General features: G+C 68.1%; 47 protein-coding genes and 1 tRNA gene (1 of these 48 cut by a window edge). 13 read left to right on the top strand and 35 right to left on the bottom strand.

Annotated elements, in window-relative coordinates; translation table 11 throughout:
• On the bottom strand, positions 1-3,696 hold the 5' portion of the coding sequence (locus tag CUR96_RS10710; RefSeq protein WP_146008147.1) for a hypothetical protein. 303 nt of this gene lie to the left of the window's left edge; 3,696 of the gene's 3,999 nt are visible here — the first part of the coding sequence; it begins with the start codon at positions 3,694-3,696; its stop codon lies beyond the left edge, outside the window.
• Between the two features lie 116 nt (positions 3,697-3,812).
• Between CUR96_RS10710 and CUR96_RS10705 the strand changes: the two genes are divergently transcribed.
• The 3 genes from CUR96_RS10705 to CUR96_RS10695 all read left to right on the top strand — a co-directional run bounded on the left by CUR96_RS10705 (position 3,813) and on the right by CUR96_RS10695 (position 7,073).
• Positions 3,813-4,778, top strand: a complete 966-nt coding sequence (locus CUR96_RS10705) for an acetylxylan esterase (RefSeq protein WP_180969003.1) — start codon at positions 3,813-3,815, stop codon at positions 4,776-4,778.
• A gap of 79 nt (positions 4,779-4,857) precedes the next feature.
• The gene (locus CUR96_RS10700) at positions 4,858-5,586 is read left to right on the top strand and encodes a response regulator transcription factor (RefSeq protein ID WP_102193298.1); all 729 of its coding nucleotides are present in this window, start codon (positions 4,858-4,860) and stop codon (positions 5,584-5,586) included.
• A gap of 23 nt (positions 5,587-5,609) precedes the next feature.
• Entirely contained in the window at positions 5,610-7,073 is a 1,464-nt protein-coding gene (locus tag CUR96_RS10695) for a sensor histidine kinase (RefSeq protein WP_102193308.1), read from the top strand.
• A 144-nt stretch (positions 7,074-7,217) separates the two neighbouring features.
• On the opposite strand, the gene CUR96_RS10690 is transcribed toward CUR96_RS10695, so the two are convergent.
• From CUR96_RS10690 to CUR96_RS10660, 7 genes are all read right to left on the bottom strand, one after another.
• Positions 7,218-8,051 carry a type IV toxin-antitoxin system AbiEi family antitoxin domain-containing protein gene (locus tag CUR96_RS10690; protein WP_102193297.1) on the bottom strand — a complete coding sequence of 278 codons (834 nt, stop codon included), beginning with the start codon at positions 8,049-8,051 and terminating at the stop codon, positions 7,218-7,220.
• Between the two features lie 207 nt (positions 8,052-8,258).
• Positions 8,259-9,809 (bottom strand): FAD-dependent oxidoreductase, encoded by a 1,551-nt coding sequence (locus CUR96_RS10685; RefSeq protein WP_102193296.1) that lies wholly within the window; start codon positions 9,807-9,809, stop codon positions 8,259-8,261.
• Positions 9,810-9,814: 5 nt separating this feature from the next.
• Positions 9,815-10,705, bottom strand: a complete 891-nt coding sequence (locus CUR96_RS10680; RefSeq protein WP_102193295.1) for an FAD:protein FMN transferase — start codon at positions 10,703-10,705, stop codon at positions 9,815-9,817.
• A 5-nt stretch (positions 10,706-10,710) separates the two neighbouring features.
• Positions 10,711-11,187: an FMN-binding protein gene (locus tag CUR96_RS10675; protein ID WP_102193294.1), complete on the bottom strand. Its 477-nt coding sequence runs from the start codon at positions 11,185-11,187 to the stop codon at positions 10,711-10,713.
• A 92-nt stretch (positions 11,188-11,279) separates the two neighbouring features.
• Complete coding sequence (locus CUR96_RS10670) at positions 11,280-12,314, bottom strand: ribose-phosphate diphosphokinase (RefSeq protein WP_102193293.1); 1,035 nt, start codon at positions 12,312-12,314, stop codon at positions 11,280-11,282.
• 7 nt (positions 12,315-12,321) lie between these two features.
• Positions 12,322-13,752 carry a bifunctional UDP-N-acetylglucosamine diphosphorylase/glucosamine-1-phosphate N-acetyltransferase GlmU gene (glmU, locus tag CUR96_RS10665; RefSeq protein ID WP_102193292.1) on the bottom strand — a complete coding sequence of 477 codons (1,431 nt, stop codon included), beginning with the start codon at positions 13,750-13,752 and terminating at the stop codon, positions 12,322-12,324.
• Position 13,753: 1 nt separating this feature from the next.
• Positions 13,754-13,825, bottom strand: a tRNA-Gln gene (locus CUR96_RS10660).
• A 123-nt stretch (positions 13,826-13,948) separates the two neighbouring features.
• Between CUR96_RS10660 and CUR96_RS10655 the strand changes: the two genes are divergently transcribed.
• Genes CUR96_RS10655 through CUR96_RS10645 form a run of 3 tightly spaced genes read left to right on the top strand, consistent with a single transcriptional unit; the run spans position 13,949 to position 15,924 of the window.
• Positions 13,949-14,455: a GNAT family N-acetyltransferase gene (locus tag CUR96_RS10655; protein WP_102193307.1), complete on the top strand. Its 507-nt coding sequence runs from the start codon at positions 13,949-13,951 to the stop codon at positions 14,453-14,455.
• A gap of 7 nt (positions 14,456-14,462) precedes the next feature.
• Complete coding sequence (locus tag CUR96_RS10650; protein WP_102193291.1) at positions 14,463-14,957, top strand: MarR family winged helix-turn-helix transcriptional regulator; 495 nt, start codon at positions 14,463-14,465, stop codon at positions 14,955-14,957.
• 49 nt (positions 14,958-15,006) lie between these two features.
• Positions 15,007-15,924, top strand: coding sequence for a pseudouridine synthase (locus tag CUR96_RS10645; RefSeq protein WP_219721978.1), 918 nt, complete (start codon positions 15,007-15,009; stop codon positions 15,922-15,924).
• Positions 15,925-15,927: 3 nt separating this feature from the next.
• Here CUR96_RS10645 and CUR96_RS10640 read toward each other — a convergent pair whose 3' ends face one another.
• The 4 genes from CUR96_RS10640 to CUR96_RS10625 form a co-directional block, all read right to left on the bottom strand.
• Complete coding sequence (locus CUR96_RS10640; protein WP_102193289.1) at positions 15,928-16,587, bottom strand: methionine ABC transporter permease; 660 nt, start codon at positions 16,585-16,587, stop codon at positions 15,928-15,930.
• A complete protein-coding gene (locus tag CUR96_RS10635; protein ID WP_102193306.1) occupies positions 16,587-17,630 on the bottom strand; it encodes a methionine ABC transporter ATP-binding protein in 1,044 nt (347 codons plus the stop codon). The genes CUR96_RS10640 and CUR96_RS10635 overlap by 1 nt, the downstream gene beginning before the upstream one ends.
• Positions 17,631-17,725: 95 nt before the next feature.
• Complete coding sequence (locus tag CUR96_RS10630; protein WP_102193288.1) at positions 17,726-18,640, bottom strand: MetQ/NlpA family ABC transporter substrate-binding protein; 915 nt, start codon at positions 18,638-18,640, stop codon at positions 17,726-17,728.
• 99 nt (positions 18,641-18,739) lie between these two features.
• Positions 18,740-20,545, bottom strand: coding sequence for an ABC-F family ATP-binding cassette domain-containing protein (locus CUR96_RS10625; RefSeq protein WP_102193287.1), 1,806 nt, complete (start codon positions 20,543-20,545; stop codon positions 18,740-18,742).
• Between the two features lie 118 nt (positions 20,546-20,663).
• On the opposite strand from CUR96_RS10625, the gene CUR96_RS18790 reads away from it, so the two are divergent.
• Complete coding sequence (locus tag CUR96_RS18790; protein WP_102193286.1) at positions 20,664-21,716, top strand: hypothetical protein; 1,053 nt, start codon at positions 20,664-20,666, stop codon at positions 21,714-21,716.
• A gap of 44 nt (positions 21,717-21,760) precedes the next feature.
• Complete coding sequence (locus tag CUR96_RS18785) at positions 21,761-22,084, top strand: GntR family transcriptional regulator (RefSeq protein WP_245861199.1); 324 nt, start codon at positions 21,761-21,763, stop codon at positions 22,082-22,084.
• Between the two features lie 63 nt (positions 22,085-22,147).
• On the opposite strand, the gene CUR96_RS10610 is transcribed toward CUR96_RS18785, so the two are convergent.
• Positions 22,148-22,567, bottom strand: coding sequence for a hypothetical protein (locus CUR96_RS10610; protein WP_102193284.1), 420 nt, complete (start codon positions 22,565-22,567; stop codon positions 22,148-22,150).
• 352 nt (positions 22,568-22,919) lie between these two features.
• Here CUR96_RS10610 and CUR96_RS10605 point away from each other — a divergent pair, with 352 nt between their 5' ends.
• The gene (locus CUR96_RS10605) at positions 22,920-24,380 is read left to right on the top strand and encodes an HNH endonuclease signature motif containing protein (RefSeq protein WP_245861197.1); all 1,461 of its coding nucleotides are present in this window, start codon (positions 22,920-22,922) and stop codon (positions 24,378-24,380) included.
• Between the two features lie 186 nt (positions 24,381-24,566).
• On the opposite strand, the gene CUR96_RS10600 is transcribed toward CUR96_RS10605, so the two are convergent.
• The 7 genes from CUR96_RS10600 to rsmA all read right to left on the bottom strand — a co-directional run bounded on the left by CUR96_RS10600 (position 24,567) and on the right by rsmA (position 32,892).
• Entirely contained in the window at positions 24,567-25,688 is a 1,122-nt protein-coding gene (locus tag CUR96_RS10600; protein WP_102193282.1) for a substrate-binding domain-containing protein, read from the bottom strand.
• Positions 25,689-25,750: 62 nt separating this feature from the next.
• Positions 25,751-27,109: a multiple monosaccharide ABC transporter permease gene (gene mmsB, locus CUR96_RS10595; RefSeq protein ID WP_102193281.1), complete on the bottom strand. Its 1,359-nt coding sequence runs from the start codon at positions 27,107-27,109 to the stop codon at positions 25,751-25,753.
• Positions 27,106-28,647: a multiple monosaccharide ABC transporter ATP-binding protein gene (gene mmsA / locus CUR96_RS10590; RefSeq protein ID WP_102193280.1), complete on the bottom strand. Its 1,542-nt coding sequence runs from the start codon at positions 28,645-28,647 to the stop codon at positions 27,106-27,108. The genes mmsB and mmsA overlap by 4 nt, the downstream gene beginning before the upstream one ends.
• A gap of 136 nt (positions 28,648-28,783) precedes the next feature.
• Positions 28,784-29,797: a LacI family DNA-binding transcriptional regulator gene (locus tag CUR96_RS10585; protein ID WP_102193279.1), complete on the bottom strand. Its 1,014-nt coding sequence runs from the start codon at positions 29,795-29,797 to the stop codon at positions 28,784-28,786.
• Positions 29,798-29,935: 138 nt separating this feature from the next.
• On the bottom strand, positions 29,936-30,868 hold the full coding sequence (locus CUR96_RS10580) for a 4-(cytidine 5'-diphospho)-2-C-methyl-D-erythritol kinase (protein WP_102193278.1): 933 nt from the start codon (positions 30,866-30,868) through the stop codon (positions 29,936-29,938).
• Between the two features lie 48 nt (positions 30,869-30,916).
• A complete protein-coding gene (mgrA, locus tag CUR96_RS10575; RefSeq protein ID WP_102193277.1) occupies positions 30,917-31,984 on the bottom strand; it encodes an L-glyceraldehyde 3-phosphate reductase in 1,068 nt (355 codons plus the stop codon).
• Positions 31,985-32,007: 23 nt separating this feature from the next.
• Positions 32,008-32,892, bottom strand: coding sequence for a 16S rRNA (adenine(1518)-N(6)/adenine(1519)-N(6))-dimethyltransferase RsmA (gene rsmA / locus CUR96_RS10570; RefSeq protein WP_102193276.1), 885 nt, complete (start codon positions 32,890-32,892; stop codon positions 32,008-32,010).
• A gap of 36 nt (positions 32,893-32,928) precedes the next feature.
• Between rsmA and CUR96_RS10565 the strand changes: the two genes are divergently transcribed.
• Complete coding sequence (locus CUR96_RS10565) at positions 32,929-34,206, top strand: MFS transporter (RefSeq protein ID WP_102193275.1); 1,278 nt, start codon at positions 32,929-32,931, stop codon at positions 34,204-34,206.
• Here CUR96_RS10565 and CUR96_RS10560 read toward each other — a convergent pair.
• The 11 genes from CUR96_RS10560 to rsmI form a co-directional block, all read right to left on the bottom strand.
• Entirely contained in the window at positions 34,185-35,057 is an 873-nt protein-coding gene (locus CUR96_RS10560) for a TatD family hydrolase (RefSeq protein ID WP_102193274.1), read from the bottom strand. The genes CUR96_RS10565 and CUR96_RS10560 overlap by 22 nt on opposite strands.
• A gap of 3 nt (positions 35,058-35,060) precedes the next feature.
• On the bottom strand, positions 35,061-36,638 hold the full coding sequence (gene metG / locus CUR96_RS10555; RefSeq protein WP_102193273.1) for a methionine--tRNA ligase: 1,578 nt from the start codon (positions 36,636-36,638) through the stop codon (positions 35,061-35,063).
• A 67-nt stretch (positions 36,639-36,705) separates the two neighbouring features.
• Complete coding sequence (locus CUR96_RS10550) at positions 36,706-38,259, bottom strand: molybdopterin-dependent oxidoreductase (RefSeq protein WP_102193272.1); 1,554 nt, start codon at positions 38,257-38,259, stop codon at positions 36,706-36,708.
• 60 nt (positions 38,260-38,319) lie between these two features.
• Complete coding sequence (locus CUR96_RS10545) at positions 38,320-39,489, bottom strand: glycoside hydrolase family 1 protein (RefSeq protein WP_102193305.1); 1,170 nt, start codon at positions 39,487-39,489, stop codon at positions 38,320-38,322.
• A gap of 37 nt (positions 39,490-39,526) precedes the next feature.
• Positions 39,527-41,275, bottom strand: coding sequence for an ABC transporter ATP-binding protein (locus CUR96_RS10540; RefSeq protein ID WP_102193271.1), 1,749 nt, complete (start codon positions 41,273-41,275; stop codon positions 39,527-39,529).
• Entirely contained in the window at positions 41,272-42,186 is a 915-nt protein-coding gene (locus CUR96_RS10535) for an ABC transporter permease (RefSeq protein ID WP_102193270.1), read from the bottom strand. Before CUR96_RS10535 ends, CUR96_RS10540 begins: the two co-directional genes overlap by 4 nt.
• Positions 42,183-43,163 (bottom strand): ABC transporter permease, encoded by a 981-nt coding sequence (locus tag CUR96_RS10530; protein ID WP_102193269.1) that lies wholly within the window; start codon positions 43,161-43,163, stop codon positions 42,183-42,185. The genes CUR96_RS10535 and CUR96_RS10530 overlap by 4 nt, the downstream gene beginning before the upstream one ends.
• Positions 43,160-44,824, bottom strand: coding sequence for an ABC transporter substrate-binding protein (locus CUR96_RS10525; RefSeq protein ID WP_245861195.1), 1,665 nt, complete (start codon positions 44,822-44,824; stop codon positions 43,160-43,162). The genes CUR96_RS10530 and CUR96_RS10525 overlap by 4 nt, the downstream gene beginning before the upstream one ends.
• Before the next feature lie 154 nt (positions 44,825-44,978).
• Positions 44,979-46,085, bottom strand: coding sequence for a LacI family DNA-binding transcriptional regulator (locus CUR96_RS10520; RefSeq protein WP_180969001.1), 1,107 nt, complete (start codon positions 46,083-46,085; stop codon positions 44,979-44,981).
• Between the two features lie 69 nt (positions 46,086-46,154).
• The gene (locus CUR96_RS10515) at positions 46,155-46,775 is read right to left on the bottom strand and encodes a class I SAM-dependent methyltransferase (protein ID WP_102193268.1); all 621 of its coding nucleotides are present in this window, start codon (positions 46,773-46,775) and stop codon (positions 46,155-46,157) included.
• Positions 46,772-47,593, bottom strand: a complete 822-nt coding sequence (rsmI, locus tag CUR96_RS10510) for a 16S rRNA (cytidine(1402)-2'-O)-methyltransferase (protein ID WP_102193267.1) — start codon at positions 47,591-47,593, stop codon at positions 46,772-46,774. The genes CUR96_RS10515 and rsmI overlap by 4 nt, the downstream gene beginning before the upstream one ends.
• Before the next feature lie 35 nt (positions 47,594-47,628).
• On the opposite strand from rsmI, the gene CUR96_RS10505 reads away from it, so the two are divergent.
• Positions 47,629-49,182, top strand: coding sequence for a dolichyl-phosphate-mannose--protein mannosyltransferase (locus tag CUR96_RS10505; protein ID WP_102193266.1), 1,554 nt, complete (start codon positions 47,629-47,631; stop codon positions 49,180-49,182).
• Positions 49,183-49,191: 9 nt separating this feature from the next.
• On the opposite strand, the gene CUR96_RS10500 is transcribed toward CUR96_RS10505, so the two are convergent.
• Positions 49,192-50,580 carry an amino acid permease gene (locus tag CUR96_RS10500; RefSeq protein WP_102193265.1) on the bottom strand — a complete coding sequence of 463 codons (1,389 nt, stop codon included), beginning with the start codon at positions 50,578-50,580 and terminating at the stop codon, positions 49,192-49,194.
• 218 nt (positions 50,581-50,798) lie between these two features.
• On the opposite strand from CUR96_RS10500, the gene CUR96_RS10495 reads away from it, so the two are divergent.
• Positions 50,799-51,017 carry a hypothetical protein gene (locus CUR96_RS10495; protein ID WP_102193264.1) on the top strand — a complete coding sequence of 73 codons (219 nt, stop codon included), beginning with the start codon at positions 50,799-50,801 and terminating at the stop codon, positions 51,015-51,017.
• 25 nt (positions 51,018-51,042) lie between these two features.
• Here CUR96_RS10495 and CUR96_RS10490 read toward each other — a convergent pair whose 3' ends face one another.
• The 3 genes from CUR96_RS10490 to CUR96_RS10480 are packed head-to-tail and all read right to left on the bottom strand — an operon-like array spanning position 51,043 to position 54,901.
• Entirely contained in the window at positions 51,043-52,845 is a 1,803-nt protein-coding gene (locus CUR96_RS10490) for a thioredoxin domain-containing protein (RefSeq protein ID WP_102193263.1), read from the bottom strand.
• Between the two features lie 33 nt (positions 52,846-52,878).
• The gene (locus tag CUR96_RS10485) at positions 52,879-53,715 is read right to left on the bottom strand and encodes an aldo/keto reductase (protein ID WP_102193262.1); all 837 of its coding nucleotides are present in this window, start codon (positions 53,713-53,715) and stop codon (positions 52,879-52,881) included.
• A 10-nt stretch (positions 53,716-53,725) separates the two neighbouring features.
• Complete coding sequence (locus CUR96_RS10480) at positions 53,726-54,901, bottom strand: heparan-alpha-glucosaminide N-acetyltransferase domain-containing protein (RefSeq protein ID WP_245861193.1); 1,176 nt, start codon at positions 54,899-54,901, stop codon at positions 53,726-53,728.
• A gap of 51 nt (positions 54,902-54,952) precedes the next feature.
• Between CUR96_RS10480 and hrpA the strand changes: the two genes are divergently transcribed.
• The coding region (hrpA, locus tag CUR96_RS10475; protein WP_180969000.1) for an ATP-dependent RNA helicase HrpA at positions 54,953-57,671 on the top strand (2,719 nt) is incomplete at its 3' end.

The following is a 57,671-nucleotide window of genomic DNA, read 5'->3' as shown; positions in this document are numbered from 1 at the left end:
GTAGCGCGTCCGCGTCCCGTTCCACCCGGAGAGGCCGCTCGGATACCAGGTCCCGGTCTCCAGATATCCGGGCCAGGGCGATTGGGTGTGCGCGATCATTCCCTCGTCGGCGACTCTGACCAGCACGCCGCGTCGCAGGGTCTGATCGAGCCGAGCCTCGAACCGGATCGTCGAGCCGGCCGCGACGGTCGGTCCAGCCGTCACCGTCCAGGTGTGGGTGAGATCCGAGCGCGGAGGCACGGTGATGCTCGCATCGCGCTGATCGACGGTCCACCCCGACGCACCGTACAGAGCCAGGGCACCCTGCATCGGGGTGACGCCGGTGTTGATGACCAGGGCGATCAGCCTCGCGGTCGACCCCGGACCGCTGACGATGTCGGTGTCGGTCGTCAGGGATACCAGTCGCCGCCTGTCGATCACCTCAATCGATGCGGGCCTCAAGGCGATCGGCTCCTCCCCTGGGCATGAGAGCGAGGCTGCGATCTGAACCTCGCCTAGCGCGGCATCCGGGGCGATCACCGCTGCGGACTCCACGCGGACGGTCGCGCGCGCCTCGACCGAGATATCAGGTACGGCACCGTCCAATTGCCAGCCGGCGGGCAACTCGACCGTCACGGCACCGGTGAGTGCCATATCGGTCCGATTGCGCACCTCGACGGTCAACGGAATCCGGTCGCCGGGGGTGCCGGTCGCCTGGGCGACCACATCTCCCGTCACGCCGGCCCCGGCACCGCTGATGCGTTCCGGCAGTCGCAGCGTCACCTCGTCGGCGGTCACGCCGCCGACGGAGATCGTGTACCGGAAGTCGTCGGCGGGATCGTCGACGCCGATCGTCCACTCGTAGGGGTACTGCTTCGGCGGCGCCTGCTGAGCGGCCCCGTCGCCGATGCGGTACGTGAGAGTGGCCGGCTGCTCGGTGTCGATCTGGATGTATGCGTCGTAGCCGTCGCCGCCCGGTCGCACCAGGAGCATGCCGCGCGCCACCCCGTACTCGGTCGACGGGTCGGAGTCGATCTCATGGAAGGTGTCCCTGCCGTGATCGGTGATGCCGTCGGACGGCAGGGCCGGCCGTTCGACGGTCACGTCGCGCAGGACCAGGGCCAGCAGTCCGTGCGCCGGCACCTCGACCTTGACGCGGCCGCGACGACCGGCCATCGACGAACGGCTCCCATCCGCCGCCACAACTTCCACCACCGGGGTCGATCTGCGCGTCACTCCCGTCAGTTCCCCGGCGAGGTCGACGACGACCTTCTGCGCGTTCGCCGCAGAGTTCGTGAGACTGATGTACAGGGAATCGTTGCCGACACCGGCCAACCAGTTGACCAGTGGGTTGTCGAGGGAGATCAACCCGGCCGGGAAGTACGGCCACACGCCGGTCTCGCCGAAGAAGCTTCCAGGCGCGTGGCCGTAGGCGAAGAACTTGAAATAGGCGAAGTCGGCCTCGAAGACGTGCGGGAACTCGATGAGGCCTCCGCTGCGATAGAAGCTCTCGCTGATGAGGTAGTCCATGGCCAGGCCGAGCTGCGCGGGCGCATGGTGGAAGTAGTAGCCGGTGATCCCGACCGGGCCGCTGGTGGCGAAGTCCGGCTTCATCTGCGCGACCTGGAACTGACGGCCGTAGTACCCGGGATACGTGGTGAACCGGCCGATCACCATGTTGTGCGCGACATCGGCCAGCAGCGCATCGCCGGTGTGATGGGCCAATCGCAGAAGGGCCCCCGCCCAGCAGGGGTTGAAGACGTATCCACCGCCGGGGTCGGTCAGTGAGCTGACGCCGAGCTTGAACGACGACAGCGCCTCGAAGGTGAGTCCTGACGGGGAGACGTACCAGGCCGGAACCGTCTCTGCCGAAACCTGGGTCGTCGGATACGGCGGCAGCGAGGTGCGTGTCTCCCAGTCGTACTGCTGCACGATCACGTGGCCGTCCGGGACGGTGACCGTCTGGTCCGGCACTGGCCGCACCGCGGTCTGCGTGATGAATCGCTGAACCTCCCGATACGCGCCGTCGAGGAACTCTGCCTCACCCGTGACCTCGTACATCTCCAGCAGATCGACCCAGTATCTGGAGAAGCTGTAGGCGAATCCGCCCGGCGGCTGCCCGTTGCCCCGGTACGGCGTGACGATCTGCTCCTGCACGTAACGCCGCGCGATCAGGGTGGCCTCGGCCAGGAAGGCCGGATCGCCGGTGATCCGGTAGGTGGCGAGCGCGTTCGAGAACGGCGCTCGGCTCTGACCGACGACGCCGGACTTGGCGGCCTGCACCGCGAGACGCTGGATACCGGCGTTGCGCCCGTGCGTGAGCTGGTAGAGGGATGCGAGGTTCACCGCATCGGTGGCGATCCTCCCGATCCGGTACTGGGTCGTGTCGTTGTACACGGGACTGCCGATCACCGGCGAGTGCCCGATCCCCTTGCGCGACACCTGGTATTCGATGAGCGGGCGCGCACGTCGGTCGTAGAGCGTGCTGTCCGGGGTTCCGGTCAGGTAGTGCGCGGCCAGCACCACCCCGCTCGCCGCCGCGCGCACCGCGTCCTCGTTCTCCACGTCGACGAAGCCCTTCGCACGATTCCACCACCCGGAGTTCGAGGCGATGTAGTCGACGGAGTCGTCTCCGTCCGGCTCCACGGCGATCAGCTCGGTCATCGCGTGCACGGCGTCGGTCAAGGATCGGCCATAGACGTTCTGCCGGTATGCGGTCAGGCCGTATTCACCTCGGCACAGCTGAGTGTACGTGCCGTACAGCGTGCTCGCGCTGGCTGCCAGACCGAAGGCGAAGCCGCGCTGATCACCTACCGCCATGGTGGTGCGCAGGCCGGGCTGAGGAGAGTACATGCAGGGCACGATGTCGAGACTGTCGCTGCGCAGACTCATCCCGTAGGGCTGCCGATCCGACATCAGCTGTCGCTCATGCACGAACTCGGACACCTCTGCGGGAAGGTAGAGCCCGGAGGTGACCGCGACGTCCCCGATCGCGTACTGAGTCAGCGCCATCGGCGCGAACAGCTCCCATGCTCCGAGGGGCGCGGAGCCGTCGAGCACCGAGAGCGCGTGCTGGTAGGACCCGCAGAGCACCTCGTCGAGGTCATCCAGCGACTTCGCGTCCTGGCTCTGGTACCCGACGATGTAGTCCCCGGCCGTCTTCGCCGTGAGCACGTGGTGCGCCTCGGGGTTGGCGCCCTCCAGCCGCCAGCGGACCACGAGGTCCACGTCATCCGTGCTCGTGCGCAGCTCTATCGCCTGCGAACTGAGCACCTGATAGGACGTGAATCCCAGCCAGCTGGGCGCCAGCGGCCCGTAGAGCTCCGGGGCGCTGCCGGCGGGCAGCGTTCCCTTGAACACGACCCACTGCTCGTCGAAGCGACGATCGGGGTCGGTGAGCAGCAGCCATCCCCCGTCGTGTGCGACCTCGAGGTCGCGGACGATGGTGTCCCCGCCATCCCACTGCGCCCGGAAGAAGGTCATCCGATGGTTCTGCCCGACCAGTTGCGCGACCTGGGTCAGCGACAGATTCGGTTTGTCGAGACGGCGCAGCGCGTCTGCGTAGGACCCGCTCACCGTGGAGTCGCTCGTGCTCGCCACGGCCATGCCCGGCTGCGAACCGAGCACCGGCGGAAGCACACCGGCGATCACCAGCATGCGGAGAACGGAGCGACGACTCCACAGCAGAGGGTCGCCGCCGGCACCTGTATTCGACATTGAATTCATGATCCACATACTGCAAGTCATATGCGAGAATGTCAATGACCGTGGGGCCATGCCGACCGCCCCGGTAGCGTCGTCCAGGAGGCATCGATCCCGAGAGGACCCACATCTTGACCACAGGTACGACGGAGGAACTGACCGAGTACTCGCTCACCGCACTGCTGACCCCCCTCGCCGCACCCCCGGAGCCGGCAGACTACGACGATTTCTGGCAGGAGACGTTCGAGGAGTTCGGCACCGGCCCCGTCACCTGGCGCCCGGTTGGGGAACTCGATGCGACCGAGACCCACCGCGCGATGGAGATCCGATTCAGCTCCTCGGCGGGCGAGCAGGCAGCCGCCTACGTGATGGTGCCCCACGCGGCCTCCTCCATCCGTCGCGGACTCGTGGTCGGACACGGCTATGGCGGGCGCACTGCACCCGATCCCGGTCACGCAGCCGCGGACGCCGCGGTGATCTTCCCCTGCGCACCCGGTACGCACCCACGAATCGCCAGCCGCTTTCCGATGCCCCCGTCGGAGCACGTGCTCGCGGGTATCGCGCACCGCGACAGCTACTCGCATCGGTTCGCAGCCGCAGACATCTGGCGGGCGGCCACCGTGCTGCTGGACATCGCCCCTGCAGCGGCCGGAGCCCTCGATTTCAGCGGCGGGAGTTTCGGCGGCGGGATCGGAGCGATGGCACTCCCCTGGGATGCCCGCTTCCGCCGCGCTGCGCTCGACGTGCCGAGCTTCGGGAACCACACCGTGCGCCTCAGCAGGCCATGCACCGGCAGCGGCGAAGCGGTCCGCCGCCACCTGCGCCTGCATCCCGAGGCGCGCTCCGTGCTGGACTACTACGACGCCGCGATCGCCGCCCGTCGCGTTCGGATTCCCGTGCACGTGGCCGCTGCCGTACTCGACCCGGCTGTCGATCCGCGAGGGCAGTTCGCCGTCTACCACGCCCTGAGCGGACCGAGGCGACTCAGCGTCCGCGCGAGCGGCCATCTCGACGGGCCGATCGGCGCCCTCTCCGATGGCTTCGCGCTACAGGACGCCATCGACTTCCTCGCCCTCCCGGAAGACCGTCTCGCCTGAGTGCCCCGAGCCGGCGGCTCCCAGCCAAACCATACCCCGCTCCATAGAAATCCCATAGGAGATTCCTCAGAATGGTCACATGACCCACGACCTGCCCGACCTCCACCGCCCCGACGGCTCTCCCCTGCGCATCCTCGCGGTCGATGACGAGCAGATGCTCACCGACCTGCTCGCGATGGCACTACGGATGGAGGGCTGGGAGGTGCGCACCGCGTCGTCGGGACTCGAAGCACTCCAGGTCGCCCGGGAGTTCGAACCCGACGCTCTCGTGCTCGACATCATGATGCCGGATCTGGACGGCATGTCGGTCCTGAAGCGGCTCCGCGAATCCGGGAACCTCGTGCCGGTGCTGTTCCTCACGGCGAAGGACGCCGTCGGCGACCGGGTCGCAGGTCTCACCGCCGGCGGTGACGACTACGTCACCAAGCCGTTCAGCCTGGAGGAGGTGATCGCCCGGCTCCGCGCCATCATCCGGCGCACCGGTCATGCGACCGCCGACGACGGCCAGTCGATCCTCCGGGTGGCCGATCTGACCCTCAACGAGGACAGCCACGAAGTCGTGCGCGACGGAGTGGAGATCGGGCTCACCGCCACCGAGTTCGAGCTGCTGCGATACCTGATGCGCAACGAGCGCCGGGTGCTGTCCAAATCGCAGATCCTCGACCGGGTCTGGAGCTACGACTTCGGCGGCAAGTCATCCGTCGTGGAGCTCTACATCTCCTACCTGCGCAAAAAGATCGACGCCGGGCGGACCCCGCTCCTGCACACCGTCCGCGGCGTCGGATACATGATCAAGGCGCCCCAGTGATCACCCCGGGGATGACGCGGCCGATGAGCCTGCAGACACGGCTGATGACCGCCGTGATCGGGTTCGTCTCGCTCATCCTCGTGATCGTCGCCGTCATCACCAGCGCGACGCTGGGGCAGACGCTCGAGGAGCGCCTCGACGGGCAGGTGCGCGCGCTCGCTGTGAAGACGACTGACTTCGTCGAGACCAAGTCCTTCTTCGGTACGGCACCGGGCGCGGAAGTGACAGTGCAGAGCATCCTCGACGGGTCGAGGCTACAGGGACCCGACCTTCTGCTCGCGATCGCTCCACCTGACGGCGCCGTGAGCGGCGTACTGGCAACACAGGACGGCGAGAACGTCGACCTCACCGATACCCAGCTGCAGGAGCTCACCACCACGGTGAACCAGTCCCCGCACGCCTCCGTGTCGATCTCCGGCCTCGGCTCCTTCCGAGTCGCCGTCACGCAGACGGACAACGGCATCATCGTGGTCACCGGCCTGCCGCGGAGCGAGATCCTGGCGACCATGACGCAGCTGTTCACCGTCATCGCCCTGGCGACCCTCGGCGGCCTCATCCTGCTGGCGCTGACGACGGCCATCACGATCCGGGTCGGACTCCGCCCGCTGCGCGCCGTCGCGATCACCGCCACTCGCGTCGCGAATCAGCCTCTCGACCGGGGCGAGGTCACGATCACCGAGCGAGTTCCGGCATCCGAAGCCGATCCGCGCACCGAGACCGGGCTCGTCGGCGCCTCCCTCAACAAACTGCTCGATCATGTGAACACCTCGCTCGCCGCGCGGCAGAAGAACGAGGAGCGGATGCGACGCTTCGTCGCAGACGCCAGCCACGAGCTGCGCACTCCGCTGGCCTCGATCCGCGGCTACTCCGAGCTCTCCCTGCGCGACACCACGCTGCCCGAGAACACGCACACCGCCCTGGAGCGCATCCAGGCGCAGTCGCTGCGGATGACGCGCCTCGTCGAAGACCTCCTGCTGCTTGCCCGCCTCGACGAGGGGCGCGAGCTCGTCTACGGCACGGTCGATCTCACCCAGCTGGCGCTCGAGGGGCTCGCCGACGCTCGTCCGACCGCGCCGGATCATCGCTGGAGCGTCGACGTGCCCGATGAGCCGGTCGTGATCGTCGGCGATGCCGGTCGTATGCACCAGGTCGTCGCCAACCTGCTCGCCAACGCTCGCACGCACACGCCCGCCGGCACCGAGATCACGCTCCGCGTCGCCCAGGAGGCTGACACGGCGGTGTTGACCGTGCACGACAACGGTCCCGGCATCGATCCCGGCGTGCGCGACGAACTCTTCGCCCGGTTCGCCCGCGGTGACAGCTCCCGCGCCCGGCAGACCGGCGGCACGGGACTGGGACTCGCGATCGTCAAGGCGATCGTCGAAAGCCACAGCGGCTACATCTCGGTGGCCAGCGAGCCGGGAAGCACCAGCTTCACGGTGCGCATCCCGGTGAATCCCTCGAAGGTCGACGCCCCGGCCGGCTGACCTTCTGCCTGGGCCTCGAGCTACTGGCAGGATCGGATCATGGATACCCGCGCATCCGACGGCATCTCGTCCTGCATCTGTTCGTCGGTCATGCAAGTCGCACGCGCGTGAGACGACGGACGTCCGCCGATCTTCCGACCTCGGTCACACGCGCGCACGCAACCGCGAGATCGCCGCGATAATCGCTGCTTCCACGACCGGCCAGTCGTGGACGATGAGCGCGTAGTCGAATCGGAGCGTCTCGTACCCGATTGCGGATGCCGCAGCGTCTCGTCGGAGATCCTTGTGGCGGTGCGATCCCCCATCGTGGTTCTCCATCCCGTCCGCCTCGAGGATGAGCATCCCGTCGATCACGAAATCAACTCTGCCCACCGTCGGGATCTCCACTTGACATTCCAGGCGAATACCGAGCAGATGAAGGCGCAGACGCAACAAAGATTCCAGCCCACTGTCGGCGTCTCGTCTGGCGAAATCGACCAGCCACCTGGCGGCGATCGGAAGTCGTTCGCGCAGACGCGCACGCATCCCGGCGCCGACCTTCCGCTTCTTCAGCGCAGACTCCAATGCGGCGAAGAACACTTCCTCGCCGCAGCATTGGTAAACATGCACGAGAGCGTCATCCAGCGGCGCCACTCCGAGCAGCGTTCGCCCCTCGAAGTAGTGAGTCACGCAGTCGCAGTCGATGTGATGGACCCGGCCACTGGTGCCGACCCAGACGTGGAGTTGCTCGTCGCGCCGCAAGGCCCACACGTCGTGCATCCGCAACGCACTCGAACAGGTCACCGCTCCGCCGTGCGCCGCAGCGCTGACCAGATCGGGGCTCGCGGACGGAACAGCGAACACACCCGGCCGCACTCGAATGACCGAACCGTCGCGAACGGCACCCGACAGCATCCTCCTGCTCAGTCCGAATTGCTGAAGGCGAGTGCCCCTGGCGACTCCGCCCTGGTGCGTGATCAGTTGTGCGGCTTGCAGCATCCGACGATCTTGGCGGACGAGAACCGTCGGCCAACCGAGATTCCGCTGGTTGTGGACAGATCCGCAGAGCTCTCCATCTGTGGAGGAAAAGTGTCGCGGTCAACTTGCATGACCGATTCACGGATGCATGATCAGGATCGGCGTTTCGTCCTGCATCCGTTCATCGGTCATGCAGATGGCACAGGTCTGTCTCCGGTGTCGCCGACCTCAGTAACCGGCGAAGGCGTCGGTCGTGAGGCTGTGCGCCTTCTGCAGTGCCGGAGCGAGATCGGCGATCAGCCGTGGCGGCCCGGAGATGAACGCGTGCCTCACGCCGATGTCGGGGACGACCTGCTCGAGTCCCTGGGCATCCAGGCGAACTCCCCGCGCCCACGACCAGTGCGGAGGCAGGTCGATCGGCTGATCCCTGGTGAAGACGATGACCCTGGCACCGGTCGCAGCAAGCTCGTCACGGAAGGCCAGTTCGCTCGCCTCCGATGCGACATACACGAGCACGACGTCACGAGTCTGCCCCGACAGCTGCAGCTGTCGCAGCTGCGAGACGAACGGCGTCACGCCGATGCCGGCCGCCACCATCAGCACCGGAGCTTCGGAGCGCGGCAGGATGAAGTCTCCCCAGGTGCCGGTCACCGCGAGCGTCGCTCCGGGCTCGGCGGCCGCGAGAGCGCGCTTGTAGCTGGACGGATGCTTCTGACCGCCGTCCTTGTAGGCGATGCGCAACGTCGGCAGGTCGGCGGGAGCCGAAACGATGCTGAACTCGCGTCGGGTGCCGCGGGCATCGGGGCGGCGGTGCGGCACGTCGAGCTCGAGGTACTGTCCAGGGAGGAACTTCAGCCGACCCCGGGCACGGAACGTGAGCTCCTGCGCCGTCGGGGTGACGAACTGCCGCTTCTCCAGCGTCAGGCGCACCGAACCGCGCACCGCGAACGCGAAGGCGAGGATGTTCCCGACGAGCAGCGCCCGCTCCTGACCAAGCGAGAACAGGCCGGCGACCATGATCGGCCAGCCCGCCAGCACCCCGACCAGGGCGGCGACGGAGAACTGCTGCCAGCGGCGCGGCGGCATCGTCAGCGGCTCGGACAGCATGAACGCGCCGAGGAAGAGGTACGGCGACTGCAGGACCGCCAGCGTCAGCGCCTGCCAGATCTCGAAATCCAGCCCGTTCTGCTGCGCCTGCACGCTCTGGCGCACCACGGAGGTGCCGACGGCGATGACGAGGAAGATCAGGATGACGCGCACCTTCTCGGTGCGCCAGAGCACGATGAGACCGAGGATCAGCACGGGCACCGTGAGCGCCGGGGTGCCGACCCACCATGCCGAGAACGTTCCCAGCCCGGCGATCGTGACGACGGCTGCGCCGAAGGCGGCCGGGTTGAGGATGTGCCGGCCGCGCCAGGCGATCACGTACTTCGAGATGCTGGCGAGCGCGCCCGCGAGGGCGATGCCCCCGAGCTCGGCGGGAGCCAGTCCCGGCTGCAGCACGAACAGGAGGATGAGCGCCGTGACCAGCGAGGACTCGATGCGCCAGGGCAGGCGGAGCACCCGCTGAGCGGCGATGTCGACCAGCGAGATCACGACGGCGAGGACGACGAACGACGCCAGCAGCGCGAGCGGATCGGGCGCGACGAGGTCGAAGAACGAGAGCAGCAGGGCGAGAGCGGCGAGCGTCAGCAGGGAGAACAGCACGAGCCGGTACATCGAGATTCCGCCGAGGACGGCGAGAACGCGCTGCCGCGCGGCGGTGAATGAGGTGATCACAGTTCTTACTCTTCCCTAGTTCGGGGCGATGCGGGCGTCCGGGCGGACGCGACGAACAGTTCCGCGGGGCACCCGGGCGAGCGTTCGACGCGACCGTCGGTCGTCATCCGCACCCACTCGACTCCCCAGACAGCGGCGAGCTCAGGGCCGCCGTCGAAGAACAGCGCCGTCGCCACGGCATCCGCCCTCATCGCGTCGGCCGCGATCGCCCAGGTGGCAGCCCACGCCCGCACCGGCACGCCGGTGCGGGCGTCGAGTACGTGATGCAGCCCGTCGCCCCATGCTCGCCGGTTGACGGCGGATGCGCAGAGCGCGGCGTCCTGCAGAGTCACCACACCGATGGCTTTGCTCGCATCGTACGGATGCTCCAGGCCGATGCGCACCGCCGATCCGCGCACTCTGAGGTCGCCGCCGCCGTCCACCACGAGGTCGCCGTCGACGTGCGCCAGCACGTCGAACACTCGATCGACCAGACGGCCCTTGCCGAGGGCCCCGACGTCGATGAGCGCCGGCGGCGCGAGCGTCACCCGCTCCTCGGCCCAGTCGAGTCGCCGGTCCCAGTCAGTGGGAGCTGCGAGTGGCTCCCCCGGCGTCAGGGAATAGGCGGCGTCGTAACCGAGGGCGCTGAGGCTCGCGCCGACCAGCGGATTCACCGCGCCGCCGGTCGCCGCGGAGAGTTCGCGATACGCGTCGAGCATCGGCCCCGCATCCGGCGCCGTGAACGAGCCGCCCTCGATGCCCAGCCGGGTGACGAGCGAGTCCGCCCGGAACCGCGACCACTCCCGGTCGAACCGGTCGATGGTCACGGTGACAGCAGCGCGGGAGTCCGCGGAAAGCTCCGCCCTCGACTCGATCTCCCAGCGGGTTCCGATCGCGTCGAATCGCCAGACGACCATGGAACCTAGGCCGCCGCCTCTTCCTTGATCGTCTCGAGTGCCTGGTTGAAGCCCCCGCTGGTCAGCGACGAACCTGCGACCTTGTCGACCTTCAGCTCATCGATCGGCACGCCCTCGACGACGTCGGCGATGCCCGCGACGAACTCGCCCTGGAACTTCTCGGTTTCGGGCGCCTGCGGGTCACCCGTCACCTCGACGTCGGTGACGACGCCGTCGGCGAGGGTCAGCGTGACGGAGATCTTCTCGACGGTCTCGGGAGTCTGGTACGAGCCCTCCGCGGTGTACGTGCCGTCCTTGTACGCGGAATCGGTCGCCGCGTCGTCTGCCGGTGCGGAGCTGGTGGTGGGTTCCGGGTTCGTGCCGGTGTCGGCGTTGCTCTCGGCGTCAGCGGCACCGGAGCAGCCCGCGAGGACGAGGAGTCCTGCGATGCCGGCGAGCGCTGCGCCCTTTCGGACGGAAGTCGGTACGGTCGTGCGGATCATGATGGTCCTCCCGGCTGAGTGTCGGTCGACTGGATGTCGACATTGCGACGATAGAAAGAAGTCCTATGCGCGGGCTGTACCGAGTCCTGCTGTTACGCGTCGCCGCCGAACATGCTCGTGACGGAGCCGTCCTCGAAGACCTCGTGGATGGCGCGCGCCAGCAGCGGTGCGATCGGCAGGATCGTGAGCTTGTCCCAGCGGCGGGACTCCGTCAGCGGAATCGTGTCGGTGACGACGACCTCGTCGATGGAGATGTCCTGCAGCCGTTCGCTGGCCGGATCGCTGAAGATCGCGTGGGTCGCGGCGACGATGACCCGGTGCGCGCCGGCCGCCTTGAGTGCCTGCGCGGCCTTCACGATCGTGCCGCCGGTGTCGATCATGTCGTCGACGAGCAGGCATGTGCGACCCTCGACCGTACCGACGATCTCGTGTACGGAGACCTGGTTGGCGACCTTCGGGTCGCGGCGCTTGTGGATGATCGCCAGCGGCGCCCCCAGGCTGTCCGACCAGGTGTCGGCGACCCGCACCCGGCCCATGTCCGGGGACACGACCGTCAGGATCTCGCGATCCTCCGGGCTCAGCGTGCGCTTGAAGTGGTCGAGCAGGACCGGCTTGGCGAACAGGTGGTCGACGGGCCCATCGAAGAAGCCCTGGATCTGCGCGGCGTGCAGGTCGACGCTCATCACGCGATCGGCGCCGGCGGTCTTGAGCAGGTCGGCGACGAGGCGCGCGCTGATCGGCTCTCGACCGCGCCCCTTCTTGTCCTGGCGCGAATAGGGGTAGTACGGGGCGACGACGGTGATGCGCTTGGCCGATGCGCGCTTGGCGGCATCGATCATGATCAGCGTCTCCATCAGCCATTCGTTGACCGGTTCGCCGAAGGTCTGGATGAGGAAGAGATCGCAGCCGCGGATCGACACCTCGAAGCGGGCGTAGATCTCGCCGGAGGCGAAGGTGCGGTGCTCGGTCGGAGCGAGCTCCGTGCCGAGGTCGGCCGCCACGGCCGCCGTGAGCGCGGGGTGCGAGCGACCCCCGGCGATGACGAGCCGCTTCTTCGTCTTGGCCACGAGTCCCGGCGCAATGCCGTTGTCGCGATCCAGATCGACAGTCTTCTTCTTGCGCGCCATGGTCCGCCTATTCCGCCGAATGCTCCCGAGCGGCAGCGTCCGCTGCGCCCGTTCCTGCCCTGTTCTTCTCGACCCAACCCTCGATGTTGCGCTGAGGGGCGACGCTCATGGCCAGAGCTCCGGCGGGCACATCCTTGCGGACGACGGCGCCGGCAGCTGTCTTCGCACCAGCCCCCAGCTTAACGGGAGCGACCAGGACCGTGTGCGACCCGGTGTGCACTTCGTCGCCGATCTCGGTGCGGTGCTTGTTCACGTCGTCGTAGTTCGCCGTGATCGTGCTCGCGCCGAGGTTCACTCCGCGGCCGATCGTCGCGTCGCCGACATAGGAGAGGTGGGGAACCTTGCTGCCCTCGCCGATCTCGGCGTTCTTGGTCTCGACGTATGCGCCGATCTTGCCCTTCGCCCCGAGGACGGTGCCGGGGCGCAGGAACGAGAAGGGACCGACCGTGGCCTCGGCGCCGATCACTGCCAGCGTGGCATCCGTGCGGCGGACGATCGCGTCCTCTCCGACCTCGCAGTCGACGAGGGTCGTGTCCGGGCCGATGATGGCGCCCTCGGCGATAACCGTCGCGCGGAGGATGTGCGTGTTCGGCAGGATCGTCACGTCGGGTGCGAGCGTGGCGTCATCGTCGATCCAGGTGGTCGCGGGGTCGATGATCGTGACGCCCTCGAGCTGCCAGCGGCGCACGATGCGGGCGTTCAGGAGGCGCCCCACCTCTGCGAGCTGGGCACGGTCGTTGACTCCGTATGTGACGGTGACGTCGGAGACGACCGATGCCGCGACGCGGCTCCCATCGCGGCGCAGCATGCCCGGCACGTCGGTGAGGTACATCTCGCCCTGTGCGTTGTCGACGCCGACGGTCGGGAGGTATTCGCGCAGCACGCCGATGCGGAAGGCGTACATGCCGGCGTTGATCTCACGAACGGCGGCCTCGTCGTCGGTGGCGTCCTTCTGCTCGACGATCCGATCGACGTTCCCCTCCGCGTCACGGATCACGCGGCCGTAGCCGTTCGGGTCGTCCACCACCGCGGTCATCAGCGTCGCCGCCGCCTCCGCTGCGCGGTGCGCGTCGAGGAACGAACGCAGAGTGTCCGCATCCGCGAGCGGGCAGTCGCCGGAGAGCACCAGGACGTCGCCCTCGAAGTCGTCCGGCAGGGCGTCGATCGCGACCTGCACGGCACGACCGGTGCCCGGCACCTCGTCCTGGTCGACGAAGACCGCCTGAGGGTAGTCCTCGCGGAGCGCTGCGACCACCTGGTCGCGCTCGTGGCGCACCACGACCTCGATGTGGTCGGCGCCGAGCCTGGCCGCTGTGGTGAGCACGTGCCCGACGAGCGGACGGCCGCCGATCGGATGCAGCACCTTCGGCAGCCGCGATCGCATGCGGGTGCCCTGGCCTGCAGCGAGGACGACGATGGCGAGATTGTTCCCAGTCATGCTCCGCCGCCAGGATTCGAACCTAGACCTAACAGCTCCAAAGGCTGTCGTGCTGCCATTACACCACGGCGGACCACGGCCCCCGAGAGAGGGTCCGCCAGACAAGTCTGCCATGACCTCGGCCCGCCACCTGCGGGATCGATGCGAGATGCGGCTGCGTCATCGGACCGAAACGCGGAACTGGGATGCTGTGATCATGACCATCATCATCGAACGGGTCGAGACGCCCGTTCCGGCCGTTTCCGAGTTCATCGCCGCGCATCACGCCGAGCTGGTCGGGACAGCGCCACCCGAGAGCTGCCATGCGCTGCCGTTCGAGCGGTTGCTCGCACCCGGCGTCCGGCTGTTCGCGGCATTCGAGGACGGCCGTGCCGTCGCCTCCGGGGCGCTGGCGTTCGTGGACGAGGACCACGAGGAGCTGAAGTCGATGCGCACCGATCCGGCGATGCGCGGCCGCGGACTCGGCAGGACGATGCTGACGTTCCTGATCGACGATGCCGCGCGGCGCGGCATCCGGCGGCTGTCCCTCGAGACCGGCAGCGACGACTTCTTCGTCCCCGCGCGGACGCTGTACGCGGGTGCTGGATTCGTCGAGTGCGCGGCGTTCGGACGATACCTGCCCGACCCGAACAGCACCTTCATGACGCTGTCGCCGGTGCCGGCGACACCCTTGCCTCCGGATGCCGCGCCGGACCGGCGATAATGGACGGATGAGCGCAGCGGACGAAGTCGATCGGATCGTCGGCGCATGGAACACCCAGCGGCCCGACCTCGACTTCTCGCCGCTCGAGGTGCTGTCACGGATGGACCGGCTCTCCCGCCACCTCGATCGCGCGCGGCGTGACGTCTTCCGCCGCAGCGATCTGGAGCCGTGGGAGTGGGACGTGCTCTCCGCGCTCCGCCGCGCCGGTGCGCCCTTCCAGCTGTCACCGAAGCAGCTGATGCAGCAGACGCTGGTCTCCAGCGGCACCATGACCAACCGCATCGACCGTCTCGTGAGCCGTCTCTTCGTGCACCGCGAAGCGGATCCGGCAGATGGTCGCAGCGTCCTGGTGACTCTCACGGACGACGGACGGACGCGGGTGGATGCGGCGATCACCCGTCTCGTCGATGTCGAGTCCGACCTGCTCCAGGCGCTGTCCCGGAGCGACCGGGACCGGCTGGCCGGCCTGCTGCGCAAGCTCAGCCTGAGCTTCGACGCGTGAGGCCCCTCATGGTCGCGCACATCCCGAAGGGCGGCATCCGCTGATGGCGATGCGATCTCCGCTCCCCGTGCGCAACGGGGTCGGCGCCACGCGTCTGCACGTGCCGATGCAGGGCCCATGGCCGACCGTGTCCGCGTACATGGTCGAGCGGTTCTTCCACCTCGATCCCCAGGCTCTCCTGACGCGCTTCGACGACGGCGAGATCGTCGCCCGCGACGGGAGCGCGGTGCGCCGCGACGCCCCCCTCGGCGCCGAGGAGTTCATCTGGTACTACCGCGAACCGCCCACGGAGACGCGCATCCCGTTCGAGGTCGAGGTCCTCCATCAGGACGAGGACCTCGTGGTCGTCGACAAACCGCACTTCCTGCCGACGACGCCGGGCGGCAGGTATCTCCAGAACTCCGCTCTGGTGCGGTTGCGGAATCTGCTCGGCATCCCGAACCTCGCACCGATCCACCGGCTCGATCGAGCGACGGCCGGGCTGCTGATGTTCGCGACGCGACCCGAGACCAGGGGCGCCTACCAACTGCTGTTCGAGAACCGCCGAGTGGAGAAGGTGTACGAGGCGGTGTCTGCACGGCCGTCCGAGTGGGACGCCTCGCGATTCCCGCTGGTGTACCGCAATCACATCATCAAGCTCCGCGGTCAGGTCTGCGTCGAGGTCGACGACGGACGCGAGCCGAACTCCGAGACGCTGATCGAACTGCTCGGCGGCGACGACCGGGTCGTGCACACACAGCTGCGGCCGCACAGCGGCAAGATGCACCAGCTCCGGGTGCACCTGGCCGCCCTCGGCCTCGGCATCCTGAACGACGGGTTCTACCCCACGCTCCTTCCCGAGACGCCCGACGATTTCGACCGGCCGCTGCAGCTGCTCGCCAGGGAGCTGCGCTTCGTCGACCCGCTGAGCGGCGAGGATCGCGTGTTCACGACGCGGCTGACGCTGCAGGACGCGCCGTCGGCCTGAGTCTCAGCGCCGCATGATCTTGCGCGCCAGCCGGTTGCCCAGCAGCTGCACGAGGTGCACGAACACGACGATGAGCACGATGGCCGCCCACATCACCACCGGCTCGAACTGCCGGAAGCCGTAGATCTGCGCGAAGGCCCCGAGGCCCCCACCCCCGATGAGTCCGGCCATCGCCGTCATGTCGATGATCGCCACCACGATGAAGGTGTAGCCCAGGATGAGCGGGCCGAGGGCTTCGGGGATCGCGACGGTGAACAGGATCCGCCAGGGGCCCGCCCCCATCGCGCGGGCCGCCTCGATGACGCCGGGCGGCACCGAGACGAGGTGCTGTTCGACGATGCGGCCGATGGCGAAGGATGCGGCGATGCCGATCATGAAAGCGCCGGCGTTGACGCCGATGCCGACGCCGATCACCGCACGGGTGAACGGCTGCAGCACGGCGATGAAGATGACGAACGGGATCGGTCGGAAGAAGTTGATCGCGGTGCTCATGATCACGTTGACGACGCGATTGGGCAGGATGCCACCGGAGCGCGAGACGTAGAGGATCACGCCCCAGACCAGTCCGAGCACCCCGCCGAGCACGAGCGCGATCGAGGCCATGTACAGCGTCTCGAGGGCAGCGGCCCAGAACTCGGGCCAGAGTTCGTTGAGGCGATCCATCAGCGGGCCCCCTCTCGGGAGATCTCTGTCACTTCGACACGCTCGCCGATGATCTCCAGCGCCCTGTCGATCGCCGCCGCATCGCCGCGGATGGCAAGGGTCAGGTGCCCGAACGCCCGGCCGCGGATGTCGTTGATGCCGCCGAAGACGAGCTCGAACTCGAGACCCTCCTGTGCGAGATCCAGGAAGACCCTGGCCTGCGAGGTGCTGCCGTCACGGAAGGAGAACGTCACCAGACGGCCGGCGTGCCGCTCGCGCAGCACCGACAGCTCCGAGGGGGACGGGATGCCCTTGACGACGGTGCCGACGAAGCGCTGCGATGCGGGGTTCTGCGGCGCCGAGAACACGTCGAACACGTCGCCCTGCTCGATGACGCGGCCGGCCTCCATGACCGCGACCTTCGTGGCGATCGTCTGGATGACGTCCATCTCGTGCGTGATGATGACGATGGTGACGCCCTGCTCCTTGTTGACGCGCTTGAGGAGGTCGAGGACCTCGTGGGTCGTCTGCGGGTCCAGCGCGCTGGTGGCCTCGTCGGCCAGCAGGATCGCGGGTCCGGTGGCCAGCGCCCTCGCGATGCCGACGCGCTGCTTCTGCCCGCCGGACAGCTGCTCGGGATACGCCTTCGCCTTGTCGCCGAGGCCGACGAACGACAGCAGCTCGGTGACGCGGGCATCGATGTCCGGCTTCGACCAGCCGGCGAGCTTCAGCGGGTAGGCGATGTTCGCCTTCACGCTCTTCGAGGCGAAGAGGTTGAACTGCTGGAAGATCATGCCGATCCCGCCGCGCACGCGTCGCAGCTCGCGCTCCCCCAGCGCCGTGATGTCGACGCCGTCCACGGTGATTGTGCCGCCGGTCGCGGGTTCCAGCGCGTTGATCAGCCGCACCAGCGTCGACTTGCCCGCGCCCGAGTAGCCGATGATGCCGTAGACATCACCCTTGTCGATGCTGAGTGTCACATCGTCGACGGCGACGACGTCGCCGGCGCCTCGGTCGGACGACGGATACGCCTTCGAGACGTTCGTCAGGCTCACGATCGGCATGGGGTCTCCGGTGTTGATCGATGGATGCGGCGAATCGGGCGACGCGAGGTGCGCCGCCCGATTCTCTCGCATTTCGGCTGCCCGAGGGCCGGGCCTCAGCCCTTCTGGGCCTCGGTGTCCTTCTCGACCTTCTTCAGCGAGGCGACGAGGTCCTTGACCGGGGTCTGCAGCGAGACGTTGGTGTCACCGGAGGACTCGGCGAGTCCTGCCTGCACCGCCTCATCGGTCTGGAAGATCTCCACGAGCTTCAGGTACGTCTCGTTGTCGGCGTCCTCGGCGCGTGCCGCGAAGATGTTCACGTACGGCAGCGCGTTGGGGTCCTCCGGGTCGTCCTGCGCGATGGCGTCGTCGAACGTGAGGCCGGCGTCGGTCACGAAGTCGTTGTTGATGATCGCCGCGGCGACATCCGGCAGCGAGGTCGGGATGAGGGCTGCTTCGAGCGCGGTGACCTTGACCTTCGACTTCTCGGTGTCGACATCGGCGAGGTCGGAGAAGATGGTGCCGCCGCTCTTGAGTTCGACGAGTCCGGCCGACTGCAGCACGAGCAGGGCTCGCGCCTGGTTGGAGGCGTCATCGGGGACGACGACCGTCTCACCCTTGGGGATGCTCTTCACGTCGTCGTACTTCTTCGAGTACAGCCCCAACGGGAAGATCGCGGTCGAGCCGATGACCGTGAGGTCCTCGCCCGAGGCGACGTTGTAACCGGCGAGGTAGACGATGTGCTGGAACTGGTTGAGGTCGATCTCGCCCTCTGCGAGCGCCGGGTTCGGCTGCTCGTAGGATCCGAAGTCGACGAGTTCGACCGTGATCCCCTCTTCGGCTGCGGCCTCGACGAATGCGGGCCACTGCGGCTCGGCCTTGCCGACGACGCCGATCTTGACCGTCTCGTCAGCCGGTGCGTCCGCCCCGTCCGATCCGGCGCCGGATGTCGCAGTGGCGCAGCCGGAGAGCGCGACGAAAAGGGGGACCGCGGCGAGCGCGGCGATGATGGATGTGGAGCGACGGGACATGAGTTTCGGGTTCCTCTCGTGGGGGGACTCCGCAACGTTAAGCGGGGTTCCTCACGCGCGCGGAATCGAGCTGTCACAGAGCGTCACAGCCTCGGGCGGTCAGCCGATCTGCTCGGTGAGCTCGAACCAGCGCAGCTCCAGTTCTTCGATCTCGGCCTGCTGCTCGCTGATCGCCTTCATCTTCACGCCCAGGCCCTCGTAGTCGCCCTGATCATGCTCGGCGAGCGCCTGCTTGGCCGCGTTCACCTGCTGTGTCAGCTTCTGGATGCGCCGCTCGAGAGCGGATATCTCCTTCTGCGCGGTGCGGAGCGCAGCCCCGTCGAGGCCCGCCGACGCGGATGCGGTCGCCACCGCCGAGGGCTTGGCATCCCGCTCCAGTGTGCGCAGCCGGAGGTACTCGTCCACCCCACCGGGCAGATGACGCAGGTGCCCTCCCAGGATCGCGTACTGCTGGTCGGTGACCCGCTCGAGGAAGTAGCGATCGTGGGAGACGACGAGGAGAGTACCCGACCACGAGTCGAGGAGGTCTTCGATCGCGGCGAGCATGTCGGTGTCGAGGTCGTTGGTCGGCTCGTCGAGGATCAGCACGTTCGGCTGATCGAGCAGCACCAGAAGCAGCTGCAGGCGCCGCTGCTGGCCACCCGAGAGGTCCTTCACCGGCGTGGACAACTGGGCGGAGTCGAAGCCGAGCCGCTCCAGGAGCTGCCCGGGTGTGAGGTCCTGCGACTTCGATCCGGCGCCGAGCGTGTACGAGGTGCGCAGCCGGGAGATGACCACCCGCACCGGTTCCTTCCACACCTCGGTGAGCTCGTCGAGACGTTGCGTGAGCGTCTTCACGTTCACGGTCTTGCCGCGCTTGACCCGCCCCGCGGTCGGCGCGACGGTTCCCGCGATGAGCCCGAGCAGCGTGGACTTGCCGGCGCCGTTGACCCCGAGGATTCCGGTGCGCTCCCCCGGCGCGATGCGCCACTCGACGTCACGGAGCACTTCGCGCGACGGCGCCAGTTCCGTCGCCGGGAAGGTCACGCCGACGTCGAGCAGGTCGACGACGTCCTTGCCGAGCCGCGAGACCGCGAGAGACTGCAGCGACACCTTGTCGCGGATCTCCGGGACGTCCGCGATGAGCTCGTTGGCGGCGTCGATGCGGAACTTCGGCTTCGCGGTGCGCGCGGGGGCGCCACGGCGCAGCCAGGCGAGTTCCTTCTTGGCGAGGTTCTGCCGCTTCGCCTCGGTGGCGGCCGACATTCGGTCGCGCTCGACGCGCTGCAGGATGTACGCGGCGTATCCGCCCTCGAAGGGCTCGACGATGCGGTCGTGAACCTCCCACGTCTCCGTGCAGATCTCGTCGAGGAACCAGCGGTCGTGAGTCACGACGAGGAGTGCGCCGGAGTTCGCCGACCAGCGCCTGCGCAGGTGTCCGGCGAGCCAGGTGATGGCCTCGACGTCGAGGTGGTTGGTGGGCTCGTCGAGGGCGATGACGTCCCAGTCGCCGGTGAGGAGCTTGGCGAGCGACACACGGCGGCGCTGACCTCCGCTGAGGGACAGGACCGGAGCATCCCAGGCGAGATCCTTCAGCAGGCCCTCGATGACGTCCCGCGTGCGGGCATCGCCTGCCCACTCGTGCTCGGGGGTGTCGCCGACCACCGATTCCGCGACCGTGAGGGTGTCGTCGAGGGTGTCGGCCTGGTCGAGGACGCCGATGGTCGTTCCCTTGCGGACCGTGACGCGTCCCGCGTTCGGTTGCTTGAGACCGGCGAGCATTCCGAGGAGGCTCGATTTCCCGTCGCCGTTGCGGCCGACGATGCCGATCCGGTCCCCTTCCTCGATGCCGAGGGTGACGGAGTCGAAGACGACCCGGGTGGGGTACTCGAGATGGAGGCCTTCGGCCCCGAGAAGATGTGCCATGTTGTTATCCAGGGTAGTTGGCCTGGATGTGCGGGACCTGCGCCCTTCGACGTCTTGTATTCCCGCTGCGATACAAGTTGTGATAAGAAGTTGACACAATACTCAGACCGGAGGCAGCATGTCACTGAGCAGCATCTTCTCGTTCGGCCCGATGGCCCTGGTGGGCGCGGCCTTCTCACAGCCGTTGTTCTCGCTGCTCCTCGCCTTGCTCATCGCGGGAGGCGTCAGCGTCATCGCGTCGCGACCGCGCCGCGCTCATCATGGGGTTGCGCCCCTCCCTGGACCGATCGCCAGGTCAGTCCAGGCGAGGTATCTGCCTGAGCTTCGAGGCCTCGGTATCGCAGCGATCGCCGTCATCATCGTGTTCGCCGTCGAGAACGTGGTTCGCGGATACCTGCTCCCGATGCCCTACGACGTCGCCTGGTGGCGATACGCCACTCCGGTGTTCTGCGCGCTCGCCGGCGTGAGCGTCGTCCTGGGCATGGTCTCGATTCGTGGAACCACGCCATCCGAGGTCGCGGTCGTACCCACTGGTCGCCGCAGCTGGACGAGCTTCAGCCCGCGGGCGGGCCTCTTCGGCGGATGCATGGTTCTGCTCGCCTTGGCGGCGACGACAATCGCCGCCGGGCTCGCTTCATCGGCAGACGACCAGGGGCGATATGTCTCGTTGGAGATCCCGGTACCCAACGAACCTGCGATCGACCCGATTCGACAGTGGTTCTACGGATGGGCGTTCGGAATTCCGGTCCTGATCTGCGTGGCCGCGCTCTCGGTCACAACCTGGGCACTACTCCACACCAGCGCCGCACGTCCGTTCATTCGCCCGGAAACGGTCACCGCAGAATGGGGCGCGAGGCGCGAGGTCGCGAGCGGAGCAGCACGCGTCGCGAGTGCCGGCCTGCTCCTCGCCATGGCCGGCGCTTGGCGGCTCATCGCCCGCGCGGGATCGGGTTCGCAGCTCACGATCGTCGGTCAGAATGAGGGCAACCCCTATGACGCGTCCTGGCGATATGCGGAACTCGCCACCGCCGCCGGATGGTGCGCGCCTCTTCTCGAGATCACTGCGTTCATCCTGCTCCTGCTCGTCGCCAGCCGGATTTGCCGCCCGCGCGCCCTACGGCCACCGTTCGACCGAGCGGCACACAACGCCGACGCAACGGCCACACCGTGACTACGCAGCCCTTGCTCTCATCGACGGAGGACGGGAGCCCGGCCGTGGCGATCTACCGACAACTCCGCGGGCTCATCGTCTCGGGCCAGCTCGGCGCGAACGAACGCTTGCCGACCGTGCGGCAGACGGCGAGCGACCTCGGCGTGGCCGCCGGCACGGCCGCAAAGGCATACAAGATGCTCGAGCAAGAAGGTCTCGTCATCAGCCGCACCGCGGCCGGCACTCGAGTCGCCGAGTCCGCCGCGCTCCTCCCCGGGGCCGTCGTGAAGCGCATTCGGGAACTGGTCGCCGAAGCCGCCGCGACAGGTGCAGATCCCGACGACGTGATCGACGTCCTACGCGTCGTCTGGAGGACGACCAGGCCCTGAGCATCGAAAGTTCAGTCGTTTTGAATCCGTGGCCCTGGTCGACCGTCTCGCAATCGTGGGCCGTCAGGCCTCTCTGCTCACGTTGCCGCGTTCTCGTGTAGAAGATTGCCCGAACCATATCCAAAGGGGGCGAGCCGTGACGAAGATGAGCACCGCAAAGAGGCTCTGACTGATGACCCCGAAGGACGAGAGTCCGCCGACCGTAGCGAAGAGGGTCCAGTTCACTGCGATGTCGGCGATGATCACGGCGCTGCCGAGCACGATGCCGGAGCGCCGTCGAAAGATGATCAGCGCAGCGGTGGCCGGATCCAGGATCGTGAGTGTCACCCAGAACAGCCGGACGCCGAGCGGGAAGGCACTGTAGGCGTTCAATCCCCCGACGATCAGATCCGCCGTATGAGTGGTTGTTCCAACGAGGAAGCCGATCACCCACATGACCTGGAACACTCTCAGCACTCGTGCTGATGCGGTGAGAGCGATCATGCGCTCATGCTATCGAGCCGGCCAGGGCAGTCGAGCAGAAGCCGATTTGAGAACACCTTGCTAGCAAGAACCCCCATGACGACCGCCGAAGTCACCGCACCGAGTGACGGCCCCTGATGTCACAGCCCCGAGCATCACCTGGGGACCCGCAATTCTCCGAGATGAGCACCGGACGGTTATGGCTGCACTGAGTGGAGGGCACGTCCTGCGCCGTCTGAGGAAATTATCAGCGTCTCGCTCGGATGTTGACCCAGTCACAACTCACACAACTCAAGGCGGCTTCAGCCAAGCAGATACCCAGTATCTTCGTTCGAATGTCGGTGGCCTGCGCTGTAATGGATCCATGGCCGCGATGCTCGACGCAACCGACTCCCAGATGGCGATGCTCGCCGATCTGGTCGAGTCCATGCAGGCTGCAGAAGCCACGCTCGCATCGATGCAGGCCGCCCGCGACGGCATCCTCGCCCTGGCCGGCCGTCTGGCGATCGATATCGCGAAGCAGGGCGATCATCCCGATAAGGGGGACATGACGATCCGCGCGGTGGCTGCGGAGATCGGTCAGGCGCTTCGGGTCAGCGACCGCACCGTCGAGAGGCGGATCGGCGACGCGTCGTGGCTGGTCGATGCCTTCCCCGCTGTCTGGGCAGCCCAGGGCGCAGGGCGCATCTCTGCGGGGCACGCGCGTGTGATCATCGATGCGGGCGCGCACCTGACCGACGAGGCCGATCGAGAGAGGTACGCCGCGGCCGTGCTGCCGCTCGCTGAGGCGGAGTCGCCGAACCGGCTGCGTCCGCTCGCCAAGCGGATCGCAGAGCGGTTCCAGGAGCGCAGCATCGATGAGCGCCATCAGGCCGCTCGCGCGGAACGGCGGGTGTGGATCGCAGACGCGGACGATGGGATGGCCGACCTGCATATGCATGCTCCGGCCGTGCTCGTCCACGGCATGATGGATCGGCTTTCGCAGATGGCGCATCAGATCAAGGACGAGAACATGCGCCTTGCACGAGATGCCGCCGCGGAAGGTCGCGAACTCGAAGCGGATACCCGGACCGTCGATGAGATCCGCGCCGATCTCCTGGCCGACCTCGTTCTCACCGGAGTCCCGACCGGGCACGACACGATCGACGGGATCCTCGGTGAGATCCGCGCGAGTATCGAGATCACCGTGCCGGTGATGACTCTCATGGCACAGGATCTGCGTCTGGGCGCGGATGCCACAGACACAGCCGCGTCCGAAGAGACCCTCGATTTCACGACCGACTCGGGCTCGACTTCGGGATCACTGGACGATCACACGCCGCCACTGCTTTCGACACCGCTTCCGCCGGCGCTGCTCGACGGCGTGATCCCGATCGATGCCGAAACCGCCCGAGTCCTCGCTGTTTCAACGACGGGCTGGAATCGTGTGCTCACCCACCCCGTCACCGGGGCGTTCCTCGCCGTCGATCGCTACCGACCCTCCGAGCATCTCAAGCGGCACCTCAAAGCGCGCGATCAACGCTGCCGTTTCCCCACCTGCGGGATCGTCGCCCGCAAGTGCGACGCCGACCACAACGAACCAGCGTCCGCAGGGGGCGCAACCTGCGACACGAACCTCGCCGACTTCTGCCGACGACACCACATGCTCAAGCACCACTCCCCCTGGCAGGTGGCGCAACTCAGCGACGGTCTGCTCGAATGGCGGAGTCCGACGGGACGAAGCTACATCGACCGTCCGCCACCGCAGAACACCGTCGTCTTCGCACCGAACGGCGCGTCCGTCGAGGCCGCCTGGGCCACCCCGGCATCCGAGCTGTCACTCGCACCGTTCTGACGGCCACGAGCGCGCGCCCTGGCCCGAACGTTCGCGGGCGCGAGCACGAGCCCTACCAGGGTGAACACTCATTCCGTTCTGGCGTCCGCGCGGAACGGTGTGGGATCTGTCGCCGGGCCACGCGAAAGAAGCGAGCCGCCCGGACCCGAAGGTCCGGACGGCTCGCGCGTCCCCGAACGGAAGTCGTTACTGGTACGACTTCACGATCTCCAGAAGGCTCGGCACGTTGGCGTACGCCTCGGCTGCGTTCTCCTTCGTGACGATCAGCGGCTCGAGCAGGTACGAGTCGACGATCTTCTTGCCGTTGTCGTACGACTCGGTGTCGTTGACGTCGACGTCCTCGCCCTTCTGCAGCTGGCCGACCATCTTGATGGCCTGCTCCACGAGGAGCGCGGTGTCCTTGTTGATCGTGGAGTACTGGATGCCCTCCATGATCGACTTCACCGACTCGACCTCGGAGTCCTGGCCGGTGACGACCGGAACCGTCTTGCCGGCCTGCTGCACCGAGGTGATGATGGCGCGAGCGAGCGTGTCGTTCGGCGAGAGCACACCGTCGAGCGCCGTGTCGCCGCCATACGATCCGGTGAGGATCGTGTCCATGCGGTTCTGGGCGTTCTCAGCGAGCCAGCCCTCGGTCGCGGTCTGCGCGATCTCGGTCTGACCGGAGACGACATTGAGCGTGCCGTCCTCGATCTTCGGCTGGAGCACTTCCATCGCACCGTCGAAGAAGACCGCGGAGTTCGCGTCATCCGGCGAGCCGGAGAACAACTCGATGTTGTACGGCGCCTCGTGCCCGGCGCGCTCTGCCAGCCCGTCCAGCAGCGCCTGACCCTGCAGCTGGCCGACCTTGAAGTTGTCGAACGCGACGTAGTAGTCGACGGCCTCGGTGTTCTCGATGAGACGGTCGTACGCGATCACGTAGGCGCCGGAGTCCTTCGCCGCCTGCACCTGCGTGGCCAGCTGCTTGCCGTCCTTCGCGCCGATGATGATAACCTTCGCACCACCGGTCACCATGGCCTGGATCTGGTTCTGCTGCTCGGCGACGGTGTTGCTCGCCGGGGCGTACTGGACGTCGGCCTTGAACCCGGCCTCTTCCAGCCCGTCGGTGAACAGCTGACCGGCGAGCACCCAGTTCTCACTGGTCTTGTCCGGAAGCGCGACGCCGATCGTGGATCCGGCCTCGAATCCGGTCGTCTCCGTTTCGGTGCCGGCCCCGGTGTCGCCGCCGCCGCGCTCACCGGAGCAGCCGGTGAGGGCGAAGGCACTCGCGGCGACAAGCGCTGTCGCCGTGACGATGATCTTCTTCATGTGATCTCTTTCTCTTGTGTGCGACGGATGCCTTGCGCGTGTGCGCGACGCCAGGCGTCCGCCTACTTTCCGCGCGTCTTGTCGACGGCGGGGGCTTGGTAGGTCTGATTGGGCTTGAAGGTCTCGGTCTCCGCATCCTCCAGTCGTCCGCGACGACGGGTGAGGAAACCGATGAGAGACGGGCGACCCTGCTGCTTATTCCAGACGTCGATGGCGACCGCGAGCAGGAGCACGAGGCCCTTGATCATCGCGACGACGTCGGCTCCCTGACCGAGCAGCTGAAGGCCGTTGTTGAGGAACGCCATCACAAGGCCGCCGATGATCGACCCGATCACCGTGCCGATGCCGCCGGCGACCGCGGCGCCGCCGATGAACACCGACGCGATCGCGTCGAGTTCCCAGCCGTTGCCGTCACCGGGCCCGGACGCCTGCGAACGGGCGACGAAGATCATGCCGGCCAGCGATGCGAGCACCGACATGTTCATCATCACGAAGAAGTCGACCCAGCGGTCCTTGACGCCGGACAGGCGAGCCGCCTGCCGGTTGCCGCCGACCGCGAAGATGTGGCGGCCGAAAACGGTGTTGCGCGTGACGAAGGAGTAGATGATGACGAGTGCCAGCAGTATCAGGCCGGACACAGGGAAGCTCGTTCCCGGGCGTCCGGTGGCGAACAGCCAGCCGGCGCCGAGGATGACGGCCGAGAGCAGAGTGACCTTGGTCGCGCTCACCCAGACCGGTGCACGGTCCGAACCCATCTTCTTCTGGATGCGGCGCGTGCGGATCTCCCAGAAGATCACCCAGGCGACGCCGACGAGAGCGAGGATCATCGTGGGCACGTTGAAGTTCAGCGGCAGAGCCACCTCGGGCAGGTAGCCGGCCCCGATGTACACGAACTCCTCGGGCACGGGGATCGACTGCGAGTTGCCGATGAACTGGTTCGCTCCGCGGAAGAAGAGCATTCCGGCGAGCGTCACGATGAACGCCGGCACCCCGACGTAGGCGACCCAGAACCCCTGCCACGCGCCCACCAGCGCTCCGACGCCGAGTCCGAGCAGGATGGCGAGCGGCCAGGAGAGATTCCAGTCGGCCATCGCCTTCGCCACGATGATGCCGCTGAAGGCCGCCACCGACCCGACCGACAGGTCGATGTGGCCCATGATGATCACCATCACCATGCCGATCGCCAGGATCAGGATGAACGAGTACTGGTTGATGACATTGATGAGGTTGTTCGGCGTCAGAGTGGCGCCGTTCGGGTTCTTGATCATCGTGACCACCTGGAAGAACAGGATGATCACCAACAGGCTGCCCAGGATGCCGAACTGGCGCAACGACGACGTGCCGTTGCCGCCGAACATCTTGCGGATGTCGCCGAAGTGGAAGCCGCGCTTCTCGGTCTCGGTGGTCGTCGTGGTGCTCATGCGGATGCTTTCTGGGTAGCGGACGTCATGCTGCGCATGACCTCCTCCGGGGTGGCCTGGTCGGAAGGGATGCAGTCGGTGACCCGACCCTCGAAGACGGTGTAGATGCGGTCGGTGATGCCGAGGAGCTCGGGCAGTTCGCTGGAGATGACGATGACGCCCTTGCCCTGAGCGGCGAGTTCGTTGATGATCGCGTAGATCTCGTACTTCGCCCCGACGTCGATGCCTCGGGTGGGCTCGTCGAGGATGAGCAGATCGGGGTCCGTGAACATCCACTTCGCGAGGACCACCTTCTGCTGGTTGCCTCCCGAGAGCTTCGCCACGCCCTCCTCGACGGTCGGCGTCTTGATGCGCAGCGCCTTGCGGTAGCGCTCGGCGACGACGAACTCCTCCTGCTCGTTCACCACGCCCCGCCTGGCGATCTTCGAGAGCTTCGCCGACACGACCGAACGTTTGATGGTGTCGAGGAGGTTGAGGCCGAGCGACTTGCGATCCTCGCTGACGTACGCGAGTCCGTGCCTGATCGCGGTGGCGACGTCGGAGAGCACGACCTCCTGCCCGTCTTTGAACATCCGGCCGGAGAGGAAGGTGCCGTAGGAACGCCCGAAGATGCTCATCGCGAACTCGGTGCGCCCTGCGCCCATGAGCCCGGCGATGCCGACCACCTCACCGCGTCGCACGGTGATGCCCGATCCCTTGACGACCATGCGCTCGGAGACTGTCGGATGCTGCACCCACCAGTCCTTGACCTCGAAGAACACCTCGCCGATGTCGGGGGTGCGATCCGGATAGCGGCTCTCCAGCGAGCGGCCCACCATGCCGCGGATGATGCGGTCCTCATTGATCTCGCCCCGCGAGATGTCGAGCGTCTCGACCGTTCGGCCGTCGCGGATGATCGTGATCTCATCGGCGATCTGCTCGATCTCGTTGAGCTTGTGGCTGATGATGATCGACGCGATCCCCTTGGCCTTCAGCCCGAGGATGAGGTCGAGGAGGTGCTGCGAGTCGTTCTCGTTGAGCGCGGCCGTCGGCTCGTCGAGGATGAGCAGCCGGACGTCCTTGTTGAGCGCCTTCGCGATCTCGATCAGCTGCTGCTTGCCGACGCCGAGGTGCTTGATCGCGACATCCGGGTCCTCGCTGAGTCCCACGCGCGCCAGCAGCTCGAGGGCGCGCTGTTTCTGCGCCTGCCAGTCGATCTTGCCGAAACGGCGGATCTCATTGCCGAGGAAGATGTTCTCGGTGATCGACAGCTCGGGGATGAGCGCGAGCTCCTGGTGGATGATCACGACACCCGCGTGCTCGCTGGCGGCGATGTCCTTGAAGCGCTGCTCCTCGCCGTACAGCAGGATGTCGCCGTCGTAGGTGCCGTACGGGTACACCCCCGAGAGCACCTTCATGAGGGTCGACTTCCCTGCGCCGTTCTCGCCGCAGATGGCGTGGATCTCGCCGGACCTGACGGTGATCGACACATCGGCCAGCGCCTTGACTCCCGGGAACTCCTTCGTGATGCTGCGCATCTCCAGGATGGGGCCAGACACGACCGGCAACGTTGCTGTTGTGCTCACGGTTCTTTCCTCGCGACGGTGCGGTCACGTGCGATGTGACCGTTCACATTGAATTACATCGTCCACTTCGAACGAGCCTCTGTCAAGTCCAGACGGAGATTTCGTTTCGTTACCGTGATGCGGCCGACTCACGCACACGGAGCGCCGAATGCAGCTCGCCGAACGACGGCGGCGCCTCGCCACGGATCTGCGCGAGCAGGATCCGCACCGCGCGGCGACCCAGTTCCGGGAAGTCCTGGTGCACGGTGGTCAGCGTCGGCGAGACATGCGCCGCCACCGGGATGTCGTCGAACCCGACGACGCTCACGTCATCCGGCACCCGGACCCCGGCGTCCCGGAACCCGTGCATGAGTCCGATCGCCATCAGGTCGTTCGCGGCGAAGACCGCGGTGAAATCACGACGCCGCGCCAGTTCCTGCCCGGCGAAGTAGCCGAAATCGGCGGACCAGTCCCCCCTGATCGGCGGGAAGGTGGGCAGGTCGGCCTCACGGAGCGCCTCCAGGTATCCCCTCATCCGGGACTCGGCCTCGATCCAGTCCTGCGGGCCGGCGAGATGCAGGATCTCGCTGTGCCCGAGGGTGATCAGGTGCGTCGTCGCCGACCGCGCGCCGGCCACCTGATCGGCCGAAAGGCTCACGCCGTCCGAGCCGGAAGCCGTCTGCAGAGTGACGAAGGGCAGATCCACCGCCATCCCGCGCAGCACATGGAAGACGCGCACCTGCGGGGCGAGCACGACGATCCCGTCGACCTGCTCCCGCGCCAGCTGCCGCACGGCGTGCCCGATCGCCTCCGGCGTCGTCGCCGCGAGATTGAGGGTCGAAACCGAGTACCCCTCCTCGCGCGCAGCGTCCTCGATGCTCGCGATGGACGACGTCGGGCCGAACTCGCCGATCGTCGCCGACAGGATGCCGAGGGTGTTCGACCTGCTCGTCACCAGTGCGCGCGCAGCGAGATTCGGCCGGTAGTCGAGAACCGCGATGGCGTCGAGCACCTTCGCCTTCGTCTCGGGGCGGATGCTGGGGTGATCGTTCAGCACCCTCGAGACGGTCTGGTGCGAGACTCCGGCGAGACGCGCGACATCGCGGATGCTCGGCTGGCGGGCGCGCTCAGAGGGAGACGACATCACAGCCTCCTCGCGTGTGCACGGTCACATTCGTCTCATCATTATGTCGCGCACAAGACGAAAGCGCATCTGCGGTGCCTGCGGCACGCGGTCGCTCCGCGCGGGGGACGTCCGAGACCAACAACAGGCAGCGCGCCGTCAGGACATGATGCGCGCGCCTGCGACGGCGCCGTGCACGTGCAGCGGATCGCGCCCGGCCAGCCGCAGCGCTGACTGCACGTCCTGCGCGCTCTCCGGACCGTCGCACAGCAGCGCGACGGTGGGGCCGGAGCCGGAGACGATGCCGGCAAGCGCACCCGCGTCGATGCCGTCGCGGATCGTCTGAGCGAGGTCCGGCCGCTCGTGAACGGCCGCCGCCTGCAGATCGTTGTGCAGGCACTCCGCCAGCAGCGCCGGATCTCCCGACCGCAGCGCCTGCAGCACCGGGATGGGAACGTCGAGCGACACCGGAGGGTCGTCGGCGAGCGCACCCTCCTCGGCACGCAGCGCGTCCAGCCGCTGATACACGACCGGCGTCGACAGCCCTGCATCGCTCGTCACCAGCACCCAGTCGAAACGCCCCCTGGCGAGCGCGGGATTGAGCTGATCACCGCGGCCGGTGCCGACGGCCGTGCCGCCGTGCAGGGCGAACGGCACATCCGCTCCCAGGCGCGCGGCGAGTTCGTGCAGTCGGGCCGGTGACAGTCCGGTGCCCCACAGCGCGTCGCAGGCGACCAGAGCGGCCGCGGCATCCGCGGATCCCCCGCCCATGCCCCCGGCCACCGGAACGCTCTTACGGATCCGGAGGGCCACGCCACCCGCGTAGTCCGTCGCCGAGGCCAGCAGCTTCGCCGCTCGCATCGCCAGGTTCCGGTCATCGAGCGGAACGCTGTCCGGGTCGTCCACGCCCGAGACGGTCAGCGAGAAGTCGTCCGCGTGGTGCGCGATCACGTCTTCGTACAGCGACACCGCCTGGAAAACCGTCGCCAGCGCGTGGTATCCGTCATCGTGGCGCGCGCCGACACCGAGGTAGACGTTGATCTTGCCCGGTGCACGCACGTGCACGGCATCCGAGATGGCGGCGAAGCTCATGGCTGCTCAGCTCTCTGCGTCCGCGATCGGTGCGTCATGATCCCGAGCTCACAGCTCCGACGACTTCGCCCAGAGGTTCACGTCGACGGCGCCGGCGAGTTCGTCGATGCGCTCGAGTTCGACGGCGGTGAAGGCGGGACCGTTGACGGCGGCGATGTTCTCGTCGAGCTGCGATGTCCGCGATGCTCCGATGAGCGCGGACGTGACGATCGGGTTGCGCAGCGTCCACTGCAGCGCCATCTGAGCGAGCGACTGCCCGCGTTCTCGAGCGACCTCGTTCAGGGCGCGCAGCGTCTCGACCGCGCCGGCCGTGAGGGGGCCGTCCGGCAGCGAACCGCGCTGCTGCGCGCGATCAGCGGTGCCGTCGCCGAGGTACTTGTCGGTGAGCAGCCCCTGGGCGAGCGGCGTGAACGCGATGGCGCCGAGTCCGTTCTGCTCGAGCGTGTCGGTGAGGCCGTCCTCCACCCAGCGGTTGAGGATCGAGTACGCCGGCTGGTGGATCACCAGCGGAGTTCCGAGATCACGGGCCACGGCCACGGCGGCCGCCGTGCGCTCCGCACTGTACGACGAGATGCCGACGTAGAGCGCCTTGCCCTGCCGCACGAGGGTATCGAGAGCCCCGACGGTCTCCTCGATCGGCGTCACCGGATCGACGCGGTGCGAGTAGAAGATGTCGACGTGGTCGAGGCCCATCCTCGTCAGCGACTGCTCGGCGCTCGCGAGGATGTACTTGCGGCTGCCGAGGTCGCCATAGGGACCGGGCCACATGTCCCAGCCGGCCTTGGACGAGATGATCAGCTCGTCGCGGTACGGGCGGAAGTCCTCCGCGAAGATGCGTCCGAAGTTCTTCTCGGCGGAGCCGTACGGCGGACCGTAGTTGTTGGCCAGGTCGAAGTGCGTGATGCCCCGGTCGAAAGCGTGGCGCAGCAGAGCGCGCTGATTGTCGAGCGGGATGTTGTCGCCGAAGTTCCACCACAGTCCGAGCGAGATCGGCGGCAGGTACAGGCCCGACGAGCCGACCTGGCGGTACTCGAACTGCTCGTAGCGGTTCTCGGCCGCCGTGTACGGGCGGTGGAGTTCTGGAACGTCGGGGCGGAAGCGCGAAGACTCTGTCACCGTGCCAGGTTAGCGCCTGACCGTCAGCCCGCGGCCTGGGGCTGGTCGATCGCGGCGCGCTCGGCATGCTCGGCGTGCTGGGCGATGCGCTGGTAATCGTCGACGGTGAGGTCCTCACCGCGGGCCGTCGGTGCAACGCCGGCGGCGATCAGCACCTCGGATGCCGCGGCGGAGCTGCCGAAGATCCCGGACAGCGCCTGGCGGAGCATCTTGCGGCGCTGATTGAAGGCGGCGTCCACGATCGCGAACGTGCGCCGCCGCTCCTCCTCGCTGCCGCGGGCCGAGGCGGCACGGGCGAACCCGACCAGCAGGCTGTCGACGTTCGGCACCGGCCAGAACACCTGGCGCGAGACGGTGCCCGAGAGCCTCCAGTCGCCGTACCAGGCAGCCTTCACGCTCGGCGTGCCGTAGATCTTGGAGCCCGGCTTCGCGGCGATGCGCTCGGCGACCTCGGCCTGCACCATCACGACGCCGCGCTGCAGGTAGGTGAAGTTCTCGAGGAAGTGCAGCAGCACCGGCACGGAGACGTTGTAGGGCAGGTTGGCGACCAGCACGGTCGGCTCACCGGGGAGTTCGGTGATGCGGAGCGCGTCGGCGTCGACGACGGTGAGCATCTCCGGGGCGACGCCGTGCTCGGCGGCGGTCTGCGCCAGGCGCGCGGCGAGTCGGTGGTCGATCTCCACGGCGGTGACGGATGCGCCGGCTTCGAGGATGGCCAGGGTCAGCGAGCCCAGCCCCGGACCCACTTCCACGACGCGCTCCCCCGGCTGCACGCGCGCGGCCTGCACGATCTTGCGGACGGTGTTCGCGTCGACGACGAAGTTCTGTCCGAGCTTCTTGGTGGGGGTGACGTCGAGCTCGGCGGCAAGGCGGCGGATCTCGGTGGCGCCGAGCAGGGTGACGGTCATCCGTCCATTGTCCCCTACCGCCAGTACTCTTTGATGATGCCCTCTCTCGGTGACCTCATCGCGCCGCGCCGGATGGGGAAGGACTTCCGCTGGCTGCTCGCCTCGTCGTGGACGAGCAACATCGGCGACGGAGTCGCCCTGGCCGCCGCTCCCCTGCTGATCGCCTCCATGACGTCGTCCCCGATCCTGGTGGCGTCCGGTGCGATCCTCCAGTTCCTGCCGTGGCTGCTGTTCGGCCTGCACGCGGGCGCGATCGCCGACCGGTTCGACCGCCGCCGCCTGGTGATGTTCGCGAACGCGGCCAGGGCGATCGTGCTCGCCGCGCTCTGCGTCTTCCTCGTCACCGGCACGGCCAACATCTGGATCGTCTTCGCCGTCGCTTTCCTGTACGGCACGGCCGAGGTGTTCGTCGACACCGCAGGAAGCACGCTGCTGCCGATGCTCGTGAAGCCGGCCGATCTCGGTCTCGGCAACGCCCGGCTGCAGGCGGGCTATCTCGTCGCGAACCAGTTCGCCGGACCGCCGCTGGGCGCCTTCCTGTTCGCCGCAGGGACGGCCTGGCCGTTCCTGCTCGAAGTCGTCTGCGTGTCGCTCGCGGTGGTGCTGATCTCGCGGATGGCGAAGACTCCGGTGCCGCCGCGAGAGTCCGGCGCGCATCCTCCGGTGCACACCGACATCGCCGAGGGCCTGCGGTGGCTGTGGCGGAACCCGCCGGTGCGGATGCTCGTGCTGATCATCCTCGCCTTCAACATCACCTGGGCCGCGCCATGGGGAGTGCTCGTGCTGTACGCGACCGAGCATCTGCAGATGGGGCCCGTCGGCTACGGCATGCTCACCACGGCATCCGCCGCGGGCGGTCTGCTCGCGACGGTGAGCTTCGGCTGGCTGGAGCGGCACGTCTCGTTCGCCACACTCATACGCGTCGTGCTGTCGCTCGAGGTGCTCATGCACCTCGCCTTCGCCCTCACATCCGTCGGGTGGGTGGCCCTGGTGATCATGTTCGTCTTCGGCGCCTATGCGTTCGTGTGGGGCACGATCTCGACGACGGTGCGACAGCGACTCGTGCCGGCCGAGCTGCAGGGCCGGGTCGCCTCGGTGAACATGGTCGGCGTCTTCGGCGGCATGGTCATCGGCCAGGCGCTCGGCGGTGTGATCGCCCAGTTCTGGGGCCTCACCGCTCCCTGGTGGTTCGCGTTCGTCGGCGCCGCGATCACCCTGCTGCTGGTGTGGAAGCCGATCTCGCAGATCGTCAGCGCGAAGCCGGTCGAGGGCGCTGTCGGGGTCGACGAAGCTCAGTCCTCGAAGGAGCCGTAGACCGCGAGCGTGTTCGCCGCGACCTGCGTCGCCAACTCGTCGACGTCGATCCCGAGTTCCGCGGCCATGAAGCGCAGTGTGATCGGCACGAGGTACGGCGCGTTCGGCCGGCCACGCAGTGGCACCGGGGTGAGGAACGGTGCATCCGTCTCGATGAGGATGCGCTCCAGCGGCGTCACCTTCAGCGCATCACGCAGGTTCTGCGCGTTCTTGAAGGTGATGTTGCCGGCGAAGGACAGGTAGTAGCCGGCATCGGCGCACGTCCGGGCCATCGCGTCGTCGCCGGAGAAGCAGTGGAAAACGGTGCGCTCCGGGGCGCCGACGCGGACCAGCGTCTCGAGCACCGCCTCGTGCGCGTCACGGTCATGGATCTGCATCGCGATACCGTGCTTCTTCGCCAGCGTGATGTGCGCCTCGAACGAGGCGAACTGCGCCGCATGGCCCTCCGGGCCGGTGCGGAAGAAGTCCAGTCCCGTCTCCCCGATAGCCCGGGCACGCGGGTGAGCTGCGAGTTCGTCGATCGTCGCGATGGCCGCATCGAGCATGCCGTCTGCGGCATATGCGGGTGCGTCATTGGGATGGATCGCGACGGCGGCCAGCACGCGAGGATCGGATGCCGCCGCATCCACCGCCCACTGCGAGGATTCGATGTCGCCGGACGCCTGCACGACGCCGACGATGCCGACGGCCTCGGCACGGTCGAGTTGCTCGGTCAGCGAGAGCGGCTCATCGCCGTCGACGATCTCCAGGTGGGCGTGATTGTCGTACACCGGCACAGCGAGCGGCTCGGGAGCCGCGGGGTACCGAAGGTCCTTGCGTCCGTCGCCTGACCTCTGCTGCACGTAGGCCATGGCTCAGGCGGTGGACTCCACCCGCGGGAACAGCGGGGCAAGACTGTTGACGCCGGTACCGGGCCGAAGGATGCCCCAGCTGCCCGCCTCGCGGATCGGCTGATCCTCGATGCGTCCGAGCGTCTCGGCGGCGCCGAGCGCGATCCAGAGCTTCTGGGTGGCCTGCGGCATCACGGGCGAGAGCAGCACCGCGAGTGCGCGCAGACCCTCGGCACACGTGTACAGCACGGTGCCCAGGCGCGCGCGCTTGTCCTCGTCGCGGGCCAGCGCCCACGGCTCGTTGTCGGTGATGTAGCCGTTGAGCGCATCCACGATCGTCCAGATCGCCGAGATGGCCTCGTCGATGCGGAACTGACCGACCGCGGCATCCGCTGCCGTCGCAGCATCCGCGACGATCTTCTGGATCGCGAGATCCTGCTCCGTGTACTCCGCGGCCGACGGCACGATCCCCTCGAAGTACTTCTCGATCATCGCCGTGGTGCGCGAGGCGAGGTTGCCGAAGCCGTTGGCGAGCTCGGCCTGGTAGCGGGCCGACAGGTCTTCCCAGGAGAACGAGCCGTCCTGTCCGAAGGCGATCGCGGAGAGGAAGTAGAAGCGGTACGCGTCCGAGCCGAAGACGTCGGTGATCTCGGTCGGCGCGATGCCGGTGAGCTTCGACTTCGACATCTTCTCGCCGCCGACGAGCAGCCAGCCGTGCGCGAAGACGCCCTTGGGCACCTCGAGACCGGCGGCCATCAGCAGCGCCGGCCAGATCACGGCGTGGAAGCGGAGGATGTCTTTGCCGACCACGTGGTACGCGGGCCAGCGGCGGTCGAACGTCTCCTGGTCGGAGCCGTAGCCGATGGCGGTGGCGTAGTTGAGCAGCGCATCCACCCACACGTAGATGACGTGCGACTCGTCCCAGGGCAGCGGGATGCCCCAGTCGAACGTGGAACGCGAGATGGAGAGGTCCTTCAGACCCTGGCTCACGAACGAGACGACCTCGTTGCGCGCCGAATCCGGCCGCACGAAGTCCGGCTGGGTCTTGTAGAGCTCGAGCAGGCGGTCCTGGAACTCGCTGAGCTTGAAGAAGTAGTTCTTCTCCTGCAGCAGCTCCAGCGGCTTGGAGTGGATCGCGCAGACCTTCAGGCCCTCGAAGGGTCCGGTGCCGTCGACGATCTCGGACTCCGGCTTGAACTCCTCGCAGCCGACGCAGTAGAGCGCCTCGTACTCTCCGGCGTAGATGTAGCCGCGGTCGTACAGCCGCTGGAAGAACGTCTGCACGTTGGTCTCGTGCCGCTCCTGCGTGGTGCGGATGAAGTCGTCGTTGGCGACGTCGAGCGTGTCGAGCAGCGGGAACCACGCCTCGCTGACGAGCTTGTCGACCCATTCCTGCGGGGTGACGTTGTTCGCCGCGGCCGCGCGCAGCATCTTCTGCCCGTGCTCGTCCGTTCCGGTGAGCATCCAGGTGTCATCCCCCGCCTGGCGATGCCACCGTGCAAGGGTGTCGACGGCCACCGTCGTGTACCCGTGGCCGATGTGCGGCACATCGGAGGGGTAGTAGATGGGCGTGGTGATGTAGAACGATTCGCCTGCGGGCATGCGGACAATTCTAGGCGGGATGCCGGGGGTGGTTACGCGCCGCGTGGCGCAGTGCCCTCTGCGTCGCTCACGCGACCGACACGGAGATCCGGTGCCATCCCTGCGCGCCGTCCGGGGCCGGAGCGGCACGGTCCTGGGTCTGGGTCTCTCCTTTGGAGCTGACGGCCCGGCACTCGATCTCGTGACTGCCGATCTCCGCGGTCCACGGCACGCTCCACTGGACCCAGGTGTCGTCCGAGATGGCGGTCGCGAGCGTCGCCGGCCGCCACGGACCGCCGTCGATGCGCACCTCCACGCCGTCGACGCCGACATGCTGCTGCCACGCCATCCCGGCGATCACCGTGTCACCCCGGTCGATCCGCCGCCCCTCGCGGGGGACGTCGATGCGCGATTGGAGCTTGATCGGTCCGCGAGCGGACCAGCCGCGGGTCGTCCAGTACGCGTCGGCACGGTCGAAGCGGGTCACCTCGAGCTGCGTGACCCATTTGGTCGCGGAGACATAGCCGTAGAGCCCTGGGACGACCATCCGCACCGGGAATCCGTGCACGACGGGCAGCGGTTCGCCGTTCATCCCGATCGCGAGCAAGGCGTCGCGCCCGTCGGTGAGCGCCTCCAGCGGTGTCGACGCCGTGAACCCGTCGACCGAGGTCGAGAGGACCATGTCGGCGTCGTCCGCGACGCCGGCGCGAGCGAGCAGCTCCCGGATGGGGTGTCCCAGCCAGCGGGCGTTCCCGATCAGTGAGCCGCCCACGTCGTTCGACACGCAGGCCAGCGTGACATCCGTCTCCTGCATCGGCAGCGCGAGCAGTTCGTCCCAGGTGATCACGAGCTCACGATCGACCATGCCGTGGATGCGCAGCGACCAGTCCGCCGGGTGAACCTGCGGGACGACCAGCGCCGTGTCGATGCGATAGAAATCGTGGTTCGGCGTCACCACCGGTGCCAGACCGGGGACGTCCAGCTCGGCTCCGGCCGGGATCGGTGCGGCGGGACTCTGCGCAACGGGGAGCCGAAGCGCCTTGCGCACGGCCTCGATGGAGCGGGATGCTCCGTGTGCGACGTTCGCGGCGACGAGCGCGACCACTCCGACGACCGCCGCGGCTCCTGTCCAGATCAGGAACCGACGACGATCGATCTCGTCGGCCGTCCCGTTCGCAGGAGCGGCCAGTCTGGACTCGGGGCGCAGGCGCCGGATGAGCATCCGCAGCGCCACGATCGCTGCGGCAGCGGCGACGGCCGACGGCGCCCACGAGAAGGCACCCGCACCGGTGCGCGTCATCGCGATCGCCGCCCCGACGACGCCGATGGCGCCCACGATCACGGCGCCCGCGCCGGCGCGCCGCCGCTCCAGAACGCCGGCCGTCGCGGCGATCACGGCGAGCACCACCGCGATTCCGATCAGCAGGGCCGCCTTGTCGAACGTGTCGAACAGGGCGATGGCAAGGTCCTTCGCCCAGCTGGGCGCGAGGTCGATCAGCGCGCCGCCGACCACGGCGAACGGGCTCGCGGCCGGCAGGAACAGCGCAGCGCTCAGCTCGCCGAGCCCGGCGCCGAACGCGGCGGCGGCGAGTCCGGCGGCCGCCGCCCGGTACCCGTCACGCCTCGCGATGCCCTGCGTCATGACCTGAGCGTAGCGCCGACGGCGACCGTCGGGCCTGTTGGCCCCCGTCGGCGGATTCCGTCAGAGTCCGTTGCGGCGGGCGACATCTCCGAGCCAGGCCAGGGCCGGCTTCGGCGTGCGGACGAAGGTCTCGTGATCGAACGCGATCAGCCCGAAGGTCGGAGCGAAGCCGCTGGCCCACTCATAGTTGTCCAGCGCGCTCCAGTGCTGGTAGCCGCGCACGTCGATGCCGTCGGAGATCGCTCGATGCAGCCCCTCCAGCGCCCCCTGGGTGTACGCGATGCGGCGAGTGTCGTCGGACGTCGCGATGCCGTTCTCGGTCACGAGAACCGGGACTCCCCCGCTGAGCTCCCAGGCGCTGCGCACGCCCATCTCGAGAGCCTGCGGGAAGAATTCCCAGCCGGTGAGCGTGGTCTCCACGTCATCGGCGACCGGGATCGGCCCCTCCGGTCCGATGAACGTACGGGTGTAGGCCTGCACGCCGACGAAGTCGTCACCGGCGGACTGCTCCAGGTACCAGTGGTCGCGCGGGTCGCCGTACTCGGCGAGCATCTCGTCGGCACCCGGTTCGCCCGTGGAGTGGAACGCCTGCGTGGCGATCGTCCAGCCGGCCTTGACGCCGTCGACCGTGTGCAGGATCTCCGATGCCCTCCGGTGCGCGGCGAGCAGCGTGTCCGCGACACCGAGGTCGGGGCGCGGCAGGCCGAACGCGACGAGGTTCGACGCGTCCTCGCCTCCGGCGAGCATGGCCGCGATGTTCGGCTCGTTGATCGTGCAGACGTAGTCCACGCCGTCGAGGATCGGCAGCACCGTCTCGACGTAGCGCGAGAACAGGTCGACGGCGTCGTCCGCGCGCCAGAAGCCGTCCCGCTGGAACCACTGCGGCACCGTGAAGTGCATCAGCGTGACGGTCGGATCCAGTCCGTGCTCGCGCGCCGTGTCGATCATGCGGCGGTAGTGATCGAGCATCGCCCGGGAGACGAATCCGCGTTCCGGTTCGATCCGCGCCCACTCCACGGAGAACCGGTACGAGTTCAGGCCGGCTTCCGCCAGGAGGCGCATGTCCTCCGGGTAGCGGTGGAAGTGGTCGGCCGCGTCTCCGGACGGCTCGACCATCGGCGAGCCCGGGGCGTGCTCCATCGCCCACCAGTTGCTGGTCGTGTTGTTCCCCTCCACCTGATGGGCCGCGGTCGCGGCGCCCCAGAGGAAGCCTTCGGGGAATTCGAGCACGGGTGCTCCTTTCGTCGTCATGAACGGATCAGCGGGGTCAGCGTGCACTGCGGGCCGGGTTGGGAACCGCATCCAGAAGCTGCACGGTGTAGGGATCCTCCGGATGCTGCAGCACCTGGGCGGTCTCGCCCCGTTCGACCACCCGCCCGCTGTTGAGCACCAGGATGTTCTCGGTGACCAGGCGGGCGCTGAGCAGATCGTGCGTGATGTAGAGCATGCTGATGCCCCAGCGCTCCCGCAGGTCCTCCAGCAGAGCGAGGACGCCGGCGCGCAGGGAGACGTCGAGCATCGACACCGGTTCGTCGGCGATGAGCACCTGGGGGTCGCTGGCGAGCGCTCGTGCGATCACGACGCGCTGCCGCTGGCCCCCCGACAGCTGGTGGGGCAGCTTGGCGGCGAACTGCTCGACCGGGGTGAGCCCGACGGTCTCGAGAAGCTCCAGCACCCGGGCCCTGGCCTCCCGGCCCCGGAGCGGCGCGTAGTTCACCACGGGGCGGGTGAGCGCGTACTCCACGGTGTGCAGCGGGTTCAGGGCCGAGTACGGATCCTGGAACACCATCTGCACGTCCTTGCGGAGATCACGCAGTCCGCGACGACGTAGAGATGGCACGTCGACGTCACCGAATCTCACGATGCCGGATGTCGGCTTCTCGATACCGGTGATCAGCTTCGCGATGGTCGACTTCCCCGAGCCGGAGGCGCCGACGAGCGCGAGCGCCTCCCCCGGCTCCAGGCGGAACGACACGTCATCGACAGCGGTGACCGGGTCCTGACCGCGACGCGGGGCGGGATACACCTTGGACACGCCGTCGACGACGACCGCGGCATCCGCGCGGTGTGCATCTCGCTGCGACACGGTCGGCTGCGTCTCGGTGACGTCTGTACGGGTCTTGCCCTCGCGTCGCCGCGTGCCGAGGTCGACGAATCCGGGAATGGAGATCGTCTCGGCGCGCGGATCCGCATAGTGGCTGAGCAGCATCTGCGTGTACTCGTCCTTCGGCCGCGTCAGGATCGCGTGGCTGGATGCGTCCTCGACGATGCGCCCCTCGTGCATCACCATGACGCGGTCGGTGGCTTCGAGCACGATTCCGAGATCGTGGCTGATGAGGATCGCCGTGAAGTGCTCGGTCTGCTGAAGCTCGCGGATCGTGTCCATCACGGCGTGCTGCACGAGCACGTCCAGCGCCGTCGTCGGCTCATCGAAGACCATGAGCTGCGGCTCCAGCGACAGCGCGATCGCGATCGACGCGCGCTGCCGCATCCCGCCGGACAGTTCGCCGGGGTAGCGCTTGAGCACCTCGGGGCCCAGGCCCACCTTGCCGACCAGATCGCGTGCGCGCTCCTCGCGCTCGCCTGCGGGAATGTGCCCGTGCGCGGCGAAGACGTCACGGAAATGCGCACCGACGGTGCGCACCGGGTTGAGCGCGTTCATCCCGGATTGCAGCACCATGGCGAATCCGCCCTGCCGCTGACGGCGCAGCTCCTCGGCATCCAGCCCGCGGATGTCGCGGCCGCCGAAGAGGATCCGCCCGCCGCTGATCCGCGCCGGCGGCTTCTGCAGCCGTGTCACCGCGAAGCCGAGCGTCGACTTGCCCGAACCCGACTCCCCGACGAGCCCGACGAACTCACCGCGTCGCAGCGCGAACGACACATCCTCCACTGCGGTGACCGGTATGGCGCCGGGCGAGGCGTACTCGACGGAGAGTCCCTGCACATCGAGCAGCACCTCTCGCTCGTCGGTCGCCTCGGCGTCCGCTGCGATCGATGTCGGCGTGTTCACGCTCATCGTCCTTTTCCTTCCCGCAGGCGCGGGTTGGATATGCCATCCACGCCGAAGTTGATGAGTGTGAGACTCAGCGCCAGGAGCGCGATGCACAGACCGGGGGCGAACAGCAGCAGCCACTGCCCTGTGAGCAGGGAGTTGGAGTTCTGCGCCCAGTAGAGCATCGTGCCCCAGCTGACGATGCTGGAGTCGCCGAGCCCGAGGAACTCGAGCCCCGCTTCGGCGAGGATCGCCGCCGTCGCCGCGCCGAAGAGCGTTCCGGCGATGATCGAGGTCATGTTCGGCAGGATCTCCCGGAAGACGATCCGCATCGGGCTGTCGCCGGAGAACTGCGCCGAGGCGACGAAGTCGTTCCCGCGCAGCGACTGCGTCTGGCTGCGCAGGACGCGCGCGCCCCACGCCCACCCGGTGACGACGATCACGGCGATGATCATCAGGATGCCGCCGTTCTGCAGATAGGCGGCGATGACGATCATGAGCGGCAGCCCCGGGATCACGAGGAACAGGTTGACCACGAAGCCGACCGCTTCCCCCGCGAAGCCGCGCATGTACCCCCAGCTCAGGCCGATGAGGACGGCGACGATGGTCGAGAGGATGCCGGCGGCGAAGCCGACCAGAAGACTGACCTGCGCACCGTAGATGAGCTGACTGAGCACGTCCTCACCCGCCGCGGTGGTCCCCAGCCAATGCGCCACCGAGGCGTCGGCATTGCGCTCGAAGCTGTTGTCCTTCGCGCCGTACGGTGCGATGAGCGGGGCGAACACCGCCACGAGCACGAAGAACGCGAGGATGCAGAGTCCGAGGCGGGCCTTGCCGTTCTCCCAGAGGGTTCCGACCATCCTCCCGAGCGAGCGCCATCGGCTGGGCGCGGCGATCCGGTCAACGGGCACTTTGACGTTCATCGTGGAGGTCATCGGCGGGTCCTTGGGTCCAGTACGCCGTACAGGATGTCGACGAGGAAGTTGGCGATGAGCACGCTCACGGTGATCATCAGGAAGAGCGCCTGCATGAGCGGGTAGTCCTGTCCGATCACGGCGTTGAAGAGCAGATACCCGATACCGGGATATCCGAAGACCTGCTCCACGAGGATCGACCCGCCGACCACGCCGCCGAGCGTGAGCCCGAAGCCGGTGAGGTTGGGAAGGATCGCGTTGCGAGCCGCGTACCGGAGGGCGATGGTGCCTCCGCGCAGTCCGTTCGCCTCGGCGAACGTGACGTAGTCCTCACCGAGCGTGTTGATCATGGCGTTGCGCATGCCGATGATCCAGCCGCCGAGCGACGTCAGGAGGATCGTCAGCGCGGGAAGCACCGCATGCCGGGCGAGGTCGGCGATGAACTCGCCGGTGAACCCGGGCGTCGTCGTCGCCGAATAGGCGCCGGTCGTGGGGAACCAGTGGAGCACGTAGCCCAGGAAGAACAGCAGCAGGAGCGCCGTCCAGAAGTACGGGAAGGTGCTGAGGAACGAGCCCGTGAGCGTGGGCAGCGCATCCAGCCAGGTTCCCCGCCGCCATGCCGCCGCGACGCCGATGAGCGTGCCGATGACGAATGCGAGGATCGTCACGATCCCGACGAGGACGAGCGTGTAGGGCAGCGCCGTGGAGACCATGCTCGCCACGCTCTGCGGATAGAAGGTGTAGGAGACTCCGAAGTCCAGCCGGGCCACCTGACCGAGGTACGCGACGTACTGATCCCACATCGAACCGGTGGGAACGCCGAGCTGTGCTTCGATGGCCGCGCGCGTGGCGTCCGAGACCGGCCCGTTCTGCGACAGCTTCGCGAGCGCCGCGTCTGCCGGCGAGCCGGGCATCAGCCGCGGGAGGAAGAAGTTGAGGGTGATCGCGGCCCACAGCGTGAGCACGAACAGCCCGAGCTTCTGGAGGAGGTACTTCACTGGCCCTCCTCCTTCACACGCTCGAGCCGGGTGAAGATCATCAGCGGCGCCGAATCGTAGTTCTGCGGGATCATGTACGGGTCCTCCTCTGAGGGCCATCCGGTGAATTTCGCGTCGTTGAACAGACCCCAGATGCCGCCGTAGTACAGCCCGATCACGGGCAGATCCTCGTAGACGATGTTCTGCAGTTCGTGCACGATCGCCGCCTGGCGGGCAGGGTCCACCGTGGCTCGGTACTCGGCCAGCAGGGCGTCGGCGTCGGCTGACCGGTAGCGCTGGAAGTTGTTCGAGGTCGTCTCACCGGAGGGCACGTAGAACTCGCTGGAGAGAAGACCGTTGTACGCCTGGTAGACGTCGCCGTTCCCCATGCCGCCGATGGCCATCTCGAAGTCGCCGTTGCTGATGGCGCTCTGGTAGCCGGCGGGCTGCGGGAGCTTCAGGGTGACCTTCACTCCGACCTCGGCGAGCTGACGCTGAACGGCTTGAGCTGCCCGAGTCCAGTCGGAGAAGCCGTTGGCCGTGGTGAGGGAGAACTCCAGCTGCTCGCCGTCCGCGCCGACCAGCCGGTCGCCCTGCAGCGTGTAGCCGGACTCGGCGAAGGCCGCCAGTGCGGCATCCGCGTCCTGGCTGATCATGCCTTCGTCGGGGATCGCCGGGTCGAGATACTCCTCCTGGTTCGGCAGCACGAGGCCCGTCTGCCCCGCCGGCTGCATGTAACCTTCCGACGCGGTCTCGGCGATCTCCTCGCGGTCGAGCGCGAGCGCGATCCCCCGGCGCACGTTGACATCGTCGAAGGGCGCGACCTCGAGGTTCGGCACCAGGGAGATCACGCCGGCCGGCGGGAACCACCAGTCGTTGTGCGGGCTGGCCGCTCCCCAAGTGCCCTCGACATCGGAGATGAAGGAATAGGCCCAGTCGTATCCACGGGTGACCGTGTCGAGCTGGGAGTTCGTCGCCGGCAGCACCACGTGCTCGATCTCGATCGAATCCGCCTGCCAGTACTCCGGATTCCTGTCCATCGAGTACTGCTGATCGTTGTAGTTGCCGAGCACGAACGGGCCGGTGCCGACAGGCTCTTCGTTGCGCCAGGTACCCGGATCGGAGACATCCGACCACAGGTGCTCGGGGACGATCATCGTCTGCCCCAGGATCGGCAGCGAGGGCGCATCCTCGCCCTTCAGGTGGAACACGACGTCGCCGCCCTCGACGTCGACGCTGTCGAGGTGCTGCCAGGCGCCCTTGATGTCGAGCGCCGGATTGTCCTTGAGGAGCTGGAACGTGAACGCGACGTCTTCGGGGGTGAAGGCCTCGCCGTCGCTCCACCGGACCCCGTCCCGGATCGTCATGACGATCGTGCGTGCGTCCGGCTGGGTCCATTCAGACGCCAGCCACGGGTTCTGCGTGCCGTCGAGCGGGTTGACGAGGATGAGCGGCTCGTAGATCCACCGCGAGGCGGTGCGCGTGTTGGTGAGGTACGGGTTGAAGTTCCGCGTGAAGAACGGATTCCCCTTGTCGGCGTTGATGAGCATCGTGTCCTCGCCGATCGAGGGATCAGGCTGAGAGCTGATCTGGATGCTGCACCCGCTGAGCGCGACGGCTGCGACCGCGAGGCCCATCACCGCGGCTCTCCGCCAGCGCCGGAACATGTGCGTCTTCGACACCCTGCCACCTCATGTCGTCTCTGTCATGAAGGGCGCTCGTCGGTCCGAGCACCCGTAACGGCATCCGCCGCTCCGGCAATTGTAAGCGCATACATTTTGGAACCGCAACCCCTGGACGGGATCCCGAGCGCGTCGATCGCGCGTGATCCGAGCGTCAGGTCCGACGCGCCGAGCTCTCCCGGAGCATGATCTCCAGCGGCAGGCGCACGAAGACCGGATCGATGTCGGGCTGTTCCAGCCGGCGTGCCAGCACCTGCACCGCTGCCCTGCCGAGCTCGATCATGGGCTGGCGGACGGTGGTCAGCGGCGGGCTCGACAGCGCCGCCGCCTCGATTCCGTCGAACCCCGTGACGAGCAGGTCGTCGGGCACGCGGACACCGGCAGCACGGAGCACGTCGAGCGCGCCGAGAGCCATCTGATCATTGGCCGACATCATCGCCGCGGGCAGCTTCCCGCTCAGGAGTCGTTCCGCTGCGCGTCGTCCGGAGGCCCGGGTGAAATCCCCCCGCACGACAGTGACGTCGTCGATCGGGATGCCGGCTTCGGAGATCGCCGTGGAGAAGCCCTCCCAGCGCTGCAGGCCGTCCGGGGAGTCCGCGGGTCCTGCCAGGAAGGCCGGCGGGCTCCCGTCCGTCTGCGCGAGGACGAGCCGGGTGAGCTCGGCCATGGCCTCGGTGTTGCTCACCGTGACGTGGTCGTAGCGGTCACCGCGCGGGGGGCCGGCGAGCACCACCACGGGGATGCGGCGGGCGAGCCTGGCCAGCACATCATCGGGCACACTGCTGGCGAGGACCATCAGGCCGTCCACGCGGCCGGCCATGTCGCGCACCGTGGAACGGTCCGGATCATCGCGCCCGACGCCGATCATGAGGACGAAACCCTGTTTCCAGGCCTCCAACTCGGCTCCTCGAAGCACCTCGTCGAGGAAGAGCATGGTCGGGTGGCTCTCCGCTTCCGCCGCCTCGTCGTGAACGACGGTGAACGGATGCGCCGGAGCACCTGCGGCGGAGAGTACGTCGAGCGATGGGGCTTCCTCGGCCGCGTCGAAGCCGGGAAAGTACAGCCCCAGCACGCCGGTCCGGCGCTCGGCGAGGCCTCGGGCGCTGCCGCTGGGCACATAGCCGAGAGCGGAGACGGCGTCGAGAACGCGTTCGCGGGTGACCGGCCGCACCGCGTCCGGCATCCGCAGCACCCGGGAGACGGTCGCGATCGAGACGCCCGCACGGTCGGCCACGTCGTACACCGTCGCAGCCTTCGTCACGATCCACTCCCTCCGCCTGCCTGAGCCCAGGCTACCCGGCGAGCATCCCCGCCCACGGAGAACACCGCGTCAGACACGGCGGGCGGTCACGGAGCCGTGCGGGCGCCGACTGGCCTCGCCTGCGACTCTTTCGCGTCGCTCGCGCTCGACGACGTCGAATCCCGCCGCTGTGAGGACCTCGGCGAGCGCATCCGCCGACCAGAACCAGGCGGGGAGCACCGCATGCGCGAACTGCTCCCGCGGTTCACCGTCGAAGAAGCCGAGGAGGAGGCTTCCGCCCGGTGCCAGCACGCGAGCGAACTCGGCGAGCGCGGCCGGGACGGCGACGGGCGGCGAGTGGATCAGGGAGTACCAGGACAGGATTCCGCCGACTGAGCCGTCCGGGAACGGGAGGCCGCGGAACGTGCCCTCGAGGAACCGCAGGTGGGGGAAGGCCGTTCGCGCCGAGGCGAGGAATTCCGCGGAGAGGTCGATCCCGACGACCTCGCGGGCGCCGTCATGCAGGAACTCTGTCCAGTGCCCCGGCCCGCATCCGGCATCCAGCAGGGTGCCGGGTGTCGCATCCCGCCATCGCGCGATGAGGTCCCGATCCACTGCCTCCATCTGGTCGATGCGCCCGGCGAGATCGAGGTACTCGGCCGCTCGGGCGTCGTAGGCCGCCGCGATCGCGGTATCGGAGTCGCGGGTCATCGGGTCCGGGCGGCGAGCGCCGCCTGATACAGGTCGCGGGAGGACAGTCCGGTGAGCCCGGCGACTTCGGCGGCGGCATCCTTCAGGCGGATGCCGGAGGCGACGAGCGTCTGGACCTGGGCGAGCGCGTCCTCGGGCGACGCGTCCCGCAGGGCTGCGCCCTCGACCACGACCACGATCTCGCCCTTCACGCCGGCGGAGGCCCACTCGACGAGCTCGGATGCCGTGCCCCGCCGGACCTCTTCGTAGAACTTGGTGAGCTCACGGCAGACGGCGATGCGGCGATCGTCGCCGAACGCGGAGCCCATGTCGGCGAGAGATCCGGCCAGTCGGGCGGGCGACTCGAAGAAGAGCATCGTGCGCGGCTCCGCGGCGAGCGCCCGCAGCATCGAGCGCCGCTCGCCCGGCTTGCGCGGCAGGAAGCCCTCGAAGGTGAACCGGTCGGTGGGCAGGCCGGAGATCGCGAGCGCCATCAGCACGGCACTGGGGCCGGGGATGGCTGTGACCGTGACCCCCTGGGCGACGGCTTCGGCGACCAGCCCGTAGCCCGGGTCGCTGATCGCGGGCATCCCGGCGTCGCTCAGCACGACGATGTCGGTCTCCACGGCGAGCGCGGCCAGTTCGGCGGCCTTCTGCTTCTCATTGTGGTCGTGCAGGGCGATCAGGCGCGGCCGGTTCTCGATGCTCAGCGCCTTGAGGAGCTTCTGCGTCGTGCGGGTGTCTTCGGCGGCGATGATCTCCGCGTTCTCGAGAACCTCGATCAGACGGCGCGAGGCGTCGCCGAGATTGCCGATGGGTGTGGCAGCGAGGATGATCACCCGCTCAGCCTATGTCCGTTGTCTAGGCTGTAGCCGTGACCGCACCCCTGCCCCTCCTGCCGGCTCACCAGGAGCGGCTGACACACTACGGGCGGCTTCGCGACCGTATCGTCCTCGACCCCGACTGGGGGCGGATGCTGCGCTGGTTCGCGCCGCTCGCGGTGACGATGCTCGCGCTGGTGCTGCGCGTCACCGGCGCGGGTCATCCGCACGTCCTCGCCTTCGACGAGACGTACTACGTGAAGGACGCCTGGTCGCTGTGGACCCTCGGCTACGAGGGCACCTGGGGGGACGGAGCCAACGAGGCCTTCCCGAGCGGCACGGACCTCCCTCTCGCTCCGAGCGGCTCCTTCGTCGTGCACCCGCCGCTGGGCAAATGGATCATCGCTCTCGGCATGGCGATCGGCGGACCAGGCGTCAGCGAGGGGTGGCGTCTGACGACGGCCCTCATCGGCACCGGCACGGTGCTGCTCGTCTACCTGATCGCGCGCGAGCTGTCGGGTTCGCTCGTCGTCGCCACCGTCGCGGGCTCCCTGCTGGCCATCGACGGCCTCAGCATCGTCATGAGCCGGATCGCCCTTCTGGACGGTTCGCTGACGTTCTTCATCCTGCTCGGATTCCTGTTCGTGCTGCTCGATCGCAGGCGCGCGATCCCGATCCTGGAGCGGCGTGATCCCGACGAACCCGACCCGTTCTGGGGGCTGGTTCTGTGGCGCCGGCCGTGGCTGATCGCCGCCGGAGTCGCCCTGGGTGCCGCATCCGCCGTCAAGTGGTCAGGGCTGTACGCGCTCGCCGGCCTCGGACTGTACGTGGTGGTGACGGATGCTCTGGCGCGCCGACGCGCGGGGGTGGTGTTCTGGCCGACCGCTGCCGCATTCCGGCAGGGCCCCGTGTCGTTCGTGCTGCTCGTGCTCCCGGCGCTCGTGACATACCTGGTCAGCTGGACCGGGTGGCTCGTGACCGCCGGCGGATACGACAGGCAGAGCGATCCGAACCCGCTCGTCGCGCTGTGGAACTACCACCAGTCGATCCTCGGCTTCCATGTCGGGCTCTCCACCGGGCATCAGTACGAGAGTCCGGCCTGGCAGTGGCCGCTGTTGCTGCGCCCGACCGCCGTCTGGGTCGGCGGCGAGCCAGGCACGTGCGGGGTGGATCACTGCATCGCCGTGATCTCCAGCATCCCCAACCCGCTCATCTGGTTCGGCGGTGTCGCGGCATCCGTCTATCTCATCTACCGGTTCGTGCGCGGCCTGATCGAGCGCGCTCCCGTGGGGCCGGCGTTCACGGTGCCGCTGGTCGGGCTCGCGGTGACCTACGTGCCCTGGTTGCTGATCCCGGAACGGACGATCTTCCAGTTCTACACCGTGGCGATGATGCCGTTCCTCGTGCTCGCCCTCGCCCTGACGCTGCGGGAGATCGCGGGCGGTCGCGACGAGCCGCTGTACCGGCGTCGCTCCGGCGAGAGCACGGTGCTGGTCTTCCTCGCATTCGCCGTGCTGGTGTCGGCGTTCTTCTACCCCGTCTGGACCGGGATGAACGTGCCGTACCAGTTCTGGCTCGTGCACAACTGGATGCCGGGCTGGATCTGATCGCCGGAGCTACTCCGGCACGACGTCCGGGCGCGAGACCCCGCGGGTCAGGCGGGCGACCAGCAGCAGAACGGCGGTCAGTCCGATCGTGAGCAGCAGCTGGGTGCGCGCTGCCGGATCGGTCAGGGCGAGGGCGATGACTCCGGCGAGCAGCGCCAGGCACAGCCACGACAGCCACGGGAAGCCCCACATGCGCATCGGCAGCGTCTCTCCGGCCTGATCCGCCCGTCGGCGCAGGATGATCTGCGTGATCGCGGTCGCCGTCCAGATCACCAGCACCGTCGAGCCGACGACGTTGAGCAGGGCCGGCAGCACGACGTCCGGGAAGGCCCAGTTCAGTCCGACCGTGACGAATCCGAACGCGACGGATGCCAGGACGGCGACGTACGGGACACCCTTCTCGCTGGTGCGGGTGATCGTCTGCGGAGCCAGGTCGCGCTCGCCCAGCGAGAACGCCATCCGCGAGGCGCCGTAGATGTTCGCGTTCATCGCCGACAGCAGGGCGATGACGACGATGAGCGACATCACCAGGTCGACTCCCGGCACCCGGATCGTAGCGAGCACCGCCGAGAACGGTCCGTCCAGGACTGCGGGGTCGTTCCACGGCAGCACAGCGACGATGACGAAGATCGAGCCGAAGTAGAACACGATGATCCGCACCATCACCTCACGGACGATGCGGCGGATGTTGCGCGCCGGGTCGTCGGACTCGGCCGCCGCGATCGCCACGACCTCGGTCCCTCCGAACGCGAACAGCACGATCAGGAGCGCAGCGGCCATCCCGGTGAGCCCGTTCGGAGCGAAGCCGCCGTGCGCGGTGAGGTTGCCGATGCCGGTCGCCGGCACGCCGGGGAGGAGGCCGATGATCGCGCACACCCCGACGACGAGGAACAGGATGATCGCGGCGACCTTGATCGCCGCGAACCAGAACTCGAAGCGGCCGTAGTTGCGCACGCCGAAGAGGTTGACCGCCGTGAGCGCCACCACGAAGACGAGCACCCACATCCACGCGGGCACCGCCGGCACCCACCCGACGACGATGCCGGCGGCGCCGGTGGCCTCGGCCGCGATCACGACGACGAGCTGGATCCAGTACAGCCAGCCGACGGCGCTGCCTGCGCTGCGTCCCATCGCCTTCTGCGCATAGGAGCTGAAAGCGCCCGAGCTGGGCCTCGCCGCCACCATCTCGGCGAGCATCGCCATCACCAGCACGACGATGGCGCCGGCGACGAGGAACGAGATGAGCACGGCCGGGCCGGCGAGCCCGATGGCCTGGCCGGATCCGACGAAGAGGCCGGCGCCGATCGCGCCGCCGAGGCCCATCATCGAGATCTGGCGTCGGGTGAGTCCCGGGTGCAGGCCTGGGGTGGTCGTCGTCGTGGTCGGCACTTCGGTCATGCGGGGACGTCCTCGTTCATTCGCTGATCTGGAGTGCGGGAGCGCCCGTCGGGGCGGCGCCGGGCGCCGCGCCAGACTAGACCAGATGCCTCGGTCGGAGCAATCCGGTCAGCGTGCGCCGGGCACACCGCGCAGACGACCGGCGTTCCGCGGTGGCCGGGTGCGCATAGTGCTCACCGGGGCGTCGCGCGACGGGACGGCGTCGCTAGGATCGCCCCATGGGCAGCGCGAGCGGATTCGAGTTCACCGTTCGCGGCGACGACGTCGTCATCCAGCACCACGGCATCACCGCGACCGCCCTCCGCGGAGCACGCGCGACCGAGTTCCTGGCGCAGGTCCAGCAGGGCGACCCGCAGCTGCTCATGGCTCGCGTCACGGGGAACTACCGACGCGGCAACGAGCGGGCTGCGCGGCAGCATCCGCGCAACGCGCGCTGAGAACCCGCTCCACACGTCATCCGACTCAGCGCAGGACGGAGAGCTCGGCGGGATCCGACACCGGGAGCCGGCACACGAAGGCGCGGCAGTCGTACGCTCGCTCCGCAGCTTCGGCTTTCCCTGAGAACAGCTCGAAGCCGGCATCCGCGAAGGCGACGGCCTGCGCCGACGTCACCACGGCGACCACATCGGCATCGGCGACGCGCGCCGCCCCGGCGAGCGCGCCACCACGATCCGCGGTGACGACGACCACCTGTCGCGGCGGCTCCGCGAGTCCGGCGGCGACCTGCAAGAGCGACCCATAGGCGAACGGCTGCGCCAGTGCGCGTGCCGAGTGCTCGCGTACGACGGCCTCGGCAGCGGCACGGTAGTGCTCTCCGGCGCCGAGTCGCCAGGCCGTCAGCGCCGATGCGGCGACGGCTGCCGCGCCGGACGGCAGGTCGCCGTCGCTCTGGTCGGGCGAGAGCGCCACCGCGTATTCGGACAGCACCGGATCCGCCGCGACGCCGTCGAGCGCCCGGTCGAGGATCTCCCTCCCCCTCACGGCCCAGGCGACGTCGCCGGATGCTGTGGCGAGGGCGAACAGGCCGTCGGCGAGGAGGCCGAGATCGGCCCGGGTCGCGACTGCCGTCGACGCGATGCCGTCGAGGGATGTGCGCACGAGTTCCCCGTCCGCACCGCGGTTCACATGCAGGACGGTGTCGGCCGCGCGCGCCGCCGCGGCGATCCAGGGCTGTTCCCGCAGCAGGTCGCCGGCGCGCGCGAGAGCGCCGATCGAGAGGCCGTTCCACCCGGTGATCACCTTGCCGTCCACCGCGGGCGGCTCGAGAGAGGCGCGGGCGGCCGCGGATCGCGCGTAGTAGCCGCCCTCGTTCCGCTCTCCGTCGATCCAGGATTCCGAATCCTGTGCGGCGCCGAAGCCGCCACCGTCTCGCTGCAGCACGTTCACCAGGAAGCCGGCGATGCCTCGAGCGGTCGCGGTGTCCCCGTCCTCGAGGGCGGCCTCCAGCAGCTGGGCGTTGTCGGTGAGCATCCGTTCGTAGTGCGGCACCGTCCAGTCGCGCTGCGTGGCATAGCGGAAGAACCCTCCGTCGACGGCATCCCGCAGCTCGGACGAGACCATCGCGGCGAGAGCACGGTGCGCGGAAGCCGCGGCATCCGGGGCGTCACGTCGCACCAGAGGACTCTGCAGGAACCGCAGCGTGGTCGCGACGGGGAACTTCGGCGCCCCGCCGTACCCGCCGAACCGGTGGTCCTCCCGCGCGGCGATGGATTCGGCGGCCTCGACGATCGCGGCCCCGTCCGGCAGGCCGGAGGGCGATGGTGCTGCTGCCCTGGCGAGAGCCTCAGCGACCGCACCCGCGGACTCCTCGACCCCGTCCCGCCGCGACGTCCACGCCTCGCGCACCGCCCCGAGCACGTCCTGGAACGCCGGCATCGGCTCACGCGCGACGGGCGGCCAGTACGTTCCCGCATAGAACACCTGTCCCTGCGGCGTCGCGAACACGGTGAGCGGCCAGCCCAGGTTCTGGGTGAAGGCGGACGCGGCGGCCATGAAGGCGCCGTCGACGTCCGGATGCTCTTCGCGATCGACCTTCACCGAGACGAAGCCCTCGTTCATCACGGCGGCGATCGCCGGGTCCGCGAAGGACTCGCGCGCCATCACGTGGCACCAATGGCACGTCGAGTATCCGATCGAGATCAGCAGCGGAACGTCGCGTCGCTGCGCCTCGGTGAAAGCGTCCGATCCCCAGGGGAACCAGTCGACCGGGTTGTCCGCGTGCGCGCGGAGGTACGGGCTGAGCGTGTCGGCGAGCCGGTTGGTCATGCCTTCACGCTACGCCCGTGGCCTTCGAGTCGGTCAGTTGAACTCGTTCGGGTGCGTGCCGACGCGACCGGATCCGTCCAGCGGATCGATCTCGTCGATCCCGGCGACCTCGGCCTCGGTCAGCGTGAAGCCGAACACATCGAGGTTCTCGCGCAGGCGCTCGGCACGCACCGACTTCGGGAAGACGATGATGCCCTTCTGCAGGTGCCAGCGCAGCACCGCCTGTGCCGGCGTGACGCCATGCGCCGCCGCAGCCTCGGCGACGGCCGGCGTGCCGAACAGGTCGTACTTGCCCTGGCCGAGCGGCCCCCATGCCTCGGTGCGGATACCGCGCTCGGTGCTCCAGGCGACGACATCGCGTTGCTGGTACGCGGGATGCAGCTCGATCTGGTTCACCGCCGGCACGACGCCGGTCTCGTCGACGACCCGCTCCAGGTGCTCCACCAGGAAGTTCGAGACGCCGACGCTGCGAGTGAGTCCGGCTTCGCGCAGCTCGACGAGTTTCGCGAAGGCGTGCACGAAGTTGTCCTTGGCGGGCGTCGGCCAGTGCACGAGGTAGAGGTCGACCTGCTCGAGGCCGAGCTTCTCCAGGCTCTCCGCGATCGCCGCGTTCGGGGCGTCGCCCTCGTGACGGTCGTTCCAGAGTTTGGTGGTGATGAAGAGCTCGTCACGCGCGATGCCGCTCTTCGCGATCGCTGCACCGACGCCCTCTTCGTTGCCGTAGATGGCTGCGGTGTCGATGTGGCGGTAGCCGATTTCGAGTGCGTCGCTGACTGCTCGCTCTGTCTCGTCCGCGGGGACCTTGAAGACGCCGTAGCCCAGCTGCGGGATGGAGTTGCCGTCGTTGAGTTCGAGAGTGGGGATCGTCATGAGATCCAGCCTATGGGCGCAGCGCATGACGCGGGGCGGATGCGGCGGCATCCGCCACGCGTGCGGTCAGACGCTCCAGCGGACCGCGACCGAAGACGATCGACCACGTGGTCGTCACGATCAGCAGGACGACGGCCGACCAGATCCAGGTCTCGTTCGACGAGATGAATCCGCCGGGCCCGGCGAGAACCACGTACGACACCACGTGCGCGGTGTATGCGCTGAGCGGCATGGAACCGAGCGCAGCGAACGGAAGCAGCAGCCAGCGCAGTGGCCTGCTCAGCAGGATGCACACCCCGATCACGGCGGTGCCGAGGCCCCCGGCACCGAGGATCTCCATCACGCCGCCCGAATGCGGCGCGGCCTCCAGGACCGCATCCCGCATCCGGTCGAGCGGCTCCGCCTGACTCCAGAGCTGCACCCAATCGGCCCACCCGCGTGGCGAGGCGAACTCACCGCCTGTCGTGACGCTCGAGGAGCCGACGGAGCCCAGCCCGAAGCCGACCGTCGCGCAGACGAGGCCGACCGCGACGAACCAGACAGCCGTGCGCATGAGGTCGAGGCGCAGCCGCCCGAGCACCATTCCGGTCACGCCGAAGCACAGCCACACGGTGATCGGATAGCTGCCGAAGAGTACGAGCGAGATACCGCCGCCACTGGCGCCGGCCGAGAGCAGCGAGAGCAGCGCGAGCAGAGGCGGCCCGCACAGGCCGAGCAGTGCCGCCGTGAGGATCAGCCGCGACGTGCGCCAGCGCAGCACCGGGATGACGGCGATGTAGAGCACGCCGTAGAGGGTGAGGATCACCGCGATGGGGGTGTTCAGGAGCTCGAGGATCAGGCCGATGACGAAGATCGTCGCGCCACGACCGAGCATCCGCAGTCGCACCGCCGGCACGTCCTCCGGGGCGACCTCACCACGACGTGTCATCAGCGAGATCGAGAAGCCGGCGAGCAGCGCGAACAGCAGCGACGGGTTGCCGTGCACGAGTGCGGTCCAGGCCGCGGGATCCGAGGGCTCGACCGTCTCTGCGGTCTCCCCCAGATGGGCGCCGATCATGCCGATGATCGCGATCGCACGCGCGACGTCGAGTCCCATGATCCGCGGGGGCCGGCCGAAGTCCCGCCACCACTGCGACGCGGTCGGCGAGGTCGGCGCGGGGGCGGAGGAAGCTGCGGCTGTCGTCACGGATCGATCATAGGGATGCCGCCTCTCGGGGGCGTCATACGATAGAGAGCCATGCCTGCGTCCCCCCTCGTGATCTCCTACCCTCCGGAGCTGCCCGTCAGCGCCGCCAGGGCGGAGATCGCCGACGCCATCCGCGACCACCAGGTCGTGATCGTCGCCGGCGCCACCGGTTCGGGCAAGACGACGCAGCTGCCGAAGATCTGCCTCGAGCTGGGGCGGGAGCGCATCGCGCACACCCAGCCTCGGCGCCTCGCCGCCCGCACGATCGCCGAGCGCGTCGCCGAGGAGCTGCAGGTCGAACTCGGCACCCTCGTCGGGTACAAGGTGCGCTTCACCGACAAGGTCTCCGAGGCCACGCGGGTCGCACTGATGACCGACGGCATCCTGCTCAACGAGATCCACCGCGACCGGCTGCTCACCCGCTACGACACGATCATCATCGACGAGGCGCACGAGCGGTCGCTCAACGTCGATTTCCTCCTGGGCTACCTCGTCCGCATCCTGCCGGAGCGACCGGACCTGAAGGTGATCATCACCTCGGCGACGATCGATCCGGAGAGCTTCGCGAAGCACTTCGCGCCTGCTGGAGGAGAGCCGGCCCCGATCATCGAGGTCTCCGGACGCACGTACCCCGTCGAGATCCGGTACCGGCCCCTCGTCGACGACGCGGGAGCCGCGGAGTCCCCGAACCGGCCGAACTCCGGCGAACCGGACGACGAGGTGTCGGCCATCGTCACGGCCCTCCGCGAACTCGATCGAGAAGAGCCGGGAGACGTGCTGGTGTTCCTTCCTGGCGAGGCGGAGATCCGGGATGCGGCGGACGCCGTGCGCGGCGCCTACGCGAAGGACCGCTCCCCGACGGAAGTGCTCCCCCTCTACGGACGACTGTCCGCCGCCGAGCAGCACCGCGTCTTCGAGCGCAGTCGCGTGGCCGGAGTCCGTCGCCGCGTCGTCCTCGCCACGAACGTCGCCGAGACCAGCCTCACGGTTCCCGGCATCCGCTATGTCATCGACACCGGTACCGCGCGCATCTCGCGCTACAGCAACCGCTCCAAGGTGCAGCAGCTGCCGATCGAGGCGATCTCGCAGGCCTCGGCCAATCAGCGCGCGGGTCGTGCCGGACGCACCAGCGACGGCATCGCCATCCGCCTGTACAGCGAAGAGGACTTCCTCAAGCGCCCGGAGTTCACCGAACCCGAGATCCTGCGCACCTCGCTCGCGTCGGTCATCCTGCAGATGCTCGCCCTGGGATTCGGCGACATCACCGCCTTCCCCTTCCTCACGCCTCCTGATTCCCGTGGCGTGAAGGCGGCGTTCGACCTGCTCACCGAACTCGGTGCGGTGGCCGCGTCACGAGGTTCGGAGGCGCCGCGCCTCACGCGCATCGGCCGGGACATCTCACGGATGCCGATCGATCCGCGATTCGCGCGGATGCTCGTAGAGTCCGGCCGGCACGGTGTCACCGCCTCTGTCCTCCCGATCGTGGCCGGTCTGTCGATTCAGGACGTCCGCGAGCGCCCGGAGGAGCGCCGTGAGGAGGCCGACCGCCTGCATGCGCGCTTCGCGGACCCGACGAGCGACTTCCTCGCGATGCTGAACCTGTGGAACCACCTCCGCGAGCAGCAGGCCGAACTCGGATCCAGCGCATTCCGCCGGCTCTGCCGCTCCGAGCACCTGAACTACGTGCGCGTGCGTGAATGGTTCGACGTGCACCGGCAGCTGCGCACCCTGGTCAAGGCGGCGGACCCCACGGGCACCGCCGACCCGGATGCCGTGCATCGCGCCCTGCTCGCCGGGCTGCTCTCGCAGATCGGCCTGCTCGATGAGCGGAACGTGCCGACCGCGAAGGCGCACTCCCCCGGTAAGGATCCGAAACGACGTGTCGCGGAGTACCGAGGCGCGCGCGGCATCCGCTTCTCGATCTTCCCCGGCTCCGCCCTGCGGAAGAAGAGTCCGCAGGCAGTGATGGCGGCCGAGATCGTGGAGACGTCGCGAATGTTCGCGCGGACCGCCGCCGCGATCGACCCGGCCTGGGCGGAACCTCTCGCCGGAGACCTCGCGAAGCGGCAGGTCACAGAGCCGCACTGGTCGAAGGATGCCGGCGCTGCCGTCGCCTTCGAGAAGGTGACGCTGTTCGGGGTGGAGATCATCCCCCGGCGCCGCGTGCAGTTCGCCCGCATCGACCGGGCGGCGTCCCGTGAGCTGTTCCTCCGGCACGCGCTCGTCGAGGGCGAGTGGGATCCGCAGCGGATCGAGAAGCGGGTGAGTGCGTTCTGGCGGAGCAACGCAGAGCTGCGCAAGCGCCTCGAGAAGCTCGAGGAACGCGAGCGCCGACGCGACATCCTGGCCGGCGACGAGGCCGTGTTCCGGTTCTACGACGACCGGATCCCCGCCGAGGTCTTCGACGTGCGATCCTTCGAGACGTGGTGGCGCGAGGCCCTCGCATCGACGCCGAAGCTGCTCGTCATGCGCGAGGCGGACCTCCTCGACGACGACGGTCGCGCCGATCAGAGCGAGTTCCCGACCCGCTGGACGCAGGGCGACCAGGTCCTCGGTCTCGCCTACCGTTTCGAGCCGGGTGCGTCCGACGACGGCGTGAGCGTGGTCATCCCGCTGGCGCTGCTCGCGCAGATCGAGGATCACGGCTTCGACTGGCAGGTGCCGGGGCTGCGCGCGGAGCTCGTCACCGCTCTGCTGAGGGCGCTCCCGAAGACGATCCGCCGGCACGTCGTGCCCGCGGCCGACTGGGCCGAGAAGTTCGGCGCCGCTC

Source organism: Microbacterium aurantiacum, from assembly GCF_002872075.1.
Lineage (GTDB): Bacteria > Actinomycetota > Actinomycetes > Actinomycetales > Microbacteriaceae > Microbacterium > Microbacterium aurantiacum_A.
The sequence above is the reverse complement of the archived record's forward strand: the minus strand, read 5'-3'. Positions and strand labels throughout refer to the sequence as shown.

What these genes read in the sequence shown, in the direction of transcription:
- CUR96_RS10610 (WP_102193284.1), bottom strand. Translation starts at nt 22,567, where the DNA reads ATGATCGCTCTCACCGCATCAGCACGAGTGCTGAGAGTGTTCCAGGTC.
- CUR96_RS10635 (WP_102193306.1), bottom strand. Translation starts at nt 17,630, where the DNA reads ATGCCGATCGTGAGCCTGACGAACGTCTCGAAGGCGTATCCGTCGTCC.
- CUR96_RS10605 (WP_245861197.1), top strand. Translation starts at nt 22,920, where the DNA reads ATGCTCGACGCAACCGACTCCCAGATGGCGATGCTCGCCGATCTGGTC.
- CUR96_RS10655 (WP_102193307.1), top strand. Translation starts at nt 13,949, where the DNA reads ATGACCATCATCATCGAACGGGTCGAGACGCCCGTTCCGGCCGTTTCC.
- CUR96_RS10500 (WP_102193265.1), bottom strand. Translation starts at nt 50,580, where the DNA reads ATGACCGAAGTGCCGACCACGACGACGACCACCCCAGGCCTGCACCCG.
- CUR96_RS18790 (WP_102193286.1), top strand. Translation starts at nt 20,664, where the DNA reads ATGTCACTGAGCAGCATCTTCTCGTTCGGCCCGATGGCCCTGGTGGGC.
- CUR96_RS10535 (WP_102193270.1), bottom strand. Translation starts at nt 42,186, where the DNA reads ATGACCTCCACGATGAACGTCAAAGTGCCCGTTGACCGGATCGCCGCG.
- CUR96_RS10640 (WP_102193289.1), bottom strand. Translation starts at nt 16,587, where the DNA reads ATGGATCGCCTCAACGAACTCTGGCCCGAGTTCTGGGCCGCTGCCCTC.
- CUR96_RS10580 (WP_102193278.1), bottom strand. Translation starts at nt 30,868, where the DNA reads ATGAGCTTCGCCGCCATCTCGGATGCCGTGCACGTGCGTGCACCGGGC.
- CUR96_RS10690 (WP_102193297.1), bottom strand. Translation starts at nt 8,051, where the DNA reads ATGCTGCAAGCCGCACAACTGATCACGCACCAGGGCGGAGTCGCCAGG.
- CUR96_RS10680 (WP_102193295.1), bottom strand. Translation starts at nt 10,705, where the DNA reads ATGGTCGTCTGGCGATTCGACGCGATCGGAACCCGCTGGGAGATCGAG.
- CUR96_RS10540 (WP_102193271.1), bottom strand. Translation starts at nt 41,275, where the DNA reads ATGAGCGTGAACACGCCGACATCGATCGCAGCGGACGCCGAGGCGACC.
- CUR96_RS10490 (WP_102193263.1), bottom strand. Translation starts at nt 52,845, where the DNA reads ATGACCAACCGGCTCGCCGACACGCTCAGCCCGTACCTCCGCGCGCAC.
- CUR96_RS10625 (WP_102193287.1), bottom strand. Translation starts at nt 20,545, where the DNA reads ATGGCACATCTTCTCGGGGCCGAAGGCCTCCATCTCGAGTACCCCACC.
- metG (WP_102193273.1), bottom strand. Translation starts at nt 36,638, where the DNA reads ATGCCCGCAGGCGAATCGTTCTACATCACCACGCCCATCTACTACCCC.
- CUR96_RS10495 (WP_102193264.1), top strand. Translation starts at nt 50,799, where the DNA reads ATGGGCAGCGCGAGCGGATTCGAGTTCACCGTTCGCGGCGACGACGTC.
- CUR96_RS10485 (WP_102193262.1), bottom strand. Translation starts at nt 53,715, where the DNA reads ATGACGATCCCCACTCTCGAACTCAACGACGGCAACTCCATCCCGCAG.
- CUR96_RS10630 (WP_102193288.1), bottom strand. Translation starts at nt 18,640, where the DNA reads ATGTCCCGTCGCTCCACATCCATCATCGCCGCGCTCGCCGCGGTCCCC.
- CUR96_RS10695 (WP_102193308.1), top strand. Translation starts at nt 5,610, where the DNA reads ATGAGCCTGCAGACACGGCTGATGACCGCCGTGATCGGGTTCGTCTCG.
- rsmA (WP_102193276.1), bottom strand. Translation starts at nt 32,892, where the DNA reads ATGACCGTCACCCTGCTCGGCGCCACCGAGATCCGCCGCCTTGCCGCC.
- CUR96_RS10650 (WP_102193291.1), top strand. Translation starts at nt 14,463, where the DNA reads ATGAGCGCAGCGGACGAAGTCGATCGGATCGTCGGCGCATGGAACACC.
- CUR96_RS10645 (WP_219721978.1), top strand. Translation starts at nt 15,007, where the DNA reads ATGCGATCTCCGCTCCCCGTGCGCAACGGGGTCGGCGCCACGCGTCTG.
- CUR96_RS10550 (WP_102193272.1), bottom strand. Translation starts at nt 38,259, where the DNA reads ATGACGCAGGGCATCGCGAGGCGTGACGGGTACCGGGCGGCGGCCGCC.
- CUR96_RS10700 (WP_102193298.1), top strand. Translation starts at nt 4,858, where the DNA reads ATGACCCACGACCTGCCCGACCTCCACCGCCCCGACGGCTCTCCCCTG.
- CUR96_RS10565 (WP_102193275.1), top strand. Translation starts at nt 32,929, where the DNA reads ATGCCCTCTCTCGGTGACCTCATCGCGCCGCGCCGGATGGGGAAGGAC.
- CUR96_RS10670 (WP_102193293.1), bottom strand. Translation starts at nt 12,314, where the DNA reads ATGGCGCGCAAGAAGAAGACTGTCGATCTGGATCGCGACAACGGCATT.
- CUR96_RS10675 (WP_102193294.1), bottom strand. Translation starts at nt 11,187, where the DNA reads ATGATCCGCACGACCGTACCGACTTCCGTCCGAAAGGGCGCAGCGCTC.
- CUR96_RS10515 (WP_102193268.1), bottom strand. Translation starts at nt 46,775, where the DNA reads ATGACCCGCGACTCCGATACCGCGATCGCGGCGGCCTACGACGCCCGA.
- CUR96_RS10585 (WP_102193279.1), bottom strand. Translation starts at nt 29,797, where the DNA reads ATGTCGTCTCCCTCTGAGCGCGCCCGCCAGCCGAGCATCCGCGATGTC.
- glmU (WP_102193292.1), bottom strand. Translation starts at nt 13,752, where the DNA reads ATGACTGGGAACAATCTCGCCATCGTCGTCCTCGCTGCAGGCCAGGGC.
- CUR96_RS10600 (WP_102193282.1), bottom strand. Translation starts at nt 25,688, where the DNA reads ATGAAGAAGATCATCGTCACGGCGACAGCGCTTGTCGCCGCGAGTGCC.
- mmsB (WP_102193281.1), bottom strand. Translation starts at nt 27,109, where the DNA reads ATGAGCACCACGACGACCACCGAGACCGAGAAGCGCGGCTTCCACTTC.
- CUR96_RS10560 (WP_102193274.1), bottom strand. Translation starts at nt 35,057, where the DNA reads ATGGCCTACGTGCAGCAGAGGTCAGGCGACGGACGCAAGGACCTTCGG.